54 protein-coding genes (1 of these 54 running past the window's edge) are annotated in these 52,044 nt (G+C 62.8%); 25 read left to right on the top strand and 29 right to left on the bottom strand.

The window, feature by feature from the left end; translation table 11 throughout:
* Nucleotides 1-3,467 (bottom strand): Ig-like domain-containing protein (locus AB4Z19_RS16905; protein WP_442035659.1); only part of this gene is annotated, 3,467 nt, incomplete at its 3' end.
* A 223-nt stretch (nt 3,468-3,690) separates the two neighbouring features.
* Between AB4Z19_RS16905 and AB4Z19_RS16900 the strand changes: the two genes are divergently transcribed.
* The 4 genes from AB4Z19_RS16900 (at nt 3,691) to AB4Z19_RS16885 (ending at nt 6,874) form a co-directional block, all read left to right on the top strand.
* Nucleotides 3,691-3,933 carry a hypothetical protein gene (locus AB4Z19_RS16900; RefSeq protein WP_442035658.1) on the top strand — a complete coding sequence of 81 codons (243 nt, stop codon included), beginning with the start codon at nt 3,691-3,693 and terminating at the stop codon, nt 3,931-3,933.
* 119 nt (nt 3,934-4,052) lie between these two features.
* Complete coding sequence (locus tag AB4Z19_RS16895; RefSeq protein WP_442035657.1) at nt 4,053-6,134, top strand: TonB-dependent receptor; 2,082 nt, start codon at nt 4,053-4,055, stop codon at nt 6,132-6,134.
* An 80-nt stretch (nt 6,135-6,214) separates the two neighbouring features.
* Complete coding sequence (locus AB4Z19_RS16890) at nt 6,215-6,514, top strand: antibiotic biosynthesis monooxygenase family protein (RefSeq protein WP_442029289.1); 300 nt, start codon at nt 6,215-6,217, stop codon at nt 6,512-6,514.
* Nucleotides 6,515-6,574: 60 nt separating this feature from the next.
* The gene (locus AB4Z19_RS16885) at nt 6,575-6,874 is read left to right on the top strand and encodes a hypothetical protein (protein WP_442029288.1); all 300 of its coding nucleotides are present in this window, start codon (nt 6,575-6,577) and stop codon (nt 6,872-6,874) included.
* Nucleotides 6,875-6,878: 4 nt separating this feature from the next.
* Here the strand turns inward: AB4Z19_RS16885 and AB4Z19_RS16880 are convergent, their stop codons facing one another.
* Nucleotides 6,879-7,205 carry a DMT family transporter gene (locus tag AB4Z19_RS16880; protein WP_442029287.1) on the bottom strand — a complete coding sequence of 109 codons (327 nt, stop codon included), beginning with the start codon at nt 7,203-7,205 and terminating at the stop codon, nt 6,879-6,881.
* Between the two features lie 205 nt (nt 7,206-7,410).
* On the opposite strand from AB4Z19_RS16880, the gene AB4Z19_RS16875 reads away from it, so the two are divergent.
* Both AB4Z19_RS16875 and AB4Z19_RS16870 read left to right on the top strand, forming a co-directional pair.
* On the top strand, nt 7,411-8,397 hold the full coding sequence (locus AB4Z19_RS16875) for an SLAC1 anion channel family protein (RefSeq protein WP_442035656.1): 987 nt from the start codon (nt 7,411-7,413) through the stop codon (nt 8,395-8,397).
* A 12-nt stretch (nt 8,398-8,409) separates the two neighbouring features.
* Entirely contained in the window at nt 8,410-9,369 is a 960-nt protein-coding gene (locus AB4Z19_RS16870; RefSeq protein ID WP_442035655.1) for a GlxA family transcriptional regulator, read from the top strand.
* 64 nt (nt 9,370-9,433) lie between these two features.
* On the opposite strand, the gene pncB is transcribed toward AB4Z19_RS16870, so the two are convergent.
* The 4 genes from pncB to AB4Z19_RS16850 all read right to left on the bottom strand — a co-directional run bounded on the left by pncB (nt 9,434) and on the right by AB4Z19_RS16850 (nt 12,719).
* Nucleotides 9,434-10,624 carry a nicotinate phosphoribosyltransferase gene (pncB, locus tag AB4Z19_RS16865; RefSeq protein ID WP_442026335.1) on the bottom strand — a complete coding sequence of 397 codons (1,191 nt, stop codon included), beginning with the start codon at nt 10,622-10,624 and terminating at the stop codon, nt 9,434-9,436.
* A 12-nt stretch (nt 10,625-10,636) separates the two neighbouring features.
* Nucleotides 10,637-11,494, bottom strand: a complete 858-nt coding sequence (locus tag AB4Z19_RS16860) for a cysteine hydrolase (RefSeq protein ID WP_442026336.1) — start codon at nt 11,492-11,494, stop codon at nt 10,637-10,639.
* Nucleotides 11,495-11,539: 45 nt separating this feature from the next.
* Entirely contained in the window at nt 11,540-12,028 is a 489-nt protein-coding gene (locus AB4Z19_RS16855) for a nuclear transport factor 2 family protein (protein ID WP_442035654.1), read from the bottom strand.
* A gap of 76 nt (nt 12,029-12,104) precedes the next feature.
* Nucleotides 12,105-12,719: an FMN-dependent NADH-azoreductase gene (locus tag AB4Z19_RS16850; protein WP_442026338.1), complete on the bottom strand. Its 615-nt coding sequence runs from the start codon at nt 12,717-12,719 to the stop codon at nt 12,105-12,107.
* Nucleotides 12,720-12,826: 107 nt separating this feature from the next.
* Between AB4Z19_RS16850 and AB4Z19_RS16845 the strand changes: the two genes are divergently transcribed.
* Nucleotides 12,827-13,744 carry a LysR family transcriptional regulator gene (locus AB4Z19_RS16845; RefSeq protein WP_442026339.1) on the top strand — a complete coding sequence of 306 codons (918 nt, stop codon included), beginning with the start codon at nt 12,827-12,829 and terminating at the stop codon, nt 13,742-13,744.
* Nucleotides 13,745-13,846: 102 nt separating this feature from the next.
* The gene (locus tag AB4Z19_RS16840) at nt 13,847-14,317 is read left to right on the top strand and encodes a hypothetical protein (protein ID WP_442026340.1); all 471 of its coding nucleotides are present in this window, start codon (nt 13,847-13,849) and stop codon (nt 14,315-14,317) included.
* A 53-nt stretch (nt 14,318-14,370) separates the two neighbouring features.
* Here AB4Z19_RS16840 and AB4Z19_RS16835 read toward each other — a convergent pair whose 3' ends face one another.
* The 3 genes from AB4Z19_RS16835 to AB4Z19_RS16825 are packed head-to-tail and all read right to left on the bottom strand — an operon-like array spanning nt 14,371 to nt 16,362.
* A complete protein-coding gene (locus AB4Z19_RS16835) occupies nt 14,371-14,673 on the bottom strand; it encodes a chaperone modulator CbpM (RefSeq protein WP_442035653.1) in 303 nt (100 codons plus the stop codon).
* A 3-nt stretch (nt 14,674-14,676) separates the two neighbouring features.
* A complete protein-coding gene (locus AB4Z19_RS16830) occupies nt 14,677-15,597 on the bottom strand; it encodes a DnaJ C-terminal domain-containing protein (protein ID WP_442026342.1) in 921 nt (306 codons plus the stop codon).
* A gap of 48 nt (nt 15,598-15,645) precedes the next feature.
* Entirely contained in the window at nt 15,646-16,362 is a 717-nt protein-coding gene (locus AB4Z19_RS16825; RefSeq protein ID WP_442035652.1) for a beta/gamma crystallin-related protein, read from the bottom strand.
* Between the two features lie 132 nt (nt 16,363-16,494).
* Here AB4Z19_RS16825 and AB4Z19_RS16820 point away from each other — a divergent pair, with 132 nt between their 5' ends.
* On the top strand, nt 16,495-17,871 hold the full coding sequence (locus AB4Z19_RS16820; protein WP_442029156.1) for an MATE family efflux transporter: 1,377 nt from the start codon (nt 16,495-16,497) through the stop codon (nt 17,869-17,871).
* A 92-nt stretch (nt 17,872-17,963) separates the two neighbouring features.
* Here the strand turns inward: AB4Z19_RS16820 and AB4Z19_RS16815 are convergent, their stop codons facing one another.
* Nucleotides 17,964-18,230, bottom strand: a complete 267-nt coding sequence (locus AB4Z19_RS16815; RefSeq protein WP_442029157.1) for a hypothetical protein — start codon at nt 18,228-18,230, stop codon at nt 17,964-17,966.
* On the bottom strand, nt 18,211-19,944 hold the full coding sequence (locus tag AB4Z19_RS16810) for a S8 family serine peptidase (RefSeq protein WP_442035651.1): 1,734 nt from the start codon (nt 19,942-19,944) through the stop codon (nt 18,211-18,213). Before AB4Z19_RS16810 ends, AB4Z19_RS16815 begins: the two co-directional genes overlap by 20 nt.
* Before the next feature lie 159 nt (nt 19,945-20,103).
* On the opposite strand from AB4Z19_RS16810, the gene AB4Z19_RS16805 reads away from it, so the two are divergent.
* Entirely contained in the window at nt 20,104-22,320 is a 2,217-nt protein-coding gene (locus AB4Z19_RS16805) for an alpha/beta fold hydrolase (RefSeq protein ID WP_442028679.1), read from the top strand.
* Between the two features lies 1 nt (nt 22,321).
* Here AB4Z19_RS16805 and AB4Z19_RS16800 read toward each other — a convergent pair whose 3' ends face one another.
* Nucleotides 22,322-23,113 (bottom strand): AraC family transcriptional regulator, encoded by a 792-nt coding sequence (locus AB4Z19_RS16800; RefSeq protein WP_442035650.1) that lies wholly within the window; start codon nt 23,111-23,113, stop codon nt 22,322-22,324.
* A 72-nt stretch (nt 23,114-23,185) separates the two neighbouring features.
* Here AB4Z19_RS16800 and AB4Z19_RS16795 point away from each other — a divergent pair, with 72 nt between their 5' ends.
* Nucleotides 23,186-24,385 (top strand): MFS transporter, encoded by a 1,200-nt coding sequence (locus AB4Z19_RS16795; protein ID WP_442029194.1) that lies wholly within the window; start codon nt 23,186-23,188, stop codon nt 24,383-24,385.
* 3 nt (nt 24,386-24,388) lie between these two features.
* Here AB4Z19_RS16795 and AB4Z19_RS16790 read toward each other — a convergent pair whose 3' ends face one another.
* A complete protein-coding gene (locus AB4Z19_RS16790) occupies nt 24,389-25,453 on the bottom strand; it encodes a rhodanese-like domain-containing protein (protein ID WP_442029193.1) in 1,065 nt (354 codons plus the stop codon).
* A 113-nt stretch (nt 25,454-25,566) separates the two neighbouring features.
* On the opposite strand from AB4Z19_RS16790, the gene AB4Z19_RS16785 reads away from it, so the two are divergent.
* On the top strand, nt 25,567-26,226 hold the full coding sequence (locus AB4Z19_RS16785) for a glutathione S-transferase family protein (RefSeq protein ID WP_442035649.1): 660 nt from the start codon (nt 25,567-25,569) through the stop codon (nt 26,224-26,226).
* Here AB4Z19_RS16785 and AB4Z19_RS16780 read toward each other — a convergent pair whose 3' ends face one another.
* The 3 genes from AB4Z19_RS16780 to AB4Z19_RS16770 all read right to left on the bottom strand — a co-directional run bounded on the left by AB4Z19_RS16780 (nt 26,227) and on the right by AB4Z19_RS16770 (nt 29,183).
* Nucleotides 26,227-26,442: a CsbD family protein gene (locus tag AB4Z19_RS16780; RefSeq protein WP_442028544.1), complete on the bottom strand. Its 216-nt coding sequence runs from the start codon at nt 26,440-26,442 to the stop codon at nt 26,227-26,229.
* Between the two features lie 68 nt (nt 26,443-26,510).
* On the bottom strand, nt 26,511-27,125 hold the full coding sequence (locus tag AB4Z19_RS16775; RefSeq protein WP_442028543.1) for a class I SAM-dependent methyltransferase: 615 nt from the start codon (nt 27,123-27,125) through the stop codon (nt 26,511-26,513).
* Between the two features lie 9 nt (nt 27,126-27,134).
* On the bottom strand, nt 27,135-29,183 hold the full coding sequence (locus AB4Z19_RS16770) for a M13 family metallopeptidase (protein WP_442028542.1): 2,049 nt from the start codon (nt 29,181-29,183) through the stop codon (nt 27,135-27,137).
* A 197-nt stretch (nt 29,184-29,380) separates the two neighbouring features.
* Here AB4Z19_RS16770 and AB4Z19_RS16765 point away from each other — a divergent pair, with 197 nt between their 5' ends.
* From AB4Z19_RS16765 to AB4Z19_RS16745, 5 genes are all read left to right on the top strand, one after another.
* Entirely contained in the window at nt 29,381-30,196 is an 816-nt protein-coding gene (locus tag AB4Z19_RS16765) for an HDOD domain-containing protein (protein ID WP_442035648.1), read from the top strand.
* Between the two features lie 107 nt (nt 30,197-30,303).
* On the top strand, nt 30,304-30,567 hold the full coding sequence (locus AB4Z19_RS16760) for a flagellar protein FliT (protein WP_442029026.1): 264 nt from the start codon (nt 30,304-30,306) through the stop codon (nt 30,565-30,567).
* 207 nt (nt 30,568-30,774) lie between these two features.
* Nucleotides 30,775-31,242 carry a Spy/CpxP family protein refolding chaperone gene (locus tag AB4Z19_RS16755; RefSeq protein ID WP_442035647.1) on the top strand — a complete coding sequence of 156 codons (468 nt, stop codon included), beginning with the start codon at nt 30,775-30,777 and terminating at the stop codon, nt 31,240-31,242.
* 52 nt (nt 31,243-31,294) lie between these two features.
* Entirely contained in the window at nt 31,295-32,008 is a 714-nt protein-coding gene (locus tag AB4Z19_RS16750; protein ID WP_442029024.1) for a response regulator, read from the top strand.
* Entirely contained in the window at nt 32,005-33,237 is a 1,233-nt protein-coding gene (locus tag AB4Z19_RS16745) for a sensor histidine kinase (protein ID WP_442035646.1), read from the top strand. The genes AB4Z19_RS16750 and AB4Z19_RS16745 overlap by 4 nt, the downstream gene beginning before the upstream one ends.
* A gap of 271 nt (nt 33,238-33,508) precedes the next feature.
* Here AB4Z19_RS16745 and AB4Z19_RS16740 read toward each other — a convergent pair whose 3' ends face one another.
* Nucleotides 33,509-35,017, bottom strand: a complete 1,509-nt coding sequence (locus AB4Z19_RS16740; protein WP_442035645.1) for a type IV pilus assembly protein FimV — start codon at nt 35,015-35,017, stop codon at nt 33,509-33,511.
* A gap of 123 nt (nt 35,018-35,140) precedes the next feature.
* On the opposite strand from AB4Z19_RS16740, the gene fumC reads away from it, so the two are divergent.
* From fumC to AB4Z19_RS16725, 3 genes are all read left to right on the top strand, one after another.
* Nucleotides 35,141-36,535: a class II fumarate hydratase gene (gene fumC / locus AB4Z19_RS16735; RefSeq protein WP_442025812.1), complete on the top strand. Its 1,395-nt coding sequence runs from the start codon at nt 35,141-35,143 to the stop codon at nt 36,533-36,535.
* Nucleotides 36,536-36,598: 63 nt separating this feature from the next.
* Nucleotides 36,599-36,835, top strand: coding sequence for an RNA-binding S4 domain-containing protein (locus AB4Z19_RS16730; RefSeq protein ID WP_442025813.1), 237 nt, complete (start codon nt 36,599-36,601; stop codon nt 36,833-36,835).
* Nucleotides 36,836-36,860: 25 nt separating this feature from the next.
* The gene (locus AB4Z19_RS16725; RefSeq protein ID WP_442025814.1) at nt 36,861-37,145 is read left to right on the top strand and encodes a DUF883 family protein; all 285 of its coding nucleotides are present in this window, start codon (nt 36,861-36,863) and stop codon (nt 37,143-37,145) included.
* Between the two features lie 3 nt (nt 37,146-37,148).
* Here AB4Z19_RS16725 and AB4Z19_RS16720 read toward each other — a convergent pair whose 3' ends face one another.
* The 10 genes from AB4Z19_RS16720 to AB4Z19_RS16675 all read right to left on the bottom strand — a co-directional run bounded on the left by AB4Z19_RS16720 (nt 37,149) and on the right by AB4Z19_RS16675 (nt 45,119).
* Nucleotides 37,149-37,610 carry a DoxX family protein gene (locus AB4Z19_RS16720; RefSeq protein WP_442025815.1) on the bottom strand — a complete coding sequence of 154 codons (462 nt, stop codon included), beginning with the start codon at nt 37,608-37,610 and terminating at the stop codon, nt 37,149-37,151.
* Nucleotides 37,607-39,262: an MNIO family bufferin maturase gene (gene bufB, locus AB4Z19_RS16715; protein WP_442025816.1), complete on the bottom strand. Its 1,656-nt coding sequence runs from the start codon at nt 39,260-39,262 to the stop codon at nt 37,607-37,609. The genes AB4Z19_RS16720 and bufB overlap by 4 nt, the downstream gene beginning before the upstream one ends.
* A 19-nt stretch (nt 39,263-39,281) precedes the next feature.
* On the bottom strand, nt 39,282-39,548 hold the full coding sequence (locus AB4Z19_RS16710; RefSeq protein WP_442025817.1) for a BufA1 family periplasmic bufferin-type metallophore: 267 nt from the start codon (nt 39,546-39,548) through the stop codon (nt 39,282-39,284).
* A gap of 187 nt (nt 39,549-39,735) precedes the next feature.
* Nucleotides 39,736-39,936: a YjfB family protein gene (locus tag AB4Z19_RS16705; RefSeq protein WP_442025818.1), complete on the bottom strand. Its 201-nt coding sequence runs from the start codon at nt 39,934-39,936 to the stop codon at nt 39,736-39,738.
* 70 nt (nt 39,937-40,006) lie between these two features.
* Nucleotides 40,007-40,513 carry a molybdopterin-guanine dinucleotide biosynthesis protein B gene (gene mobB, locus AB4Z19_RS16700; protein ID WP_442025819.1) on the bottom strand — a complete coding sequence of 169 codons (507 nt, stop codon included), beginning with the start codon at nt 40,511-40,513 and terminating at the stop codon, nt 40,007-40,009.
* Entirely contained in the window at nt 40,510-41,484 is a 975-nt protein-coding gene (locus AB4Z19_RS16695) for a general secretion pathway protein GspB (RefSeq protein ID WP_442025820.1), read from the bottom strand. The genes mobB and AB4Z19_RS16695 overlap by 4 nt, the downstream gene beginning before the upstream one ends.
* A gap of 1 nt (nt 41,485) precedes the next feature.
* Nucleotides 41,486-43,492 carry an AAA family ATPase gene (locus tag AB4Z19_RS16690; RefSeq protein ID WP_442035644.1) on the bottom strand — a complete coding sequence of 669 codons (2,007 nt, stop codon included), beginning with the start codon at nt 43,490-43,492 and terminating at the stop codon, nt 41,486-41,488.
* An 8-nt stretch (nt 43,493-43,500) separates the two neighbouring features.
* Nucleotides 43,501-43,974, bottom strand: a complete 474-nt coding sequence (locus AB4Z19_RS16685) for a hypothetical protein (RefSeq protein ID WP_442029890.1) — start codon at nt 43,972-43,974, stop codon at nt 43,501-43,503.
* Complete coding sequence (locus AB4Z19_RS16680; protein ID WP_442035643.1) at nt 43,974-44,159, bottom strand: hypothetical protein; 186 nt, start codon at nt 44,157-44,159, stop codon at nt 43,974-43,976. The genes AB4Z19_RS16685 and AB4Z19_RS16680 overlap by 1 nt, the downstream gene beginning before the upstream one ends.
* Before the next feature lie 42 nt (nt 44,160-44,201).
* Nucleotides 44,202-45,119, bottom strand: coding sequence for a LysR family transcriptional regulator (locus tag AB4Z19_RS16675; RefSeq protein WP_442035642.1), 918 nt, complete (start codon nt 45,117-45,119; stop codon nt 44,202-44,204).
* Between the two features lie 278 nt (nt 45,120-45,397).
* On the opposite strand from AB4Z19_RS16675, the gene AB4Z19_RS16670 reads away from it, so the two are divergent.
* Entirely contained in the window at nt 45,398-46,762 is a 1,365-nt protein-coding gene (locus tag AB4Z19_RS16670; RefSeq protein ID WP_442035641.1) for a GIN domain-containing protein, read from the top strand.
* Between the two features lie 57 nt (nt 46,763-46,819).
* Here AB4Z19_RS16670 and AB4Z19_RS16665 read toward each other — a convergent pair whose 3' ends face one another.
* On the bottom strand, nt 46,820-48,283 hold the full coding sequence (locus AB4Z19_RS16665) for an RNA polymerase sigma factor (protein ID WP_442035640.1): 1,464 nt from the start codon (nt 48,281-48,283) through the stop codon (nt 46,820-46,822).
* Entirely contained in the window at nt 48,271-48,606 is a 336-nt protein-coding gene (locus AB4Z19_RS16660) for a YciI family protein (protein ID WP_442030113.1), read from the bottom strand. Before AB4Z19_RS16660 ends, AB4Z19_RS16665 begins: the two co-directional genes overlap by 13 nt.
* Nucleotides 48,607-48,906: 300 nt before the next feature.
* Here AB4Z19_RS16660 and AB4Z19_RS16655 point away from each other — a divergent pair, with 300 nt between their 5' ends.
* The 4 genes in view from AB4Z19_RS16655 to AB4Z19_RS16640 are tightly spaced (at most 60 nt apart) and all read left to right on the top strand, a layout consistent with a single transcriptional unit that may run on beyond the window.
* Complete coding sequence (locus AB4Z19_RS16655; protein WP_442035639.1) at nt 48,907-49,776, top strand: BadF/BadG/BcrA/BcrD ATPase family protein; 870 nt, start codon at nt 48,907-48,909, stop codon at nt 49,774-49,776.
* A 60-nt stretch (nt 49,777-49,836) separates the two neighbouring features.
* Nucleotides 49,837-50,514 (top strand): GntR family transcriptional regulator, encoded by a 678-nt coding sequence (locus AB4Z19_RS16650; RefSeq protein WP_442028829.1) that lies wholly within the window; start codon nt 49,837-49,839, stop codon nt 50,512-50,514.
* Nucleotides 50,511-51,623, top strand: coding sequence for an N-acetylglucosamine-6-phosphate deacetylase (gene nagA, locus AB4Z19_RS16645; protein WP_442035638.1), 1,113 nt, complete (start codon nt 50,511-50,513; stop codon nt 51,621-51,623). Before AB4Z19_RS16650 ends, nagA begins: the two co-directional genes overlap by 4 nt.
* Nucleotides 51,613-52,044 carry the beginning of an SIS domain-containing protein gene (locus AB4Z19_RS16640; RefSeq protein WP_442035637.1) on the top strand. Its footprint extends 582 nt past the window's final position, so 432 of the gene's 1,014 nt are visible here — the first part of the coding sequence; the start codon lies at nt 51,613-51,615; the stop codon falls past the right edge of the window. The genes nagA and AB4Z19_RS16640 overlap by 11 nt, the downstream gene beginning before the upstream one ends.

Below are 52,044 nucleotides of genomic sequence, written 5' to 3'. Positions count from 1 at the left end.
GCAACGCCGTCCGTGGTGTCATGTGTGAGCGCGACAGTGGGCGCGGTCAGTGTTGTATCCAGTGTGAATTCCAGGCTCGCAGTTTTCGTGTTGCCTGCGGCGTCCGTGTCGGTCACACTCACCGTGTGAGCACCGTCAGCGAGCGCAGACGCGTCGTAAGCCGCCACGGCGACGCCATCGACCTTGACGGCGCGTGAGGCATCAGCGTCCTTGGCGCCAAACGTCAGCGCGGTGTTGCTGGTGAGGTGGTCGGTGTCGTGGCCTACGGCGCCATCGGTCGTGTCCTGCACCAGCGCGATGGTTGGCGCGGTCAGCGTCGTATCAAGCGTAAAGTCGAGCGATGCGGTCTTTGCGTTACCTGCTGCGTCGGTGTCCGTCACCGATACATTGTGTGCACCGTCGGCGAGGGAGGCAGCATTGTAGGCGGCTACCGTCACGCCGTCGACTTTGATAGTGCGCGTGGCATCTGCGTCTTTTGCGCCGAAAGTCAGGGCGGCGTTATTGCTCAGGCGGTCGGTATCGTGACCAGCCGCACCGTCGCTGCTATCCGTCCCCAGCGCCACCGTTGGCGCGGTCAAGGTCGTGTCCAGTGTGAAGTCGATAGACGCCGACTTCGTGTTGCCGGCGGCGTCGGTATCGGTGATAACGACATTGTGGGCGCCGTCCGCCAATGCTGCGGCGTCGTAGTTGGCGACAGCAGCGCCATCGACCTTGATGACGCGCGTGGCGTCGGCGTCTTTGGCACCGAAGGACAGCGCCGCGTTGCTGGTCAGGCGGTCGGTGTCGTGGCCCGAACCGCCGTCAGTCGTGTCTTGCGTCAGTGCGATGGTCGGCGCGGTCAGGCTGGTGTCGAGGGTGAAGTCGACGCTGGCGGTTTTTGTATTGCCAGCGGCGTCGGTGTCGGTGACGCTTACTGTGTGGGCGCCATCAGCAAGCAAGGAAGCATCGTAGGCGCCTACCGCAACGCCGTCCACCTTAAGCACGCGGTTGGCGTCGGCGTCTTTCGCGCCGAAGACCAGTGCCGCGTTGCTGGTGAGATGGTCAGTGTTGTGGCCGGCGGCGCGGTCGGTCGTGTCTTGCGCTAGCGCGACGGTCGGCGCGGTCAGCGTCGTGTCGACTGTGAAGTCAATGCTGGCGGTTTTCGTGTTGCCGGCCGCATCGGTATCGGTCACGGTGACGGTGTGCGCGCCATCGGCCAGCGCAGCGGCGTTGTAGCTGCCGACTGCTGTGCCGTCCACCTTGATGATGCGCGCGGCGTCAGCATCCCTGGCGCTGAAGGTCAGCGCTGCGTTGCTGGTCAGCCGATCGCTGTTGTGGCCAGCGCCGCCATCGGTCGTATCCTGCGCAAGCGCTACAGACGGCGTGGTCAGCGTTGTGTCCAACGTGAAGTCCAGGGAGGCGGATTTGGTGTTGCCAGCGGTGTCCGTATCCGTCACGGTGACGGTGTGGGCGCCATCGGCCAGCGAAGCCGGGTTGTAGCTGCCGACGGTAGTGCCGTCTACTTTGATGACACGGGTGGCGTCCGCGTCCTTCGCGCCAAAGACCAGTGCTGCATTGCTGGTAACACGGTCCGTTGCGTGGCCCGCCACGCCGTCAGTGGTATCGCTCGCCAGCGCCAGGGTTGGTGCGGTCAGTGCGGTGTCCAGGGTCAGCGTGGCACCTGCGCCGCCGGCGGTATTGCCTGCCGCATCTTGCGCGGAAATGCTGACGGTGATTGGACCGTCGTTCAGGGTGCTGAGATTGGCCACGCCGCCCGCTCCGGTAACGGTATGCGTGCCGTCACTGAAGGTCACGGTCGCGGAGGCATCGCTGTTCAGGCCAGCGACGGTGTAGGCAACTGCGCCGCGCTCGGAGAGGTTGATCAGGTTGTCCGGCAGCGTGACTTTCAGGTCGCCTTCGGGATCTGCCCTGGTGTCCAGATTGAAGGTAATTGAGCGGATAGTCGCATTGCCCGCCACGTCGGTATCGGTGACGGTGACGATGTGCGAGCCTTGTGCCGCGGGCGCCGTGTAGGTTCCGGCAGGCGCACCGACATCGACGACGAAGCTGCGCGCAGCACCCGATTCGAGCGCGCTAATCGTCAGGGCGGCGTTGTTGGTCACAAGGTCAGTGGCATGGCCGGCGCCGCCATCGGTCGAATCGGTAGTCAGTGACACGCTCAAGGCAGGCGCGGTCGTGTCGAGCGTGAAGCTGAAGGATGTGCTGGCGGTGTTGCCGGCGGCGTCGGTCGATCGCACAACCACGTTGTTCAAGCCTTCTACGGCGCTAAAGCTGCTGTTGAAGCCTCCGCCGTTGTTGCTGTAAGTGAGCGAGGCACCGGACTCGGTACCTGTGACCGTGAGGCCGCCAGCCTTGGTGATCTTGTCCGTCGCGCTGCTGCCGGTGTCGCTGGTGAGCGCGACCACTGGCGCTGCAGTGGCATTGTCAATCGTGATGGTATGGCTGCCGAGCGAATTGGCGAGGTACTGGTTGGGATTATTGCTGGTGCTGGCGACCAGCGTGTAGGTGCCAGGCGACAGCGACAGCCCCACCGACCAGGCGACGTTGCTCTGGTTGGCCGACGCGCTGGTCACTTCGACGAAGTGGGTGCTATCGGTCCAGATATACAGTTTTGCATTGCCGGTGCCGGAGCTGTAAGTACCTTCGATGGTTGGCGTCAGACTGCTGGTGATCCAGTCTCCTTTGGTGCCGGTATCGCTGCCCGTGTTGATGCCGGTGAATGCGGCCGCCGTTACGTTCAGGGTGCCTGCAAAGCTGTCCACTTGCAGGGCCGCGGTTTCGACCGTGCCGGTGGACGCTTCGAGCACCCAGTCACCGCCTGCCGCCGCGCTGCCAGTTGCGTCAGTGGACGCCGCCACGTCTGCACCAGTCGCCTGGGCCAGCTGATTAATGAACTGCTGGCCTTCCGTGCCCGCCGCCACATCGCAGCCATACAGCAGAATGTCGCCGCCGGAAGTGAGGTGGCTGCCGATCTCCGCCAACTGCGTGCTGTAGGCAGCGACCGTGTCGCTATTGAGCACCGTGGAGCCAAGAACGATCTCACCCGGCGCGCCGTGCGACACCACATCCATGCTCGCGATATCGGTAATGATATCGATCGCTGACACCTTGCCTGTGTTGTGCGCCAGGTAATCGCGGATCTGCTGGATGCCGTCTTGGGACGCATCGAGCACCACTGCCGTCGTATTGGCAGGCAGGGCCGCAATGATGTCCTGGTAGTCCGCCACCGAAGGATCAACAAACACCACGCGCGGCGTAAACAGGCCGTCCGTAGCCGCTGCGGGCGAGATGACGTTGATGCTGGCGGCTGTGATCTGATGGGTGGTCAGGTAGTCCTGAATCTGCTGCATGCCGTTCGCCGGATCAGTCAGCATCACCACATTGAACTGGCTGGCGTCGTAGCGAGAGGCCAGTGATTGGAAGTCGGACAGATTGCTGTCCAGAAATACGGTGCGCGCAGCGTCCATTTCTCGTCCCCAAAAGTGGTGAATTGTTGTGTTAGACAATTCATTTAACTCCTTGGAAACGCTTAGTGCATGGTAGTAAACCACCTTTCTTCTCAGGACATTTGCGTGATTTTTCGTGAGAATCCCATGACAAATATCCCGAAAAAATCACACCAACAGAGTGAGACTGCGCGCTGTAGCAGGCGTAGAATAAACACCCCAACCTTGGAACTGGGAGGGCATCATGTCCACTCAAAACACAACACGTGGCCGCAGTCTGGAACAGAAGACGCGCGACGGCACCAGCAGTATCGGCACCATGGGGGCAGGATGCACTGGCCACCTTCAAAGTGACGCCACCCGCAACGAACAATCCGCAGGCCGCACCGATGACCTGCTCTCCGGCTGCGTGGACGAGGAAGAACGTGACCACGGCTTCCAGAGCGGGACGCAAAACTGGGGCCATGTCGTGCCCAGCAACCGCTAGCCGTCTTGCATCGCGCAAGGCTTTGGTGAATAATAATGAGAATTATTCTCAATAAATAAGCCAGCCATCTGATTCCTGCGGGAACGGTCGCCAGCCACGACCACCTCAGGACACCAAAGATGGCATTCACCAAATCTCCTGTCGCGCTGGCGATTGCGCTGGCGCTTCCCCATTTCGCGGCATTTGCCGACGATGCTGAAGGCGTGCTGCCGACCGTCACCGTGAACGGCGCGCGCGACGCGGCCTACAACCCTACCAGCGCCAGCAGCGCGACCAAGATCGATGCGCGGCTGCGCGATATTCCTCAGACCGTGAACGTGGTGCCGGCGGCCTTGCTGCACGATCAGGGCGCCCACTCGATGCAGGATGTGATGAAGACCGTGCCGGGCGTCGGCTTGTCCAGCGGGGACGGGCAGCGCGACCAGGTGACCATTCGCGGCTTTAGCGCGATCGCGGACCAGTTCATCGATGGCATTCGCGACGATGCGATGTACTTCCGCGACTTGTCCAATGTGGAACAGGTGGAGGTGATCAAGGGACCGGCTTCCGTGCTGTATGGTCGCGGTTCTTCCGGTGGCCTGATCAATCGCATCACCAAAAAGCCGGGCATGGACCGCAATGAGGTCAGCCTGACCGTCGGCAGCTGGGGCCAGAAGCGCGGCGAATTCGACTTCGCGCACAAGTTGCCGGACAGCGGCGTGGCTTTCCGCGTCACTGGCGCGAAGGAAGATGCGGACAGCTACCGCGATCAGCAATTCCTCAAGCGCGAGGCGCTGTCGCCTTCCGTCCTGTTCCGGCTTGGTGCGGATACGACCTTGCTGGTGCAGGGTGAATATCTGAGCGACCGCCGCGTGACCGACTTCGGCGTACCGGCGTATCAGGGCCGTCCCGTTGCGGTGGATGCGTCCACCTACTACGGCGCGGCCAATGCGCGCGACAACGACTACTCGCAGTCGCGCGTGAGGGCGGCGGGCTTCCAGCTTGAACATCACTTCAACGGCGAGTGGACCTTGCGCGATAACTTCCGCTATTACGACTACACGCTGGATCGCAACAACACGCTGGTCGGCGGCGTAAACGAGGCCACGCTGAAGGCCACGCTCAATCGCAGCAATGTGAAACGGGACGAGGACGGCTACTTCAATCAGCTGGAGCTGGTGCAGAAGGCCGGCATGCATCAGCTGCTGTATGGCGTGGAGGTGGGCAAGCAGCACAAAGACCAGCTGTTCCGCACCCAGAACAATATCGCGACGGTGGACCTGTTCCATCCCGTGGCGCCGGTGCTGCCCTTCAATGTGACTGCCGCGCCATCGACGGACAATCTGGGCATTCTGACCGTGGCCAGCGCCTATGTGCAGGATCTCGCCACGCTTTCGCAACACTGGAAACTGCTGGCAGGCGTTCGCTTCGACGACTTCAGACAGGAAACGCGCGAGCGCCGCGCCGGTCAGCCGAATCTTGATCGCACCGACCGCGCATGGAGCCCGCGCGTTGGGCTGGTGTATCAGCCGTCGTCAGTGCAGTCCTACTACGCTTCGTTCAGCAAATCCTTCCAGCCTTCGGGCGAAGCGTTTCCTTTGGCCGCGAACAATGCTTCGATTGAGCCGGAGAAAACCACCAACAAGGAAATCGGTGCGAAGTACGATTTGTTCGGTGGACTGGCGTCGCTGGGCGCCTCGCTGTTCCGTCTTGAACGCACGAATATCAAGTCCACCGATCCGGTCACCAACAAGCTGCTGCCGATCGGCACCCAGCGCACCGACGGTGTCGAGCTGACCTTGAGCGGCGAACTTGGCGATGGCTGGCAACTCAGTTCCGGCTACGCGTGGCTGAACGCAAAGATCACCGAGTCCATCGCCCAAGACGACGGCCAGCTCGTGCAAGGCAAGCGCCCAACCCTCACTCCACGCAACAGCGGCAATGTCTGGCTGAGCAAAGCGCTCTTCGGCGGCTTCGGCGCCGGCGCTGGCGTGACTTCGGTCGGCTCGCGCTTCGCCAACCCTGGCAACACGGTCACCCTGCCCGGCTACACCACTGTCGATGCCATGGCCTACTACCGCACCGCACGCTACGACATCCAGCTCAATCTGACCAACCTGCTCGACCGCAGCTACATCGTCGCCGGCCATGGCTCCAGCAAATTCCTCAACATCCCCGGCGCGCCGCGTGCAGTCCAGTTCACGGCCCGCTATCGGTTCTAAGCGGGCATTCTCGCCGTGGCTCTCAGCGCCACGGCGAGACTTCGTGCAAAATAGAACTTTTGACACGCGACGGAACCAACATGATTACTGAAATCGCCGAACTGACCATCAAGAGTGACTCGCACGAAGCTTTTCTGACTGCGGTAAAAGAAGCGGTGCCACTGTTCCAGCGGGCGAAAGGCTGCAAGGCGATGAAGCTGGAACGGGTGATGGAGCGTCCAGACACCTACCTGCTGGTGATCAGCTGGGAGACGCTGGAAAACCACACCGTCGACTTCCGCGGCAGCGATGATTTCCAGGCCTGGCGTGCGCTGGTGGGTCCCTACTTCGCCGGGACGCCGGTCGTTGAGCATACGGCAACCGCGCTGACCGGCTTCTGAGGGAGCCGCGCGCCGGGAACCCGGCCTTTGCAGCACAATGTCTGCAAAGGAGACGAGATCATGCCCGACACCATCTATCGCAATTTCAAACAAGTGGCCGACGCTGAAGGCGCGCGTTCGGCCCTGCTGGACGCGGGCTTCCATGGCTCCGCCGTGCAACTGAACCTGCACGACGCGCGTCCGCTGGACACCACCCAAAGCGCGGTGCAAAACATCATGGATTCGCTGACGCCGGACGACGTCGACAACACCGACAAGCCCGACCGCCCCGCTGCCCTGCTGGCGGTGGACGTGGACAACGATATCCAGCGCGAACAGGCCAACACCATCATGCTGCGCTTCGGCGGCGTAGAAGCCTGAGCACTCAGGCGCCCTCGCCCGACACTATCCGCAGTCCGATCACGCCACAGATAATCACACCGATACAGGCCAGGCGCGCGGGCGATCCCGAATCGCCCAGGAACAGCACGCCCACAATGGCCGTGCCCACCGCGCCAATGCCCGTCCACACCGCGTACGCCGTGCCGACGGGCAGCGTACGCAGCGCCATCGACAGCAAGTAAATACTCACAATGCCCGTCACCGCAGTGAACACGGCGGGCAGCGGCCGGGTGAATCCGGCCGACCATTTCATGCCGAAAGCAAAGGCAATCTCCAGCAGCCCGGCAACCGTTAATAAAATCCAGGACATAGCGTTCCCATCCCAAAAAAGCGCGATTTTCCCCGCTATCCGGTCAACTTGGCCGCCAGATCCAGCGTAAATCCCGCCAAGGCTGGCATTGCGCCGGATTTGGCCGAAAGTGACGGTCTGCGCCGCTTTCGGTCAGATGGAGGCTGGCTGATAATGAACTCAACGCCGATTTCGGCCAATAACGAACATCCCGGAGCTCAATATCATGTCAACTGCAAACCTCAGCGCCACCGCCGCCGCCAGCGGCAGCTCGGTGAAAAACCTTCCCGTCAACCTGTTCGCCGCCGTCATGGGCCTGGCCGGCCTGACGCTGGCCTGGCGCGCCGCCACTGGCGTATTTGGCGTTAGCGAAGCTATCGCCCAGGGCATCAGCGTTGTCACCGTGCTGGCCTTTATCGCCATGGCGCTTGGCTATCTCGCCAAATGGGGCAAATACACGCAAGCCGTACGCGATGAGTTCAACCATCCCATCGCCAGTAACTTTTTCGGCAGCATGACCATTGCCGTCCTGCTGCTGTCGGCCGTGATTGCTCCCTGGAGCGAATCGCTGCAGCAATTCGTGTGGAGCGTCGGCGCCATCGCTACGCTGGTGCTCAGCTATATCGTGGTGTCGCGTGTGATGAGCGGTAAAGTGGCCGCTGCCAATGTGGTGCCGGCCTGGCTGATCCCCGGCGTGGCTTCGCTCGACATTGTGGTCACCGGCGCCACCATGCCCATGCCCTGGGCACCCCAGCTCAACCTGATCGCCCTGGCCATCGGCACCATCGTGGCTGTGGTCTTCTTCGTCATGATCTTCAGCCGCCTGGTGCACGGCGATCCGCTGCCGGCCGGTATGATTCCGTCGCTGCTGGTGATGATGGCTCCCTTCGAAGTCGGCTTCCTCGCCTATACCAACTTTACTCATCAGGTAGACGTGTTCTCCGCCCTGCTGTTCTGGTTCGGCCTGTTCATGACCCTGGTGGTCGGTGCCCGCGTGTTCCGCCCTTCGGTGCCGTTCGCTCCGACCTGGTGGGGTATCAGTTTCCCACTTGCCGCCCTCTCCAATGCCGCTCTGAAGTATGCTTCCGTTAACGGCACGATGCCGCTGATGCTGCTGGCTGGCCTCATCCTGGCCTTCCTGACCGTCGCCATTGCCGTGCTGTTCGTGCGGACCCTGTACTCGCTGTTCTCGGGCAAGCTGCTGTCCGCCTGATTGGAGTCTGAAATGCGTATCTCCGTTCTCGTTTTCCCCGGCGTCCAGATGCTGGACGTCACCGGTCCCCTCGATGTGTTCAGCGAAGGGAACCGCCAGTCCGGCCAGCCGGACGCCTATCAGCTCGACCTGGTTGGGCTGGACGATGGACCGGTACGCGCCGAAAACGGCATGGTCTTCCACGCTAACTACTCGATTGACAATGCCCCTGCCGATATCGACACCTTGCTGGTCGCTGGCGGCCACAATGTGCTCGACCTGGAAACCAACCATCATCTGATGGACTGGCTGGTGCATAAGGCAGGCACGGTGCGCCGCATGGCCTCCGTCTGCTCCGGCGCCCTGCTGCTGGGCGCCGCCGGTCTGCTGGACGGCCGCCGCGTCACCACGCACTGGAACGTGTCGGGCAGCCTGGCGCGCCGCTTTCCGCAGGCGCAGGTGGAGCATGACCGCATCTTCATCCGCGACGGTTCGCTCTACACGTCGGCCGGTGTGAGCGCGGGCATGGATCTGGCTCTGTCGCTGGTGGAAGAAGATCTGGGCCGCGACGTGGCGCTGAAAGTAGCGCGCGAGCTGGTAATGTTCCTGAAGCGCCCCGGCGGCCAGTCGCAGTTCAGCGCCCATCTGGCCGCACAGACGGCAGAGCGCAGCAATATCCGCGCTTTGCAGGAGTGGGTACTGGAGAATCTGGACCAGGATTTATCGGTCGAACGCCTGGCGACGCAGGCCGGCATGAGCGTGCGCAATTTCTCCCGCCAGTTCAAGCAGGACACCGATACCACGCCCGCCGACTTCGTCGAGAGCGCCCGTATCGACGCGGCGCGCCGCATGCTCGAAGATACGCCGACGCCGCTTAAACGCGTAGCGGCGCGTGCCGGTTTCCACGATCCCAACAGTTTGCGCCGTGCCTTCGTGCGACGCCTCGGCGTCACGCCGGGCGATTACCGCAACCGTTTTCAAAACGACGCTTGACCGTACGCAACGGCGGATCAATGATCCGCCCTACGTCATTGATCCGCTGCGCATGAGCAGCCGCTCAGCTCGCAGTATGGTGGAACACCTGGCGCAGGTATGCGAGGAAAGTCTCGTCCTTGCACAAGGTCTTTCCTGGCGAGTCGGACAGCTTGGCCACCGACTGGCCATTGCAGCGGACGATCTTCATCACGATGTTCAGCGGCGTCAGGCCCATGTCGTTGGTGAGCCAGGTTCCGATACCGAATCCGACCATGATGCGGTCGGCGAAGTGCTTGTAGATGCGGAAGGCGGAGTTGAAATCGAGGCCGTCCGAGAACACCAGGCGCTTGGTCTTCGGGTCGATGCGCAATGAGAGGTAGTGCGCGATGGCCTTGTCACCCCATTCAATCGGATCGCCCGAATCGTGGCGCAGGCCGTCGAACAATTTGGCGAAGTAGAGGTCGAAGTCGTCGAGGAAGGCATCCATGCCGACAACGTCGGTTAGCGCGATACCGAGATCGCCGCGATACTCATGCACCCAGGCGTCCAGCGCGGCCTTCTGGAAATCGCGCAGACGCACGCCGAAGGCCTGGAACGACTGCATATACTCGTGCGCCATGGTGCCGATCGGGATCAGGCCGAACTTGTAGGCCTGATAGACATTGGATGTGCCCTTGAAATACTCCGGCACTTCGCGCGCCAGGCGCTGCACCACTTCATCATGCCATTGCGCGGAGAAGCGGCGGCGCAGGCCGAAGTCGGACAGCTCGAAAGGATTGCGCAATGGCGTCTCGCTGCCGAAAGCCTTGAGTGCCTTGATCTTTTCGCCCAGGCGCCGGCAGCCCTCATCCCACGCGGCCTTCTGGTCAAAGCGGCGGAAGTACAGTTCATTGACGATGTAGAGCACGAAGATCTCGAAGGCCATCACGTGCACTTGCGGACCGGCGGCGAGAATCTGCAGCGTGTCGCCATCCGTGGTGACGGTGATGAATTTGCGCTGGAAGCGGAACACCGTGAGGAAGTCCACGAAGTCGCTTTTCATGTAGCGCAGTGAGCGCAGGTAGGCCAGTTCCTGTTCGCTGAAGGTCATGGAGCAGAGATGATCCAGCTGCGCTTCGACTTCCTCTTTCAGCTCGGCCAGCGGAAACGCCGGCTTGTTGCGGCAGACGAATTCGTATTCGGTGTGCGAATTGGGGTGGCTATGCAGGAGCGCCTGCCACATGGTGAATTTATACAGATCGGTTTCGAGCAGGCTGCGTACTACTGGAATCATGATTGGTCTTTCTTATCGGCCCGCGTTCACCAGCAGCTCCTGCAGCACGTCGCCGGATTGGGCGAGGCGCGCGCCGCGCTGCTGCATGCGCTGGATGAAGTCGTGGTACTGGCGATCGAAGCCAGTCACGGCGCTCATGCAGTCGGTGATGAGGACGAGCTTTGCCGGATCGATGTGATCGGCGAGGTGTTCGGTGGTGGCCTTCACGCAGTGGCTGCTGGCTTCACCGGCGATGAAAATGAGGTCGGCGCCAGCCAGGCTGTCGATCAGGCGTTTATTGATTTGCGTGCCGGGATCTTTTGGATCAGGCACTTCGGCCATCACGGCCGAATAGTGCTCGGTCCATGGATTCGAGCCCTTGGTGACTTTGTCGACGATGCCCAGCTTCTGGTCTTCCCAGTGGTTGTAGGCTTCGCGCACGTCTTCGTGCACGTTATGGCCCCAGGAGCCGATCTCGCAATGGACGGGCCAGACCATCAGCTGGTAGCGGCCGGCTTCTTCCAATGCGTCCAGGTATTCGAGTACGCGCGCTTTCGCTGCCGGGTCGCGCGGCGTATAGCCGGCCGCGCGCACGGCGGCTGCGGAGATTTGCGTGAACGGCGCAACCGGGCCGCCATCGCCGGCAATCCAGAAAGTCGGATGGGCGACGTCGTAGCGGTGGTGCGAATCCAGCGTGACGGTGATAGCGGAGATGCCGTTGCGGCCGCGATTGATCAGGCCTGCGAGACGCAGCATGTCCTGATGCGCGCCCGGCACAGGCAGCGCGGGCGCATGCGCAGCGCGCGTGGCGGGATTCTCTGGCAGATAGCTCGCGGGCAGATCGCAGAAGTCGTTCTGCGGGTCGATGATGAGCAAATGCAGGCGTTTCATGAAGTCTCCGGGACGAACATATCGCTACATGATACCCGCCGCGGCTCAGTTGCGGGGATTGAAGGACCAGGTCACCGAATAGATCTTCCATCTGCCATCGCGCTTGACCAGCTGCCAGGCCTCCACGCCATCGTTCTGCACTTTGCCGTCCAAAACGAATTCATAGTCGAACTGCATCCAGGCCAGATCAGTGTCCTGCGTGATCTTTACATTGTGGAAGCGCTCTTCCACCGCGCGCTTTTCGCGCTTCAGATAGCCGGCGAAATCATGGAAGCCTCCAGCCCGCACACCATCCGTGTTCGGATCGGACTCTTCGCGCGCACGGCGCACATACTCGTCCGACGCAGGGGAAGTGAACAGGATGTTCGGATTCAGCATCAGCGAGGCGAGCTGCTTGTGGTTCTTGGTCTTCAGCGCGGACTGGAAATCTTCAGCAATCTGGGTGATGGCCTTGATCTCTTCCGGCTTGTTGGCGGGGGCGGCGATGGCTGCGGTGGCGCAGTACAGCAGGCTGGCAATGATGAGTTTATTCATGTTGCCAGCATAATAAAAAAGGGGCAGGAAAGCCAGCGGCTTGCCTGCCCAGGGGAATACTCAGGGGAGAATCAGATTACGCAGCGACCAGTTCGTCGATCGACTTGCGGCTCTTGGCGATGGCGTCGGCAACCGCCTGCTCGCCCATGGCCACGCCTTCAGCGCGGATGAAGGTCACGTCGGTCAGGCCGATGAAGCCCAGGAAGGTGCGCAGGAAGGTGGTCAGGTGGTCGTATGCCGCTGCAGGACCTTCGCTGTACGCGCCGCCGGATGCGGTGAACACATACACCTTCTTGCCTTTGACCAGGCCTTCAGGACCATTGGCGCCGTACTGGAAGGTGCGGCCAACGCGGGCCACGTGGTCGATCCATGCCTTCAGGTTCGACGGTACGGAGAAGTTGTACATTGGCGCGCCGATCACGATCACGTCAGCAGCCAGCACTTCGTCAACCAGGGTGTCGGAAGTCTTCACCGCGAAAGCCTGCTCCGCGTTGCGCGCTTCGGCCGGGGTGAAGAAGGCGCCCATCATCTGCTCGGTCAGGTGAGGCACTGGATTGATCGCCAGATTGCGCTCGGTAACGGTGCCGGCTGGGTTAGCGGCTTTCCATTTTGCTACGAATTCGGTCGACAGTTGACGGGACAGGGAACCTTCGCTGCGCACGCTGCTGTTGATGTGAAGAATATTTGCCATGTTTTGGAACTCCTCAGGGAATTGGTGAGTGATTGCAGTCATCATAGATCGCGTTTAATATCGAGGAAATCCCCTTTTTATCAATCGATAGCATCGATTTTCTTGATATGCGTGACCCCGGCCTTCCCACTCTCGAACAGCTGCGCGTCTTCATTGCCGTGATCGACCACGGCGGTTTCGCCCATGCCGCGCGCGCCCTGCACCGCACCCAGTCGGTGGTCAGCTACACCATCGCCAACCTGGAAGAGCAGCTGAATATCGAACTGCTCGACCGCAGCAAACGCAAGCCCGTGCTGACCGAAGCAGGCAAGGCCCTGCTGGCCGATGCGCGCGCCGTGGCCAGCAAAGTTGACGGCATGCGTTCGCGCGCGAAAGCGCTGGGACAAGGCCTGGAACCGGAAGTGTCGATCGTGGTGGACATCATGTTCCCCACCTGCCTGCTGGTGCGCATCCTCGAATCCTTCCAGCAGGAGTTCCCCACCGTGTCCCTGCGTCTGCACACGGAAGCGCTGGGCGCGGTGACCCAGCTGGTGAAAGACCGCCGCTGCCAGCTTGGCGTGGCCGGGTGGCAGATGGCGCAAGGCGCGGACCTGGAGCGCCACGCGGCGGGCCACGTGAAGATGATGCCGGTGTGCTCGCCCAAGCATCCGCTGGCGCAGATCGAAGGCGTGATTCCGACCAGCGTGGCGCGCGAGCATTTGCAGCTGGTGGTGACCGACCGCAGCGTACTCACGCAAGGCCAGGACTTCGGCGTGCAGGCGCTGCGCGACTGGCGGCTGGGCGACCTCGGCTCCAAGCACGCCCTGCTGCGCGGCGGTATCGGCTGGGGCAATATGCCTGAAGCCATGATTGCGGACGACCTGAAGGCCGGCTATCTGGTGCGTCTGCACGTACAGGAAGGCAGTGAGTTGCTATATCCCTTGTACGTGATCCATCGCGGCGACGATGAGCTGGGGCCTGCCGGCAAGTGGCTGCGCGAGCAGTTCATCCAGCTCGACCACAAGCTGCCTCAGCATCCTTTCTAGCTGCTGGTCCTACAAATCCGCGGCGCGTGCGCCGACACACCTCGCATGGTCAGCGGCCTAGCATGACCTCTACCTTCACCACGAAATGAAAGGAGACGGATCATGGCATCACAGGACAAGCAAGGCAATCGCAGCGGCAGCAGCCGCCAAAGCAGTGGCGCCGGCAGCTCGGGCAGCCGCGACGATCAAAGCATGCGCGACGACCAGAACGAGGTCAGCCAGCAGAACCAGCAGAGCGGCAGCCAAGGCAGCCAGCAGTCCGAGCGCAAAGGCCGCCAGCTGACGGCTGAGGACGAAGACGAGCGCGCACGCCAGACCCAGCAAGGCGGACAACGTTCCGGCATGGGCAATCCGGGCGGCAGCCAGCAGTCGGACCGCTCACGCGAGAATTCGGACGACTGGCGCCAGCAATCAGGTAGCCAGCAGTCCGGCAACAAGGCCGAAGGCCAGCGTGAAAACCTGACCGGCGGCAATCAGCAGTCGGGCCGCGGCGCAGGCCAGCAAAGCACCGGCAACCAGTCGCGTGGCGAAACCAGCGGTTCGCGTGGCGGCGGCAAAGACCAGTCGCGCTAACGACTGACGAGGCCGTGTCGCATTCGGCGCCTGACCCGAAATGCTACACGTGCTCAGCCGTGGAGGGCGCGCAGGTGCGTGCGCAGGCGCTGCACCTCCTCGGTCAGATCGACCACCAGCGCCGCGAGGTCTTCGTTGGCATCGAAGTCCTGTTCAACGCGGCGCAAATTCCTTGCACGGACCAGATCGACGCTGGTGAAACGCCAGGCTTCCGGCTGCGCGTCCGTGCCTCCCAGCAAAATGCCTGAGTGCACCCGGTGCACCACCCATTCCGGTTCCACCGCGCAGGCGCGGGCCAGTTCTTCCAGAGTCAGTGCCGCTTCGTCCAGCAACACGCAATTGATGATGGAGTTCATGTCTTAGCCTCGTGGATTGAATGGCAGGTCGCGCGCCATTTGCTCGTAGAGCTGGCGCGCCTTGTCGCTGTCGGCCTGCGGCAGCACCACTTCCAGAATCAGGTAGAGATCGCCCGCCGTGCCATTCGGCCCGCTCGCCGGAATGCCGCGTCCTTTCAGGCGCAGCTTGCGGCCGGTCTGGCTTTTCGGCGGCACGGTCACGGTCACGCGGCCGGACGGCGTACTCACTTCGATTTCGCCGCCCAGCATGGCTTCCCATGGCGTGACGGGCACCGTTTCATACACATCGCGGCCCTCGGCGCGGAAGCGGGTGTCCGGCATGAAGCTGATTTCCAGGTAGAGATCGCCCGGCTCGCCGCCGCCCATGCCCGGCTCGCCCTGCCCGCTCAGGCGCAGTTGCTGGCCTTCCGTGACGCCCTTGGGAATATTGAGGTTGAGGGTTTTTTCGCGTGTAACCACGCGGCCCTGCGCATCCATTTCCGGCACACGCATGCTGATGGTGCGCGTGGCGCCGTGGTAGGCGTCATGCAGGTCGATCTGGATGGAGGCATGGCTGTCGCTGCCTTGCATGCGGAAGCTGCCGCCTCCGCCACCGCCACCGCGCCGTCTGCCGGCATGGGCGAACAGGTCGGCAAAGAAGTCGCTGGGATCGCCTTCGAAGCTGGAGCCCCAGTCCGGCGGCGGACGGAACTCCTGGCCGGCGCGGTAGCCGCCCTGCCCCAGCTCGTCGTAGGCGGCCTTTTTCTCGGGGTCGCTCAAGACGCCGTAAGCTTCGTTGAGCTCCTTGGTCTTGGCATCCGCATCCGGTTCCTTGCTCACGTCCGGGTGGTACTTGCGCACCAGCTTGCGGTAGGCCTTCTTGATCTCGTCTTGGCTGGCCGTCTTGGCGACGCCCAGCGCGGCGTAGTAGTCCTTGTATTCCACGGCGTGCTCTCCAGGTGAAGATCCGGGAGAGCACAGCTTAGCAGAAGATCAACGGACGCGTCGCAAGGACGACAGGCGGTCGCGCAGATTGCGCAGGTTGTACTGGCCCGGACCGAACACCTGGCACTGGCCGCGGTAGTCGGCGTGTTCGCACAGTTCCCAGGTGCCTTCGTGGATCACCATGGAATTGGCGTGGTCGTTGAAGCCGACATCGGTCAGGGTGCGGATGTCGCCGCTGATGCCGATGGCGCGGCCGCTGAAGTTGTCGCCGTCGAACAGTTCAACGGCAGCGCCGCCCTGATAGCCGCCGCCCTGCCAGCCATTGCCGTTGTGGTAGCCGCCCTGCCAGTTGCCATCACGGTCGCGGCGGTCGCGCCATTCCTCGCGTTCACGTTCACGATTGCGCTCACGTTCGCGCCATTCGCGGCGCTCGTCGTCGCGGTAGCCACCGCCGCCGCCTTCCACTTCGCGGGCGGAGGAGATGACGTTGTTGAAGCGGCCCAGGTTCGGGTACTCGCCGCGGCCAAACACAGCGCAGGCGCCGCCGAAGTCGCGGTGCTCGCACACTTCCCAGGAACCGGAACGCACGATCATGCTGGAGGCGCGGTCGTTGAAGCCCAGTCCAACGAAGTCGTTGCTGCCGCCGCGGATGGTGACTTGCTGGCCGCTGAAATTGGGGCCGGCAAAGAAGGTGACTTCCGCCGCATTGGCGGCTTGTGCGGCCAGACCTGCTGCAAGGCTGGCCAGGATCATCAGGCGTTTCATGTTATCTCCATAGTGTTGCTGTCGCCGCGCGGCGCCATTACGCATCCAACGCGGCCGTGGGGCCGTGAGCATACAGGACCTTGTAACAATTTCCTACTCCAGTAGAATCATATTCTTTTTGCAAAGCCGCCCATGAAGTTTACGCTCGACCATTTCCGTACCGAAGCCGCCGGCCTGTGGAAGCTGGCCTGGCCTGTACTGGTCGGCCAGGTGGCCACCGTGGGCATGGGCGTGGCCGACGTGGCGATGACGGGCCATTCCAGCGCCGCCGAGCTGGCGGCGGTGTCCCTGGGCGCCTCGATCTGGTCCATCACCATCGTGACCGTCACCGGCATCATGATGGCGATTAATACCGTTGTAGCACACGAGGTGGGCGCCGGCGATTTCGGCACGATTCCCCACACTGTGCGGCAGGCGCTGTGGAAGGCGCTGGGAGTGGGCCTGCTGGCGGCGCTGTTCGCCAATCTGTCGACGCTGCTGTTCGACCACCTGCAAATGGCGCCGGAAGTGAACCGGCGTGCATCGCTGTTCGTTCACATCATCAGCAGCGCCCTGCCCGCTTATGCAGCTTACCGCGCTTTGTACGGCTACAGCGCCAGCATCAACCAGACCAAGCCCGTGATGGTGATTGCGCTGCTTGGGCTGGCGTTCAACGTTTGCGTGAACTGGGTGCTGATCTTCGGCCATTTTGGCATGCCGGCATTGGGCGGCATCGGCTGCGCGATCGCCACCGCCTGCTGCACCTGGCTGATGCTGGGCGCCATGCTGGTGTGGGTGCGCATTGCCGATCCTTACCGCCAGACTTATCCTTTCACGCATTGGGAATGGCCGCACTGGCCGGAAATCCGCAGCATGCTGCGCCTTGGCCTGCCGATCGGCATCACCTATTTTGCGGAAGTCAGCGCCTTCGGTTCGGTCAGCCTGATGGTGGCGCGCTTCGGCGTGGAGCAGGTGTCGGCGCATCAGATTGCGCTGAATTTTTCTTCGCTGGTGTTCATGGTGCCGCTCAGCTTTGGCATCGGCACGGTGACCCGCGTGGGGCAGGCCATGGGCGAAGGCAATCCGGTGCGGGCACGCTTTGCGTCATGGGTGGGCGTGGCGATGGCGCTGGGTTTCGGTGTGCTGTCGGCGGTGTTCATTGCGGTGTTCCGGCATCAGATCGCAGCGGCTTACACCAATGATGTTGCAGTGCAGGCGCTGTGCGTGCAGCTGCTGCTGTTTGCGGCGGTATTCCAGCTGTCGGATGCGACGCAGGTGTCGACCTCTTGCGCGATTCGCGGTTATAAGGTGACACGGCAGCCGATGGTGATCCAGCTGCTGGCGTTCTGGGTGTTCGCGCTGCCGATGGGGTGGATTCTGGGACTGGCGCCTGCCTGGGTGCCGTTTGCACCGGCGCAGCCGATGGCGGCCAGTGGTTTTTGGATTGGTTTGGTAGTGGGGCTGACGATTGCGGCCGTGCTGCTGACCTGGTCATTGCATCGGCTGTCGATGCAGCGACTGCGGACCTGAGCCGGAAGGGTTCGGCGCCCTCAACAGATCCGCCCAACGCATCAGCGCCAGCTGCAGCGCCATTGCAGCGCCATTGCAGCGCCATTGCAGCGTTAAGCGCCGCCTTTCGGCTGCGATTTCTGCACCAGCGACAGGCTGGCGACTTTAGGCGAGTCGTTCAGTGATTGCAGCGCGTCCGGCGACAGGCGGCCGAACAGGATGTGGCGGCGCGTGTCGGCATCGGCCAGGCCCAGTTGCTGGAACCTGGCCACTTCTTCGTCCGTCAATGTGCTGTGGAGGCGTACTGAAACCTGCACCGCTTCGCCGCCATGGTTCACGCAGTGCAGGCAGAGTGCCGCGTCAAATTTTGATGAGGCCATACCCCCACTTTACATCATGCTTGCCTGCCGCGCTGCCCGGTATTTTCGAGTGGGACTTCAGCCACGCCTTGGCCTGGGCCGGCGTCAGCCTGGGCTTCAGTTCCAGTTGCAGGGCCAGTAAGCCGGCAACGAATGGCGTGGCCATGCTGGTGCCGGCCATCAGCTGATAGCGCTTGGCGATGACGAAGCGCTGGTCGGCCTGCGCCGCCGACGCGAGGCAGGAAGCGATCATGGCGCCTGGTGCGGTGACGTCAGGCTTGGGACGGCCGTTGCGCAGAGGCCCGGGACTGCTGAATTCCGACACAGTATTCAACACCAGCCCCACCGTTTCGTGCTCGCCCGCCAGATCGTTCCACTCATTGCGGCAGGTGTAGCTGGCTGCCGTCACCACGTCCGTCGCCGAGCCGGGAGAGCCGATCAGATAAGAAAACGTGGGATCGGCAAAGCGCCCCGAATTGGGCGCAGATGGATCGAGCAGCAGCCACACATGCAGCTGGCCCGGCGTGCCGCTCTTGCGCCGCACCTCCAGCTTCCAGGTGCCACCGAGCACCGGGCCATTGTTATTACCCGCCACCTCGATCACGAATTGCCGGTCGCCATTGGGCGCCAGCGCATTGGGCGATGCGATCGTCACGGAGTCCGAACCGACCGTGTACTTGGTCGCGCCGGGATCATCGGCGATCAGGCCCTGCCACTTGGTCGCATCGCCATTCGGCCCCGTCACGCGCACTTCGCAAACGCCCTTGCCCGAATACCAGCCGTTGAAAAGCAAATACGGTGCAGGTTCCTTTTCGCTGCGCGCATTGACCTTGATGTCGAAACTGGCCGGGCTGCGCGCATTCACCAGCTGATTGACGTGGATAGGATCGCCGCCCTCATTGCCCGCCGCCGCCACCACCAGTTGCCCCGGCCCGCATTCATCGCTGATGGCGACGCTCATATCGTCCTTGCCGTCGTGGCCATCGAAATGGCCACCCAGGCTGAGATTGACCACGCATGGCCGGCCCAGCTTTTTCGCCTCCGCGAAAATCCAGCGTACGCCTTCCACGATGGCGCTGTTCTCGAAATTGGTCTTGCAGATCAGATAGTCCGCGCCGGTGGCAATGCCGGTATAAGGATCGCCCTGGCCACCGCAAATCCCCGCCACGTGGGTGCCGTGGCCTTCGGTATCTTCGCTGGCCGTCATCGCCGCGCCGGTCAGCACCTTGCCCAGAGCGCTGTAGCCCGGACCGGGACCCTGCCCCGCGATTTCCTGGTCCCAGATCTTCAGCACGCGGCCGGCAAATGCAGGATGGGTGAGATCGATGCCCGTGTCCACAATGCCGAGGACGACGCCTTTGCCGCTGACCTTATTCTGCTTGATGAACTTCGGCACGCCAGCCAGCGGCACGGCGATATCCAGAGGCTTCATGCGGCGCGGCGCGGACACGCGCTCCACATCGGGCGAACCGGCAAAGCGCATCAGTTTACTGGCCGGGACAATTGCGGTCGCCACGTCGCCGCTGCCCCACACCAGCGGCACGCCGGCAATCGATTTGGGCGCCCCGTCCTTGCAGCGCACCAGCACGTGATACGTTTGTTCCGCCGACGGCTGCAGGCTGCGCAGCGCCAGCGTCAGCGTGTCGCCCAGCGCCTTGCGCCGCGTTGGCGCCACCACCATTGCCGCCAGGCTGGCCGACAGTTTGCATCCCTTCGATTTGGATCTGGTCGCCATGTCCCGCCTCCTTTTCCGAAAGTTGTGGAAGGAGTATGCGCCTGTCTACCGCTGCGGCCAAACGAAAGTTGGAGATTGCATGATGATTCCGAATATCCGGAGGTGCGCTCTCTGGTATTGTCTTGCGATCCGTAAATCACCAATTACATCGGGACACACATGCGTTTCATCCTCTCCTTCCTGGCCCTGCTGGCCGCCGGTTCCGCCTCCGCCGACCGTCTTACCCTTGATCGAATTCAGTCCGACCCCGCCCTTTCCGGCGCCGGCGTGCGCGCGCTGAAAGTGTCGCCGGACGGCGCCCGCGTGACCTTCCTGCGTGGCCGCGAAGACAACCAGTTCCAGCTCGACCTGTGGGAATACAATATGAAGGACAAGACCACGCGCCGCCTGGTCGACTCCAAAGTGCTGGTCCCGGAAGAGAATCTGTCCGATGCCGAAAAAGCACGCCGCGAGCGTGAGCGCACCGCCGCCCTGAAAGGCATCATCAGCTACAGCTGGTCACCGGACGGCAAGCAATTGCTGGTGCCGATTGCCGGCAATCTGTACCTGGTTGACCTGTCCAAGCCGGACCAGGCGCGCATGGTCGCCTCCGGCAATGTGATCGATCCGAAGATTTCTCCGAAGGGCCGCTACGTTTCCTTCGTGCGCGACCAGAACCTGTACGTGATCGACCTGAAGACCGGCAAGGAACGCCAGCTGACCACTGACGGCAAGGGCACCGTACATAACGGCGAAGCCGAATTCGTGGCGCAGGAAGAGATGCATCAGTTCACCGGTTACTACTGGGCGCCGGACGATTCCGCCATCGCCTTCCGCTGGTACGACGAAGCGCAAGTGCCGGTGGCACGCCGCTTCGAAATCTACGCCGACCGCACCGACGTGGTCGAGCAGCGCTACCCTGCCGCCGGCGATCCGAATGCGATCGTGGGCCTGAAGATCGTATCGCCTGAAACCGGCGTGATCCGCGATGTGGACCTGGGCGCCAACAAGGATATCTACCTGGTGCGTGCCGACTGGAGCGAAGACGCCAGGTCGCTGTTCTTCCAGCGCCAGTCGCGCGATCAGAAAACGCTGGAGCTGATCTCGGTCGATACCGCCTCGCTGGCGCAGCGCCCGATCCTGAGCGAGACGTCGAAGACCTGGACCACCATCAGCGACGACCTGCGCTTCCTGAAAACGGGCAAAGGCTTCATCTGGTCGTCTGAGCGCACCGGCCGCAATCACCTGTACCTGTACGATATGAACGGCAAGCTGCTGCACGCCATTTCCAAGGGCGAGTGGGGCTTCGACAATGTGCTGGCGCTGGATGAAAAAGCGGGTAAGGTCTACGTGGCCGCCAACAAGGATGCCGTGTACGACAAGCAGGTGTATGTGCTGAATCTGGACGGCTCCAATGCCGACAAGCCAAAGCGCATCACCCAGGCCGACGGCTGGCATGAGGCTTCGTTCTCGCGCAATGGCGAAGTGTTCGTGGACACCTGGTCCGATCCTTCGAATCCGCCGCAGGTTTCGATCCGCCGTCCGGATGGCGCTTTCGTGGCGTGGGTGGATCACAATGAGATCAACGCATCGCACCCGTATTACAAGTACAAGGCGGATCTGCTGCCAACGGAATTCGGCAGCATGAAGTCCAAGGATGGCCAGACCATGTACTACTCGCTGATCAAGCCATGGCATTTTGACGCGAACAAGAAGTATCCGGTGTACGTGTCCACCTACGGCGGCCCGCACTCGCAATACGTGAAACGTTCGTGGGAAGGCAGCCACTTCGATCAGTACATGGCGCAGCAGGGTTACGTCGTGTTCCGCCTGGATAACCGCGGTTCCGCACGCCGCGAGCGCGTGTTCACCGATGCGAACTACCGCAACCTGGGCAAGGTGGAAGTGGAAGACCAGCTGACCGGCATCGACTGGCTGGGCACGCAGTCTTACGTCGATCCGAAGCGCGTTGGCGTGTACGGCTGGAGCTTCGGCGGTTTCATGGCACTGCGCCTGCTGTCGCAGGGCTCGGACAAGATTGCGGCCAGCGTATCGGGCGCTCCGGTGACCGACTGGCGCCTGTACGACACCCACTACACCGAGCAGTTCATGGATAAGCCATCCGAAAACCCTGATGGCTACAAGGACTCCACCGTGTTCTCCCACGTGGACGGCCTGAAGTCCAAGCTGCTGCTGTTGCACGGCATGGCCGACGACAACGTCCTGTTCACCAACACCACCAAGATGATCGACGCGCTGGTCAACCGCGGCGTGCAGTTCGAGCTGATGACCTATCCGGGCGCCAAGCACGGTGTGTCCTCGCGTGTCGCCAAGCGCCACGTTCAGGCCTATATCGACGCCTTCTTCCGCAAGAACCTGCACCCGGAATCGAACTGATTCATCCCTCCGCAAAGAACTGGCTGGGTGACTGGCCGAACTGCTTGCGGAACATGGTGGAAAAGGCGCTGGGGCTTTCATAGCCCAGCGCCAGCGCCACATCAATCACCTTCTCTCCTGTCGCCAGCAATTCCAGCGCGCGCAGCAAGCGCGCCTGCTGGCGCCACTGGCCAAACGTCATTCCCGTTTCTTTCGTAAAAAGGCGCTGGATCGTCTTCATGTCCAGCGACAGGCGCCTGGCCCAATCGGCCATGGTCGACGAATCGTCCAGGCGCTGTTGCAGCAGTTCGCAAATGCGCAGCAGGCGTGGATCGGAAGGCAACTGAAGGTGCAGCGGCAGCACCGGCAAGGCGCGTACTTCATCGAGGATCAGCCGCATCAGGCGCCCGTCGCGTGTACCCGGCAGATAGGGCTGCTTCACGTCCATCGCCGCGCGCATCAGTTCACGCAACAGGGGCGAGATGCCGACGGCCTGCGTGACTTCCATCAGATTGCGCGCGGCATCGGTCGCCACCAGCAGGCTGCGCATATGCACCTCGCCAATGCACCAGATTTCGTGCATCATGCCGGCCACCATCCAGATGCCGCGCGTGGGCGGCACGACCCAGCGCCCGGCTTCGGTTTTCACTACCATCACACCGCGTACGGCGTAAATCATCTGGTGCTTGGAATGCAGGTGCGGCTTGATGTGCCAGCCCGCGGGATAATCGGTCGCGCGGCCGGCAATGGGCGATTGCACTGCCTCGATCTCCTTGAGCGACTCGGAAAGCGGTTTTGGCGGACGCGCTGGCATGATGTCCTTTTTGCGATGGTTTGTGGTCGAATATCGTAAGACAGGCATGGTGAATTTTCTCATAATGTGCCCATGACTACCATTACTCTCACCTCCCAATCGCAGAAAGCCAGGCCCGCCCTCGGCATTCTTGGCGCTATCAGCAGCGCCCACATGGTCAATGACATGATGCAGTCACTGATCCTGGCCATGTATCCCATCCTGAAAACGGGACTCGCATTGAGCTTTGCCCAGGTCGGCCTGATCACGCTGACTTACCAGCTCACCGCGTCCCTGCTGCAGCCACTGGTTGGCCTGTTCACCGACCGCCGTCCGCTGCCTTACTCGCTGCCCTTCGGCATGATGTCCACACTGATCGGCTTACTGCTGCTGTCGATTGCACCGACATTTGGCGTGGTGCTGCTGGCTGCGGCCTGCATCGGTATCGGTTCCTCCATCTTCCATCCGGAATCGACACGCATCGCGCGCCTGGCTTCGGGTGGGCAGCATGGCTTCGCGCAGTCCATGTTCCAGGTGGGCGGCAATATGGGCACGGCCATTGGTCCGCTGCTGGCGGCGGCGGTGATCGTGCCGTTCGGCCAGCGCAGCGTAGCCTGGTTTGGCTTGATCGCGCTGGCGGGAATTTTCGTGCTGCTGCAGGTTAGCCGCTGGTATGCGGCGCATCAGAAGGCCAATCAAGGCGCGAAGAAGGCAGCAGTTGCTTCGCCTTATCCGCGTAATGTGGTGATCGGCGCCATCGCCGTGCTGCTGGTGCTGATCTTCTCCAAGTATTTCTACATGGCGGGACTGACCAGTTTCTACACCTTCTACCTGATCGAACACTTCGGACTGAGCGTGCAGAACGCGCAGCTGCACCTGTTCTATTTCCTGTTTGCGTCCGCGGTGGGCACTGTGGCAGGCGGGCCGATTGGCGACCGCATCGGCCGCAAGCCGGTGATCTGGGTGTCGATCCTTGGGGTGGCGCCGTTCGCGCTGCTGCTGCCGCACGCAGATCTTTTCTGGACGACGACGCTGACCATTGTGATTGGTCTGGTGCTCTCTTCCGCCTTCTCCGCCATCCTGGTCTATGCGCAGGAACTGATGCCGGGAAAAATCGGCATGGTGTCCGGCTTGTTCTTTGGCTTCGCGTTCGGCATGGGCGGCCTGGGTGCTGCGCTGCTGGGCATCTTTGCCGACCGCACCAGCATCGCTTTCGTGTACCAGACTATTGCCTATCTGCCGCTGCTCGGCCTTGTGGCGGCCCTGCTGCCAAAAGGCGCACGCCGCGCCTGATCGTCAAACCGGGTCTGCCGCCACCGGCAGACCTTCGACCTTCCAGCGCAGCATGCCGCCCGCCAGATTGGCGACTTGCGGGAAGCCGGCCTTGGTCAGCAGCACGCAGGCTTGCGCCGAACGGGCGCCGGAACGGCAGACGGCGACCACGGGCTTTTCGCGGTCCAGTTCATCGACCCGGTCCATCAGCTTGGATAGCGGCATCAGGCGCGCGCCTTGCAGGTGCCCTAGCTGGTCGATGAATTCGGATGCTTCGCGCACGTCCACGATCTGGGCTTGCGGCGCGTGCTCCAGCAGCGACAAGGGTTCGATTTCCCACACGCCGCTGAAACGCAGGGTCAGCGGCGCCCAGTCCGGTGTTTCCAGTGGCGGCGCCTCGCCTTCCGGTTGGCCACAGCGCATATTGGCGGGCACCGCGACCGCCATCAGCTTGGGATGCGGCAGATTCAGGTTGTTCATATAGCCGCTGAAATCGCCGATGTCCGCATCGCCACCCAGGCGCGGATTGAAGCGGCACTCTTCGCCGACGCTGGATACCGTGATGCCGCGGTAGTCGTGGGCTGGATAGAGCAGGCATTCCCTCGGCAGCGACATGATCTGCTCGCGCACCGAAGAAAACAGCTGCTGCGGACTGCCCTGCTGGAAATCGGTCCGTCCGCAGCCGCGGATCAGCAGGCTGTCACCGGTGAAGGCCATGCTTTCGTCATCCAGCACATAAGTCAGGCAGCCATTGGTGTGGCCGGGCGTGGCGCGGACGCTCAGGTAGCGCGCGCCGAAATTAACGCGGTCGCCCTGCTTCAGCGGCATATCCACCAGCGACGCTTCCGCTGCCGCCGCCAGTCCGATACGGCTGCCGCAGCGCTGATGCAGCCGCCATGCACCGGTGACGTGGTCGGCGTGCACGTGGGTGTCGAGCGTGGCGATGAGTTTCAGGCCCAGCTCCTGCAGCAGAGCCAGATCGCGCGGGGCTTGCTCGTAGACCGGATCGATCAGCAGCGCTTCGCCGCTGTCGCCCAGCAAATAGGTGTAGGTAGACGACGTGGCGTCGAATAGCTGGCGGAAAATCATGGCGGCGCTCCGATTGACGAGAAATTCCAGTTTACAACGCGCAGCTATTTAAATGTCGATTTCGGCCAGGCTGCTTCGTCGTGGGATACTTACCCACCAAAAGGAGAACGACCATGTCGCTGAAACTGTATGCTCACCCCTTCTCGTCCTACTGCCAGAAAGTGCTGACTGCACTCTATGAGAACGGCACACCGTTCGAATGGAAGCTGCTGACGCCCGAACAGCCGGAGAATTACCAGCACCTGTCAGAGGTCTGGCCGCTGAAAAAATTCCCGCTGCTGGAGGATGAAGGCAAGGTGGTGACCGAAGCCAGCACCATCATCGAATACCTGCAACTCAACTATCCCGGGCCGGTGAAGCTGCTGCCGGATGATCCGCGCAAGGCATTGGAAGTGCGCAATATGGACCGCTTCTTCGACAACTACATTTCCACGCCTCAGCAGCGCTGCGTGTACAACGTGCTGCGTCCGGAAGACAAGCGCGATGCGCTGGGGGTTGAGGAAGCGAAGGCAATGCTGGAAACGTCGTATGCCTGGCTGGACAAGCATATGGAGGGCCGCACCTGGGCGGCTGGGGAGGCATTCAGTATGGCCGACTGCGGCGCCGGTCCTTTCCTGTTCTATGCGGACTGGACGCACCGGATCGATCCGAAGTTCGCCAATGTGATTGCGTATCGGAACAGGCTGATGGCGCGCCCGTCGTTCAAACGCGCCGTGGATGAGGCGCGCCCCTACAGGCATTTCTTCCCGCTGGGCGCGCCGGATCGCGATTGATTAAGGACGACCCTGACGGTTGCCGCGCTCGATCAGGTCATCGGTTGCGTCATCGACAGCTTCGCGGGCATCGCCCACTTTCTTCTGCAGCTTGCCTTCGGCCTGCTTTGCCATGCCTTTGGCTTGCTGCTTCGAGCTACCGACCAGTTCGCCTGCCTCTTCCTGGATCTTGCCGCCCACTTCCTTGGCCTTACCCTTGATTTGGTCCTTGTTCATGATTGCTCTCCTTTAGTTAAGCTGAGAGGAAATCATACGAACCGGAATTGTTTCCATCCGTTCGGGATCTAACACTTGCGCCAAACGCTGGCCAACCATGGCTGTTGTTCGCGCGGTAGCCCTGCCGGACGGTAATAGTGATGGACGGGTTCAAAGCCTGCCGCGATGCAATAGGCTTCCCAGCTCGCGTAGTCGTAATAGCTGCCGTAACGGGGACCGTTCCAGCCTTCTTCGTTGTGCCCGCGGGGATTGGAACTGAACAGCACGCCGCGCGGTTTCAGCGCGGCCTGCAGGCGCTTCAGCACTTCCGGCAAAGCTGCGCTGGGCACGTGGAAAAGTGAAGCGTTGGCGAAAATGCCGTCGAAGTGTTCGGGCGGCAGCTGCAGGTTGACGAAATCCTGATGCCAGACCTCGCAGCCACTCCAGCGCCGCGCCATCTCGACGAAATGGGCGGCGCCATCGATGCCGATGGGCTCGTGGCCCATGGCCTTGAACGTCCGAAGATCGCGGCCGGGGCCGCAACCAAGGTCGAGGATGCGGAACGGCGCCGCTCCCTCAATCGCACCGAGCAGGGCCGACACATTCTGGCTGACATCATGATCGCGCGTGCCCTCCAAAAAGGCCTGGGCATTGCGTTCGTAGTGCTCCAGCGTGCGCCGGGTAATCTGCTCGATATCGTCCATCCCCTCAGCTTACCAGACGCGCACGCGCTGTTCAGGCGTCAGGTACAGCTTCTGGCCTGGCTTCACGTCGAAGGCCGGATACCATGCGTCGATATTACGCACGGTGTAGGTGCGCCATTTGCCTGGCGAGTGGCCGTCGGTGGCGACCTGGCGGCGCAGCGATGCTTCACGCTGCTTGCTGCGCTCGCTGGCTGCGAAGCCCTGGAAGAATTCGCGGTCGCCTTCCATGGTCGCAGGCTTGCCGCCCAGCGATGCGTGGTAAGCGTCCAGCGAAGCGGACAGGCCGGCCAGGTCAGCCAGGTTTTCGCTCAGGGTCAGCTGGCCGTTCAGGTGCAGGTCAGGGAATGCCTCGTACGCGTTGTACTGCGCCACCAATGCGCCGGCAGCTTTCTGGAAGTGCTCGCCGTCAGCCTTGGTCCACCAGTCACGCAGATGGCCCTTGGAGTCGAACTGCGCGCCCTGGTCATCGAAGCTGTGGCTGATTTCGTGGCCGATCACCGCGCCAATTGCGCCGTAGTTATGCGCGTCGGAGGCGGACATATCGAAGAACGGCGCCTGCAGGATCGCGGCCGGGAAGTTCAGCGCGTTCTGCAGCGGCATGTTCACCGCATTCACCAGGTGCGGCGGCATGCACCATTCGGTCGGATCGACTTTCTGGTGCAGCTTGGCCAGTTCCTGCTTGTAGTGGAATTCTTCCGAACGATCCAGGTTGCCGAAAGCGTCGCCCAGCTTGATGTTCAGGCCATTGTAGGAAGTCCACTTGTCCGGATAGCCCACGCCCACGTACAGGGTGCGCAGCTTCTCCTGCGCTTCCTTCCTGGTGGCTGGCGCCATCCAGTCCAGTTTGTCGATGCGCTGATGGAAGGCTTGCACGATATTGGCCACCATCTGTTGCACGCGCTTCTTCGCCTCAGGCGGGAAATACTTCTCGACATAGATCTTGCCGGTAGCGTCAGGCAGGGTGTTGTTCAGCGAAGCCAGGCCACGCTTCCAGCGCGGCGACAGCTGCTGCACGCCGGACAGGGACTTGTCGTAGAACTCGAAGCGCTGGTCGACGAAGGCTTTCGGCAGCACCGGCGCGGCGTGGTTCACGGTATGGAAGGCCAGGTAGTCTTTCCAGTCCTGCAGCGGCACGTCCTGCACCAGGGCAGCCGCACCAACAACGGCGGTCGGATGGTAGACGGTGAACTTCTTCTGCTTGTCCAGGCCGGCGGCGTGGAAGAAGGCCTTCCAGTCCATGCCCGGCGCCTTGGCGGCGAAGTCTTTATCGGACCAGACGTTGTTAGCCTTCTGGATATCCGCCGAATCTTCGCGGGTTGCGTGCGACTGGGCGATGCGCTTTTCCAGCGCGAAGATGCGGGCGGCGCGCTCTTCCGGCTCGGAGAAACCGGCCAGCTTCAGCATGGCGGCGATGTGCGCCTGATAGGCCGTGCGCAGGCGGCCCATGTGTTCGTTCTCTTCCAGGTAGTAGGCGCGGTCCGGCATGCCCAGACCACCCTGCAGGATGTACGGCATGTAGTGGTCGGAGTCGTTCAGGCCTTGCGCGATCCACACGCCGAAGATGTTTTCGGTCTGGAAATTGGTGGAATTCAGCGGATCGACGTCGGCGCGCACGGTGGATGCCAGGGCGCGGGTCAGGCCGGCCTTGTCCTTGATGGCGGCGATCTTGTCCAGCGATGGCTTCAGCACGGCGGCGCCCCTGGCTTCGATGCCCGCTTCGTCCATGAAGCTCTTGTAATAGCTGGACACGCGCAGCGCGTCACCGGACGGCGACTTGGCGCCCAGTTCGTCGATCAGCTGCGCAATGCGCTGGTTGGTGGCATCGGCCAGTGCACCGAAGGAGCTCCAGGTGCCTTTGTCGGCCGGGATTTCATTCTTGGAAAGCCAGTCGGCATTGGCGTAGGCGAAGAAGTCGTCGCCCGGCAGGACGGCTGCGGCCGGCGCGGCTTGCGGCGCAGCGGTTTGCCGCGCAATCGCCGGGGTCAGAGCCAGGGTGGCGCCGCACAGCACCAGGGTAATGGCGCTCGTGATCGGCGTCCAACGGAAGGAAACTTGCATGTTTGGTCCCTTGTAGTTTTAAAAATTGATGGCGTGGTGAGCCAGGGTGGACTGTAACGGCTCAGCCGGGAAAACGCGACAGCGATGCGACAGAATGCAGAATCCGGGGACTGGCCGCGCAAATTGTGTCCCAACCCGGATGGAATCGCTATATAGTTCACCTGAGGCAACATCCAAAATCACTCTGGGAGATATCCATGAAACTCGAAGCCCTGTTCCAGCACCCGACCGCCCTGCCAACAGCGCCCAAAGTCGTCGATGAACTGATCAGCAGCTTCGACAAGGCCAGTGTCTCGACCGAAGACATTGCCAAGAAAATCTCCACCGACCCGGTCCTGAGCGCCAAGCTGCTGCGTCTGGCCAACTCCGCCTACTACCACGTTTCGCGCAGCATCGGCACGGTGGAAGACGCGGTCCTGATGCTGGGCTTCGTGACCGTGCGTACCCTGGTCATCAGCTCCGGTCTGGTATCCGGCTTCAAGACGGTGCCGGGCCTCGACTTGCGCCAGTTCTGGCGCTACAGCCTGCGCACCGCCGTTGGCGCCAAATGGATTGCCCGCCAGACCAAACAGAACACCGACCTCGCCTTCACCATCGGCATGATGCACGCCATTGGCCAGCTGGTGATCCACGCCGCCATGCCGGAGCAGGCCATGCAGCTGGATAAGATCGCCGGTCCGATGGATTCGCGCCGCCTGGATGCCGAAATGGCTTCCTTCGGCTACAGCTTCGCCGACGTGGGCGCCGAACTGGCCCGTCGCTGGAAGTTCCCGGAAGTGTTCTCCGAGACGATCGCCGCCTTCCCGGCCCCGGAAGACAACGCCCTGGCCGCCGTGGTCCACCTGGCCGCCTGGCGCGCCCGTGTCGACCAGAACCAGCTGGGCGCCGAGGAAATTGCCGCCTGCTACCCGACCGACGTGGCGGAGAGCCTGGGTCTGGAAGATAACGCCCTGATCGACGAAATGCCGCCGCTGGACGAGCTGAGCGCAGGCCTGGAAGAGTTGATCGGCTGACAACTTGAAAATATTTTGAAAATATTTTGAGAAAACCCTAAAGTTCTTCGTCGCCCTGACGTAAATCCTGACAAGCGGTACTCCGTTTCCACTTTTCAGGATGAAAAATGAGCAACCAGGTTCTCTCGATGTACGAAAATATTGCCGGTTTGACCAATCAAATGGTCGTGGCTGCGCGCGCGAGTGACTGGACCAGCCTGAACAGCCTGGAAAATCAGTGCGCAGCCGAGTCGGTTGCCGTGATCGGCGGCGCCGCTCCGCTGGAAGGCGACGCCCGCGCCCGCAAGATCGCGCTGCTGAAACAGATCATGGCCAATGATCGCGCCATCCGCGATGTGACCGAACCATGGATGGGCCGCCTGAACGGCTGATTGCCCCTCCTCCTGCAAAAAAAAGCGCCTCGGGGCGCTTTTTTTTTACCCCTACAGCAAAAAGCAGGTGCCTGCCACGGCGTGGCAGGCACCAGGGTTACGCCTCGGGTTTTTGCTTCACAAAACTTTACACAGCCGGCATCGCAGCTTTACGGTGCCCGGCCAGACTGATGGTGCAGTCTTCCTCAACCTGAACAAGGAACAGCCATGAGTCTCACCCGTAAAACCATCGCAGCACTTCTGCTTGGCACCTCCCTGCTGGGCGGCGTCGGCGCCTATGCCCTCGATCAGCACAGCAGCCAGCACCGCGCCATCGACGCCACTGCGCACGTCGACACCATGCTGAACCACCTGTATGTGGAAGTCGACGCCACCGACGCGCAGAAAGCCCAGATCGAGCCGCTGGTCAAAGCCGCCATGCAGGATCTGATGCCCCTGCACAGCCAGTTGCGCACGGCCCACACCCAGATGCTGACGATGCTCAGCCAGCCCACCATCGACCGCGCGGCACTGGAAGCATCGCGCGCGCAGCATATGCAGATGGCCGACCAAGCCTCGCGCCGCCTGGTGCAGCTGATCGCCGACGTGGGCGACGTGCTCACTCCGGAGCAGCGCAAGAAGCTGGCCGATCACCTGTCCAAGCTGCATCAGGGCGGCATGCACCATCACGGCTGATTCAGCTCGGCGGCGGCCCTTCCCGGCCGCCGCCTGCCTTACAATGCCTTGCATGAACATTAACGCCGACCACATCCTGCTGGTAGAAGACGATCCGCGCCTGGCCGAAATGCTGACCGAATACCTGTCGCAAGCAGGCTTGCGCGTAAGCGTCGCCGCCAGCGGTGGCAGCGCGCTCGGACAACTGGCCGCAGCGCCCTTTGGCGCCGTGGTGCTGGACCTGATGCTGCCCGATATGGATGGCCTGGACGTCTGCCGCCAACTGCGCTCGCATTCCGACATCCCGGTGCTGATGCTGACCGCGCGCGGCGATGCGGTCGACCGCATCGTCGGCCTCGAAATCGGCGCGGATGACTACCTGCCCAAGCCATTCGAACCGCGCGAGCTGCTGGCCCGCCTGCGCGCCATCCTGCGCCGCCGCGTGGATGGTGGCGCACGCGGCGCGTCCGCCGCGAACAATGTGCTGCGCTTCGGCCGTCTCGAAATCGACGCCGCCGCGCACGCGGTGCGGCTGGAGGGCGCCTTGTGCGACCTGACCTCCTACCAGTTCGACCTGCTGCTGGCGCTGGCCAACAACGCTGGCCGCGTGCTGTCGCGCGAACAGCTGATGGACCTGGTCAAAGGCGAACAGCTGGAAGCCTTCGACCGCTCGATTGATGTCCACATGTCGCGCATTCGCGCCGCCGTGGAAGACGATCCCAAAAAGCCGCGCCGCATCATCACCGTGCGCGGCGCGGGCTATGTGTTCGCCAAGGCGCAGGAATGATCTCGCGCCTGTACATCCGTTTTCACCTGACGCTGCTGGGCTGTCTGGCGCTGTTCGCCTTTGCCGTGATCATGCTGTGGCACCGCGCCGGTGGCCCGATCGAACAGGCCGACGCCAACCTGGCCGTGCTGATGCAAAACCAGTTGGCGCCTGCATCCGCCACGCCCGCCGAACAGCAGGCCGCGCTGGAGCGCATGGCCGCCAGCATCCATGCCCGCATGACGCTCTACAGCGCCAACTGGCAGCTGATAGCCAGTGCCGGGACGCCGATCAGGCTGGGTGGCGGCTGGCGCGTGCGGCTGGAGCCACGCCCCGATTCATACGTCCACCTGCCGGATGGACGGCGCCTGCTATCCGACCAGCCGCTGGGCGTCGTGCGCTCGCATACGCTGCTGCATTCTCTGCTGATCCTGCTGACGATCGGCATCGCCATCGCCGCCTATCCGCTGGTGCGCTACATCACGCGGCGGCTGGAACGCTTGCAGCGCGGCGTGGAATCGCTTGGCGCGGGCGACCTGTCGGCGCGCGTGGCGGTGGAAGGCAAGGACGAAGTCGCGCAACTGGCGCGCAGCTTCAACCGCGCCGCGGATCAGATCGAGCAACTGGTCACCGCGCACAAGACCCTGCTGGCGAACGCCTCGCACGAACTGCGCACGCCGCTGGCGCGCATCCGCCTCGCGCTGGAGCTGAGCATGGACTCGCTCGATCCCAAGCGCAAAGCCGGGCTGGAGAAAGACATCGCCGAGCTGGATTATCTGCTGGACGAAATCCTGCTTGCCAGCCGCCTCGATGCCCTGCGCGACACGGTGGAACTGGAAGAACTCGACCTGCTCGCGCTGGCCGCGGAAGAATGCGCGCGCTACGACGAAGTCGAGCTGAACGGCGTGCCGGTGCTGATGCGCGCCTCTCCTCGCCTGCTGCGGCGCCTGCTGCGTAATCTGCTGGAAAACGCGCACCGCCACGGCCAGCCGCCGGCATATGTGCGCATCGAACGCGATGCCGGGATGGCGACGCTGACGGTGTGGGACAGCGGCCCCGGCATCCCGCCGGAGGAATTCGAGCGCGTATTCGAGCCCTTCTACCGCCGGCGCGGCACCCGCGACAACCTCGGCACCGGACTGGGCCTGGCCTTGGTGCGCCAGATCGCCCAGCGCCACGGCGGCGGCGCCCATTGCGCCAGCATGGYCGATGGCCGCAGCAGCTTCGTGATCACCCTTCCCCTGCGGTAGCCGCAATAAAAAAGCGCCTCGGACGAGGCGCTTCAGGGAATTCGGGTGGGGCGAGCGCCAGGTATCTCCTGGCGTCGCCTCAGCGCCGGTTGCACCCGGCGTTCATATGCGCTCAGTCGGCTATGAACAGCTTCCAGGCCAGGTCGTTTCTTCAACGTCGCTCTGCTTATCGCGTCACACTATCGGTGGTGGCTGCGGCAGAACCCGGTCCGTGTGAACCCAGTATAACGCAGTTCAAATTTCTGTGTCGAGGGCGGAAAAGCAACGGCTATTACTCTTGCGCAGTGACCGCAATTGGTGCTTCAGTCTCTTCTTCCAGCACTGGTTCCTGGGACTCTTCCGCCTTTTCTTGCGTCTCTTTCTTGCGGAACGATTGCCAGATCTTCAGCGGACCACCCTTCGAGCGGCGCTTGCGCAGGAAGTGAACTGCCACGCCGATCACTGCAATGAATGCAAGCGAGCCGGCGGCAATCAGCGATATCAGGCGCGGACGGGACATCTTCTTCGGCTCCTGTATCTTGCCGTCAGCCGATACGCTGGCAGACTTCGCCGATGCGGACGGCACTGCCACTTTGGCATGCGCATCGCGTGCATCCGTGATCTTGCCTGAAGCCGCCTGCGCCGCAACAGCCGGCGGAGCGGCGGGCTTCGCCTCGGCCGGTTTGGCCTCTGCCGAAGCGCGTACTGCCTCCTTCGTCGAAGTGCCTGCCGCATGCTCCGCCGGCGTGCCCGCCGCCTCCTTCGCCGGAGCGCCTGCCGCATGTTCCGCCGCTGCCGACGGCTTTGCTGCCAGCTCAGCCTGCAATTGCCTGACCTTCCCTTCCAGATCGACCAGCTTGGTGGTCAGCGCCTTATTGCTGGCGTCCGCCGCCGCGCATTGCCGCGTGCTCGCCTCCAGCTGCTCAGGCGAACAGGCTTGCGCCGGACGCGCGGGGGCGACCGCAAGCTTCGCCGGCATTAGGGCTGGCGCAGCGGTCGCGGCTTTCGTGGCAACGGCGGACGACGGACTCGGCTTCGGCGCAGGCACGGCAGTTGGCGCCACAGCTTGCCCGGTGTGCGCGGCGAACGAGCGCTCAGCGGCGGCCTTCATCGTTTCCTCGTCCGGTGACATGCTCGACATCGGTCGCGCCGGTGGAACTACGCGCGCTGGCGCGGGCGACGTTTTCGCGGGCGCCGGCAAGCTCGCAGCGCCTGCCGCCGCGGAAGATGCCGCAAGCACCTTATCAGCCACCATCCCCGCGGCGGGCACAGGCGCAGGCGCTGAAATCGGCGTCACAGCGGCCGCGGTGGTCGTGGCCGTGGCCGATGCCGTCGTGGTCGTGGCGGTGGCCGATGCCGTCGTGGCCGTGGCCGCTGCCGCTGCCGCCACGCGCGGCGTAGCCGCCCCCGCCGGCTCCGGCGTCAGCCACAAGCTGGCCGTGCGGATAGTCTGTCGCCCTCCACTGCTCAACTCAAAGAAAATATGCACCAGCTCAGCATTCACCGGCTGCAGCGTGGTCAGATGCAAGACCCGGCGCGAATCGCGCTTCACGACCGCGATATTCAACCCGGCCAGCGCCGGATTCATGGCGACATTCGCCCCCTTGAACACATCCGGGCGCGCCAGCCGCACCTGCAATTCGTTGAGATCGGCCGCAGTCAGATCAGCCAGCTCGATATCCGCCGACAGCTGCTGCCCCAGGTGCGAACGTACGGAAATGTCTCCCAATTCCGCCCCGCACACTGGCGCCGATGCGATCAAGGCAAGAGCAATCGAAGAAGCGGCAATAAAACGAGGCATAGTCAAAGTAGTTTCCGGGACGTAACGACTATAACGGCCAAAAATCGCCATTATGAACCCCTGCAAACGGGAAAATCCTTGCCGGGTTAGAATCAAAAGATCAACAACCACACCGAGGCAGCCATGGAAACGCGTATCGAGAAGGATAGTTTTGGCCCAATCAAAGTGCCAGCCAACCAGCTGTGGGGCGCGCAAACCCAGCGCTCGCTGGAGCACTTCAAGATCTCGACCGAGAAAATGCCGCCGGAACTGGTGGCTGCCCTGGCCAGCGTCAAGCGCGCGGCCGCCAAAGTGAACCTGGACCTCGGCGTGCTGGACGACGCCAAAGCCGTCGCCATCATGCAGGCGGCGGACGAAGTGCTGCGTGGCCAACACGCGGGCGAATTCCCGCTGGCGGTGTGGCAGACGGGCTCAGGCACGCAGTCCAATATGAATATGAACGAAGTGCTGGCCAACCGCGGCTCCGAGCTGATGGGTGGCGTGCGCGGCGAATCGCGCATGCTGCACCCGAACGATGACGTCAACAAAGGCCAGTCCTCGAACGACATCTTCCCTACCGCCATCCACGTGGCCGCTGCCCAGGCGATTGCCAATGTTCTGCCCGCTCTTCAGCACCTGCGCACCACGCTGGCCGAAAAATCGACCGCCTTTGCCGACATCGTCAAAATCGGCCGCACCCACCTTCAGGACGCCACCCCGCTGACGCTGGGCCAGGAATTCTCCGGCTACGTCGCTCAGCTGGATTACGCCGAGCACGCCATCCGCGCCACCCTGCCCGCCGTGCTGGAGCTGGCGGCCGGCGGCACCGCGGTCGGCACCGGCCTGAACGCGCATCCCGAATACGCAACCCGCATCGCAGCCGAGCTGGAGCACAACCTGAAGCTGCCTTTCCGCAGCGCCGGCAACAAGTTCGCCGCGCTGGCGGGACACGAAGCCCTCGTCGCCGCCCACGGCGCCCTTAAAACCCTCGCTGCCGCGCTGATGAAAATCGCCAACGACGTGCGCTGGATGGCGTCCGGCCCGCGCTCCGGCCTGGGCGAAATCACCATTCCTGAGAACGAGCCGGGCAGCTCCATCATGCCGGGCAAGGTCAATCCGACGCAATGCGAAGCGCTGACCATGCTGTGCTGCCAGGTGTTTGGCAATGACGTCGCCATCACCGTCGGCGGCGCCTCCGGCAACTTCGAACTGAACGTCTTCAAGCCGCTAATTGCGCATAACTTCCTGCAAAGTGCGCGCTTGCTGGCCGATGGCATGTTGAGCTTCGAAGAACACTGCGCGCACGGTATCGAGCCGAACCATGCACGCATCGCCGACCTGATGGAGCGCTCCCTGATGCTGGTGACAGCGCTGGCTCCGCATATCGGGTATGATCGCGCCGCTCAAATCGCCAAGAAGGCGCAGCACGAGGGCACCACGCTGAAAGAAGCGGCCCTGGCGCTGAGCTTCGTCACGGCCGATCAATTCGAGCAATGGATTAATCCTTTGGCAATGACCAAGCCAGGCGCCAAAGGTTAATGTTGCGCGGAAACGCCGCATCACTGAGCAATGCGAGCGCAAGCCCAACACAAAGAGGATAAAATGCAGAGAGTGAGTTTTGAATTGACATCCGAGTACATCGAGCTGAATCAGCTCCTGAAAGTAGTCGGACTGTGCGACAGCGGTGGGGCCGGCAAGCAGATCGTAGCCAGTGGTCAGGTCTCAGTCGATGGCAAGCAGGAATTGCGCAAAACTTGCAAGATCCGCGCAGGACAGCAGGTCCGTGTTGGCGACGTGCATATCACGGTGATCGGCGAAGGTGGCGCGGACGGCGCCTGACCACACCTTCCGGAAGGGGAGCAGCATGGATAGCCCTGAACGCGATATGCAGACTCAGGAACGCTTGATCGGTGATCTGCGACAAGTCATCGAAAACGCGGAAGAGCTGCTCAAGAACACCGACCACTACACCAGCGTGCTCTACCAGAGCGCCCGCGCCAAGCTGGCACAGGCGCTACTGGCCGCCACCGCTGAACTGGAGCGTTTCGAAGATGCTCAAGTCAGTCGCATGATTGAAGCGACCCATGAAGCCAATCTGTCCCATTGCGACAAGACTGGCGAAGCCAAGGTCATGCGCGCCTTCCATTAAGTCTTAGCCCTGCCGCTTCTTCAGGATCGCATCCAGCGAGAAGCGGCCCGGTCCAAACGCGACCAGCAACAGCAGGCCAGAACCCCAATAGAAGTGATCGTTGATCGCGGCTGGGCACTCGAACGAGAACAGCTGCGGATACGAAATCACGGCCATCGCATTCACGAAGAACAATGCCAGCGCGGCGGGACGCGTGATCACGCCTGCGAACAGCAGCAGCGGCAGAATCAACTCTCCTCCTGCGCCCATATAAGCCGCCAGTTCAGGCGGCAATAGCGGCACATGGTATTCATCCTGGAACAAGGACAGCGTCGCGTCCCACTCGCGGATTTTGGTCAGGCCCGCTTTGAAAAATTGCCAGCCGATGTACCAGCGCAGGGCCAGGCTGGCGATGGACGCACCCCAGTCGCTGAGCGTGGCGTCGAAGCGGGACAGTTGGCGGTGCACGCCGAGAATTGCGTTCATGTTGGTTCTCCAATCGGCAGGCGGACGGCGCTGAATGCGCCCTGCTCCAGCCATTGCTGTAAATGGGCAGCGACGTTGAATTCCTCATCGCGCTCGAAAGCTTCATCCAGGGCTGCGCCGAAGGTGCCGCCTTGCTGCAGCAGGCTCAGCGCGGCGTGCGCGGCCGGGCTTTGCGGCATCACACGCACTTTCCAGTCCGGCCTCGCCAGCAGCGCCTGGCTTGCGGCGCGCATCTCCTGCGGAAACTCGCATTCCCCCTGATGCGCGAGCCACAGCGGGACGACCGCCCATGCGGAAGCAAATGGCTGCGCGGTTGGCGGCAGCGCCAGCGTGACCGACTCGATATCTTCCGGCGCAATTGCCGCCAGGGCTTCTGCGCCCAGGGTTGCGGTCGCCGGTGCGTAATGCATGCGATGCAGCGACCATTCCAATCGCGCCATGTCGGACAGATAAGGCAAGTCCTGCACGTGCTCGAAGCCTTGCAGGAACGCCGCAAAGTGCGCGCCAAAGCGATTGAGATCGCCATCCTCCGAGGGATGCGCGCGGCCGTACTCGCGGGCCAGGGCATCAAAGAATTCATCGCCCACCAATTGGCGAATCACCGGATAAGCCGCACCCAGCGCCTTCGCCCACGTCGCGCTCAAATTGCCGCGATACAGCGCAAAGCGCTCCCCATGCTTTAAATGGGGACGCAACACATTTTCGCGCTCGGGCGCAAACAGTGCGTCGCTGAACTGCTGTTGGGCCAGCGCCAGCGGCTCAGCCGATTCCGAAGCGGCCTCATGTACCATTTGGTGCCTGACCCCAAAGACTACATGGGCTTGGCTGGCGGTCGCCAGGCGGGTTTCGGCCTTGGCCGCCTCGCCTTGTAGGACTTCGAGGGCGGGAATATCGGTGTCCCATTCAATCAGGGTGGGAACCGCGCCGAATCGGGCCAGCGCTGCCTCATACAAGCGCCACACCGGGTCGGCGACAACATCGCCATGGTGGTCGATCACGGCATCCGGCGTGACCAGATGCCCGGCCAGGTGAATTTCGCCGACCGTGCCGACTGCGATGGCCTTGATCGCCGCCAGCGCATCTTCTTCGTGATTGCACTGGTTGACGTACAGGTTGTTCACGTCCAGCAGCAAGCCGCAGCCGGTGCGGCGCGACAGCTCGGCGAGGAATTCGGCCTCGCTCATGGCGTCGCTGCTGAAACGCACATAGGTCGAGACGTTTTCCAGCAGGATGGCGCGGCCCAGCACATCCTGCACGCGTCCGACCCGCTCGCTCAGCAGATCAAGCGCGGCGTGGTCCAGCGCCAGCGGCAGCAGGTCGTTCAGGTGGCGGTCGAAGACGGCGCCCCAGCACAAATGTTCAGAAACCAGCGCCGGCTCGATGCGCTGCACCAGGCTGCGCACGCGTTCCAGGTGGCGTTCGGAAAAGCCGCGCGCTGAGCCTAAGCCAAGTCCCACGCCGTGCATGCTGATCGCATAATCGCGGCGCAGCGCCTGCAGCACGTGGAAGTCCCAGCCGGCCTGGTCGAGATAGTTTTCGGTGTGGACCTCGAGCCAGGCGGCACGCGGCCGCTGCTCGAGGAATTGGCGGTAGTGCGGAGCCCGCAATCCGATGCCGGCACCGGACAGGCTGCTGTTGATGGAATGCGTCATGGCTCCGTTCCCTGCTTGATTACTTGCCTGCTGGCGGATTCATTTTGCCGCCGGCTTTTTCGCAAGTGCCTTTAGCGACGTATTTCCAGTCGGCTGGTGCGTTGTCCATTTTGGCCTGGCCGGAGCAGCTGTGCGAGCCGTTGGCGGTAGCACAGTCGTTCTGGCCGGCCTTGGCGATGCCGTAGCACTTTTCCTGGTCTTTCTTGTCGGCGGCGGAAGCAGTGCCAACGGTGGCGGCGCATACGGTGGCCAGGGCTGCTGCGATCAGGGCTTGACGCTTGTTCATGGTGTATCTCCTCAGGTGAAAGTTTCAGCTCAGTGAGCTGGAATCGGACGCAGATGTCTGCGACTGGACGATTGTCGCGCAGCCAACAGATATCCTTACAACTTTTTTGAAAATTTTTTCGCGGGCGAAAAAAAACCCGCTGACGCCTGCACGGCGCTGCGGGTTTCTTGCGGGGCCGGACGCTGGGTCAGGCCGTGGTATTGATGCGCGTGCCCAGATGAGCTGGCAGGTTGCTAGCCGGAGTCGCTGGCGGGATCGCTTCCAGCAGCGCGGAGGCGGTCGAGGCCTGCACGTCCTGGGCTTTCTTCAGCACGGCAATGCCGACTTCCTGGCGGGTGCCGGTGTCAGCCATAGTGGTAGCGAGATTTGCAATGCTGGAAACGTCCATGGTAATTCTCCATTTGTACTTATCCTGATTTACGGACCAGTTTTGGGGAACTTTAGGGTTTCGCTGCAAATTATTTGAGCTGGGTGCGCAGCCAGTCCAGCACCGACTCCGGGCGGTTGAGGTCGAGCCAGGCAAGGGCTGGCTCCAGCCCTGCGGGCGCCGGCTGGTCACTGGCGACGGCTTTGATGGACTTGTCTTCCAGGTAACGCGCTGCGCCGACCTCCGGGCGATGCACTTCAATCTTGTCAATTGGCCAAGAATGGAAGCCTTCGACCAGGGTCAGGTCGGCTGGGGCCAGGCGCGCCAGCTGCTCGTCCATGGCCGGCTCGGGGGCGTTGCGCAACTCGTGGATGATGGCGAAGCGGTATGGCGATGCGATCATCACTTCGGCAGCACCGGCCTGGCGGAAACGGGCACTGTCCTTGCGCGGCGGCTCCAGCTCGAAGTCGTGGTGGCTGTGCTTGATCACATTGACCTTTAAGCCCTCCTCCGCCAGCCGCGCGACCAGGTATTCAAGCAGCGTCGTTTTGCCGCTGCCCGACGGGCCAACCACGCCGATCACACAGCGCGCAGTCACAGCGGCACCTTGTAGCGATAGCCGCGGAAGCTGAACACCGCCGCGCGCGGCAACAGACGCTCCAGCAGCAGACCAGGCGCAACCTCGTCGCCTTCCTTACGCAGGGTTTTGTCGATCAGGATCAGCCGGTCGGCGGGATTCTTCGAGTACATATAGCCACCCATCGTGATTTGCGGGATGGCGCGCTGGATGGGCTCGGGCAGGTCGCGCAGCGTTTGCACCGGCTCCTCCGCGGGGGCGGGTACAGCGGCCGGCGCCGGAGCGGCTTGCGCGGTTTGTGTCGGCGCGGCGGCTGACCCGCCCTGCGGCTTCTGTGCCGCCTGTGCCGCCTCAGTGACTTTTTCGTGCGTCGCGTCAGCGCCAGCATTCTTGCGGCCTTCCAAGACAGGCTGGCTGGCGCGCGCGGCTGCCGCTGGCGCAACAGCGGACGACGCGCGTGTCGCTGGTGCTGGCGTGGCGGCGGCCATATCAGCCCGCAGATCCGGCGCTGGCGCGACAGGCGCCGCTGCCTGAGCCGCTGGGCGCTGTTCTCCTATGCGCGTCGCTGCTGCCTGAGCGGCTGGGCGCTGTTCCCCAATGGGCGACGGAACTGATGGCTGTGCACTGGCAGGTGCCGACTGCGCGACAGGCGCGGTGGCAAGCGTCGCGTTGGGGGATGCGGTTATCGCCGGCGTCGCATTGGGCGATGCAGTTATCGCCGACGTCGCGTTGGGGGATGCGGTGATCGCCGGCGTCGCGACGGAAGGCGTATCAGACGCGGCGGGCGCGCTGCCCTGCTGGCGCATCAGCAGCATTGCGCCCAGCACGACCACTGCGCCGCCGAGCAGGCCCACCGCGACCATCATCGGCTTGCGCGAGCCCGTGCTGTCGACTGCCGGCGTTGGCGTCATGGTGGGCGCGTGGATGGACGGCGTCTCGCCGATCTGCCGCTCCGCCTGCGCCTTTTTCAATGCTTCGAGTATGTAGGACATATTATTTTCCTGCGATCGCCTGCGCGCTCAGGCGCGGCTCCTGCACGCCGCCCAGCTGGTTGAGTCGGATGAAGGTCTTCGGACCGGCTACACCGTCCGCCTTCAGATTCTGGCTGACCTGGAAATCGCGCAATGCACGTAGCGTGACGCCATCCAGTGGCTGGTTATCCTTCGGCTTTTTGGCGCCGCGCAGTTCGGCGAGGCGGCGCGCGAGCCAATCGACGTCCGGGCCCTTGTCGCCGGACGACACTTCATCACGCCAGGTACGTGGTGCACGCCAGAAGGTGAGGAAGCCTCCATCAAAGCGCGCTTCCAGCGACGCCAGCGTCACGGACTCACGTTTGGCGCCAATCGACAGCGTGGCACGGTCGCCGTTCATCGCGGTCAGCAGCGCGAACGTGGGACGGGTTGGATCGTCGCGCAGTTTGATCAGCACAGGACGATCGAGTAGCTTGATCTCACTCAGGCCGCCTTTTGTGAGCAGACAGCGCAGGTTTTGTTTTGCAGCCTCGGGACAGCCCTCGCCTGCCGCGAGTTGAACGCCCCATTGCGTGGCCAGCGCGCGAACGGCGCCTTCAAAGAGCGACTTCTCCGGCACAGCGCCCTGCGGAGCGCCGGCCAACGGCACATTGCGCGCGGCGCCAGCAGACGTCGAAGACAGCGCAGCGGCGAGAGAGCCGGCAGAAGACGCGGCCGCCGATGCGCCCGCAGCGGCGGACGACACGGCGGACGGTGCGTTCGCGGCAGCGGCCCGCGATGCGCCTGCGGCGGCGGTGGGCGACGCAGCGGACGGCGCGTTCGCGCCAGCGGCCGGCGATGTGCCCGCGGCGGCGGTGGACGACGCGACGGACCGTGCGTTCGCGGCAGCGGTGGACGACGCGGCGACCTGTGCGTTCGCGACGGCGGCCGACGCCGCGGGAAGTAAGTTGGTGGCAGCGGCCGACGCCGCGACGCTCGGAGCTGCCGTCGCTGCGGCGGGCGACGCGGGCGCGGCTGGGTGGGCGTTGGACGCTGGAAGGCGTGCGTCGGCGGTGCGGCTGGACGCGGACGCGCCTGGCGGCATGGCGACATTGCGCGCGCCTGGCATCAGCTGCCAGGCCGCGGCGCCGGTCAGCACGACGCCTGCGAGCACGCCGGCGGCGACATAGGGCCACGGTCCGCGCGCGGCGGCGGCTGCGGCAACGGAGGAGCGTCCTTCACCGGCAAACACTTCTTCCGCCGCACGGCGCAGGATCTTGCGGCTGACTTGATGCTGGTTCTCGACATACGCGCCCAGCAGTGCGCGGTCGCACAGCAAATTGATCCGGCGTGGCACACCTTTGGTCAGCTGGTGCAGCTGTGCCATCAATGGACGCGGGAATGGCGCGATGGACGAGGCGCCGGCGACGGTCAGGCGATGCTCCACATAAGCGCCCACTTCCGCCTCGGACAAGGAGCCCAGGTGATAGCGCGCAATCACACGCTGCGCCAGCTGCTCCAGCTCGGGACGCGCCAGCATGCCGCGCAACTCCGGCTGTCCAATCAGGATAATCTGCAGCAGCTTGCGCTCACTGGTTTCCAGGTTGGTCAGCAGGCGCAATTGTTCCAGCACCTCAGCGGACAAGTTCTGCGCCTCGTCGATCACCAGCACATTGTTCAGCCCCTGCGCATGCGACGACAGCAGATAAGCATTGATCGCATCCACATACCCTTTGACCGAATGCGCCGCGCCGGACATCTCGATGCGGAACTCATCGCATACCGACTGCAGCAGCTCCTCCACCGTCAGCTTCGGATTGAAGATATACGCCAGACGGCAGTTGGCAGGAATCTGCTCCATGAAGCAGCGGCACACCGTCGTCTTGCCCGCGCCGATCTCGCCGGTTAACAGAACGAAGCCACCGCCGCTGCCCACGCCATACAGCAGATGCGCCAAAGCCTCGCGATGGCGTTCGCTCATGAACAGGTAGCGCGGATCGGGCGCGATGGAAAACGGCGACTGTTTGAGATGGAAGAATTGCGTGTACATGAAAACCTTCAGCGCAGCGCCGGTGGCAGCGGCTTGAACTTGGCGCAAAAAATCTTGGAACGGGTATTGAAATACACAATGCGGCTGCCCGCCTTGCTCTCCCGGACCGGATAACGCGAATTTTCGATTGTCGCATACCGCGGGCCGTCCTGCGTCGTAATGGCTTTTTCGAGATCTTCCGGCTTGCCATCGACCACTGCGCCCACGAAGGCGTAGGGGAAGGTTTCGTCACTGACCATCACCTCCAGGATCGGCATATTCCAGAGGGTCGCGCCCTGGGTGCGGAACCAGTAAGCGCCGCCTTCACGCTTATACGGCTGGCCGAAATACTGCACCATGTAGTCGAAATAGTAGCGATTGGTGGTTTCGTCGCGGCATAACAAGCCGCTGCCCATGACCGTGCCGAAGTGGCTGGGTGGAGCAGAATGCGCAAGCGGGGACAGTGCCAGCAGGGCGAGACAGGTCAGGCGTTTCAGCAGCATCAAAGTTTCTGCATCCACGCCCGGTTCGCGCTGATTTTTGCCTTGGCAGCCGCCGGCAAGGCTTCGTAGCAGCCGGGGTATTGCTTCAAAGCACTCTCGCGAATTTCTTTTTGCAGGCCATTGATCAAGAACACGTACAAGGTCGCCCCTTGATCGGTCTTTTTGGTGCCCAGGTACTTGATCATCGTGTCTTCTCCTGACGAGCATTATGACATTTCGAAGGGAAATCACAATGATTTAAGCCAGGGATCGGCATCAGGTTCAGGGAAGGATTTCGCCATGAACTCCGTAAAGGCGCGCACCTTGGCCGACAGCAGGCGGCGGCTCGGATACACCATATAGACACCCAGCCGCCCTACGCAGTGGTCGCGCAGCAGGCGCACCAGTTTTCCGTCGGCAATATCGTCGCCCAAAGTGAAAGACGGGCGCATCATCACGCCCAGCCCGGCAATCGCCGCTTCCCGCAACACGGCGTTGTTATTGGACACCATCCGGCTGACGATCGGCACCTCCACCGGCTTGCCGCCACATTGTACGGGCCAGGTATGGCGTACCTTCTCATATGAATGGTTCAGGCAATCGTGCTTGCTCAGGTCGCGTGGCGCCATCGGCTCCCCCTTCCTGCTGACATAGCCGGGGGCGGCGGTCAGCACCACGCTGGAGGTGGCCAGTTTGCGGGCGATCATGCTGCTGTCGATCTTCTGGTTATCGATGAAGATGCCAATATCGTAGCCCTCCTCCACCAGATCGACCGGACGGTCGGCCAGGGTCACATCCAGCACCACCTTCGGCTCGGCCGCCGCAAACACGGGCAGCAGCGGCGCCAGCGCAGTCTGGCCGAAATTCGGATGGCAGTAGATGCGCAACGTCCCGCTCGGGCAGCGCGCCGACTGGGCGGCCATGGCGTCGGCATCGTCGATATCGCTCAGGATATGGCGCACCCGGTCCAGGTATTGCTGGCCGGTTTCGGTGAGTGAGAGTTTGCGGGTGCTGCGGTTCAGCAGGCGGGTGCCGAGGTGCTGTTCCAGGTCCGCCACATGGCGGGTGACCACGGCATTCGAGATATCCAGCTGGTCGCCCGCTCTGGCGAAGCTGCCCTGCTCCACCACTTTGGCGAATACCCGCATCGATTGAAGACGGTCCATGACAGCGTCCTTTATTTCTGTTTCAGAAATGGTCCATTGCCATTATTGGTCTTTTTTGCGCGAACCGCAACGGTTAGACTGGCTTCACTTCTCCGGTTTCTGAAGCCCGGTAATCTCCCTCCTCAGGCCGCCTTCGGGCGGCTTTTTTTCAAATGCATTTCAGTCGCGTTTTTTTGCAGTTGATTCCGCGAATTTGTGCGTCTGTCTTTTTCCGCACAACGCGGGTGACTGTTTGTCATATCGTTCAATTGTTGCCACCCTGGACAGTGATAAACAAAATGAAAACGCTGATCGCTACCGCTTCCGTTCTTACGCTTGCCGCCCTCGGGGTGAGCGCCCTGCAGACCACCCAAGCCGCCGCCCCGACCTCGGCGGAATTCGGCCGTGAGACACGCACAATGACCGCTTTCACTGCGGTGGACCTGTCCGGTCCTTACAAAGTGCTGATCAATGCATCCGGCGCCCAGCCCGGCCTGGAGCTGAGCGGTGTGCGCAAGGATTTTGCTGAAGTTGAGACGGTGGTGGAGAACGGCACGCTGTTCGTGCGCCCCAAGCACCGCAATCACTTCACGCTGCGCTTTGGCAAAGGACACGAACCTGTGGTCGTCAGCATTGCCGCGATTGGTCTGAAGAGCCTGAACATGTCCGGCAGCGGCGACGTGGAACTTGAACATTTCGAGGGCAATGAGCTGAAGCTGAACTCCAGCGGCCCTGGTGACCTGCATGCTTCCGGCATGGCGCGTGACCTGACGGTCCGCGCCAGCGGCAGCGGCGATCTGGACCTGCACCGCCTGCGTGCCAATAGCCTGAATCTGCAGATGAGCGGTCCTGGCGATGTGCATGCGACCGGCGTAACGCAGGATCTGAACGCCGTGCTGTCCGGTTCCGGCGACCTTGAGGTGGACGATATGCGCGCCGCCAAGGTCAATGCCAGCATGAGCGGCCCTGGCTCGGTGTCGCTGAGCGGCACCAGCCGCGAGATCCGCGCCGAGATTGGCGGTTCGGGCGATCTGGAAGCGTGCTCGCTGGCCGTCGAAACGGTCAGCGCGATGCTGAATGGTCCCGGCGGCGCCTGCGTGAGCGGCACGATCAAGCGCTTCGACGCCGAAGTACACGGTTCTGGCGACCTGGAGGCACGTGGCCTCCAGGCGCAGAACGCGCGCGTCATCATGAGCAGCGCGGGCAATGTAAGCCTGTCCGGCAGCAGCACGACGCTGAGCGCGGACATCAGCGGCTCGGGCGATCTGGATGCGAAAGGCCTTGAAGTGGCGCGCGCCATCACGCGCAGCAAGGGTCCAGGCAATATCAATCTGCGCAAGGTCAGCGAGACTCTGGACGCAGAGGTTCAGGGCTCGGGCGATGTGAACGCCGAGACGGAATGCAAGAACGTGAAAGTGACGATGAGCGGCCCCGGTGGTGTGCACCTGCGCGGCAAGTCGGCTTCGCTCGACGCGAAAGTGAGCGGCTCCGGCAGCCTGGATGCACGCGGCATGCTGACCAGCCAGGCCGCTGTGTCGGTACGCGGAGCGGGCAATGTGGTCGTCAACGTGAAGGGCAAGGTTGATGCGCAGGGCCGCCAGATCGTCACTGACAAGGAGCGCCTGGTCTGGATCGACCGCAGCGGCACCCGCGAAGAACACTGAATTTAAAAATTGTAAAGATTACGAAATCGCTGTCGGCATCTGTGGTGCTGGCAGCGATTAGTTTTTCAGGGCGTCCATTTGGCGCTGCAGGTAGCGCCTGAGCGCGGGGTCGGCTTCCAGGCCGATTGCGCGCTCGTAGGCACGCGCGGCGTCTTTTGTCTGCCCCGACTGCGCCAGCAGCGCTGCACGCGCGGCCCAGTAAGGCTGATACTCCGCCAGCCGCGCATCGCTTTCCAGCACATCCAGAATCGCCAAGCCCTCCAGCGCGCCCGCCTTCGCCGACGCGGCGCTTCCGCTTGCCGCTTCCTGCTCCGCCGCCTGCGCGGCGGCCATGCGCGTTGCGCGCCAGCGTGCGGCACGTCCACGCGGCGGCGCGGCGCGATCGATCGGCACGACGTTGCCGCCGCGCGGCGATGCTGCGTCGGCCGGAGCGGCGACATCAGCCTGCGCGACGCCGCCCCGCGCCGCACCGCGGGCGCCGGCGAGATCGGCGCCGTCGGGTCCTGCGCTGCGGGCGGCAGCGAGGGCGATCGCGCGGTTGATGGCGATGATGACGGAGCCGGTCTGCGCGAGCAGGACGTCGTAGAGTTGCACGACCGAGGCCCAGTCCGTGACACCAGTGTGACGGCGGGCGGCGTGGACGGACTGCACTGCGGCTTCGAGCTGGAAACGTCCCGGCCGTCCGAAAGACGATGCGCGCAGCAGCAGCGACTCCGCCTCGCCGATGGCGGCAGCATCCCACAGCGCAGGATCTTGCTGCAGCAAAGGCACAAACTCGCCCTGCGCATCGCGGCGGGCCGAGCGCCGCGCTTCCGTGTGCAGCATCAGCGACAGCAAACCCAGAACCTCCGGTTCATCCGGCATCAAGGCCGCGAGCAAGCGGCCCAGCCAGATCCCCTCCTCAACCAGCCCACGCGAGGCAGAGGCGGTGCCCGCGGGATCAGCCCACCCTTCCGAATACACCGCATACACCGCCGACAGCACCGCATCCAGCCGTTCGGGCAGCTCATCGCGCTCCGGCACGCGGAACGGAATGCCCGCTTGCCGGATGCGCGACTTGGCGCGCACCAGGCGTTGCGACATGGCGGAAGGTGCAACCAGGAACGCCGAAGCGATGCGGCCCGCGTCAAAGCCCAGCACCGTCTGCAGGATCAAGGGCGCGCGAACGCCCGCCTCCAGCGCCGGGTGCGCGCAAGCAAACATCAGCCGCAAGCGATCGTCGGGGATTTCTTCCATCTCAGGCTCGATCTCATCGGACAGCATCACCAGCGTCGGCTCCGCCTCTTCGGCGGTGATACGGCGGCGCGTCGCATCGACCATGCGCCGCCGCGCCACCGTCAGCAACCAGGCCTCCGGCGTACGCGGGATGCCGCTGACGGGCCACTCCGCCAGCGCTGCGGCAAAGGCTTCGGATAAGGCATCCTCCGCCCCCGCCACATCACGTGTGCGGGCCGCCAGAAAGGCGACCAGCTTGCCGTAGCTCTGGCGCGCGACCGCCTCGGCGGCGCTTACTGCCCCCATACCGGACGCACTTCCACGGCGCCATACGGAGCAGCCGGATGGCGCCGCGCCCAAGCCAATGCAGCGTCCAGGTCCGCCACATCGATCAGATAAAAGCCGGCGAACTGCTCCTTGGTTTCCGCGAAAGGACCATCCTGCACATTGGTCCCGCGCACGGTGGTCGACGCGCCGGTCGGCTTCAGGCCGCGGTTCGACACATAGACGCCGGCGTCCTTCAGCGCCTGGGTGTAAGCCACATAAGCGGCATGGAAATGCTTGGCCTCTTCGCGCGGGATGGCCATCATCTTTTGTTCTTCACCGTATTGCATCAGCAGGAATTCCATAATTATCTCCATTGAGTTTCATTGATTATGACGGGCACTGTGCTTCGTCATGACAATGTCGTCCGGGACGCGGCGATTTCGACATTTGCAAAAATCATATGATAAACCAGCACCAATTCATACCAAAGACCATACCATTTTCCTATCGGAACAATTTTAATGAAATCAATTACTTAGAATCGCAAATAGCAAGTTGTAGCGCGCGACCGCCACGCGCAACACAATACCAGTTAAATACCTGTTGACAATCTGGTGTGGTCGCTCATATAGTGCCCCACAGCTCTCTTATTCCAACTAAAAATGATCGAATTCCTCATCGGGGTAGACGGTGGTGGCAGTGGTACCCGCGTGCGCCTGGCGCGCATTGACGGCGTCGCGCTGGCTGAAGGCACGGCCGGTCCATCCGGTCTGCTGCACGGTATCAAAAGCGCCTGGTCGGCCGTCGAAGAAGCCGCCGCACAAGCCTTCACCAACGCTGGTCTGCCGCAATCGCCGCGCGAAAACGTCGCAATTGGTCTGGGATTGGCAGGCGTCCACAACAAACAATGGGCCGCCAACTTCGTGGCCGCCAATCCCGGCTACGCTGCCGTGGCGCTGGCAACGGACGCCTTCACGACCGTGCTGGGCGCCCACGAAGGCCAGCCCGGCGCCATCATCGCCCTGGGCACCGGCAGCGTCGGCGAAATTCTGCATGCGGACGGCACCCGCCATGAAGTCGGCGGCTGGGGTTTCCCTGCCGGCGATGAAGCGGGTGGCGCATGGATCGGCATGAAAGCCATCAACCATATCCAGCACGTGATCGACGGCCGTGCCAAGCCAAGCGAGTTCGCCAGCGCCGTGATCGAAGCCTGCGGCGGTGACCGTGACCGTATCCAGGTGTGGCTGGCCAACGCCACCCAGACCAATTACGCCCAGCTGGCGCGCATCGTCCTGCAGCACGGCGACAGCAATGACGTGGCACGCGAAATCCTGATCGAAGCCGGCAAGCAGGTCGCCCTCATCGGCGATGCGCTCGATCCGGCCCGCAAGCTGCCGATCGCCTTGTGCGGCGGACTGGGTGAACCGCTGCGGGCCTATCTGCCGAGCGAACTGCTGCAAAGGATCGTTCCACCGAAAGGCGATTCCGCTGCGGGCGGCCTGCGCCTGATCCAACAACATCTGAAGGAGTAGCCCGTGCTATCCCAGTTGAGTGATTTCCGGCCGGACGCCGACAGCGACACCCCTCTGTATATGCAGCTGGCGAACAAGCTGTCGGACGGCATCGCCAGCGGCGACTGGCGCGCCAACGAGGCCCTGCCCTCGGAGCGCGTGCTGTCCGAGATGCTCAACATCTCGCGCGTGACAGCGCGCAAGGCGATCGACATGCTGTGCGACCGCGGCATGCTGACCCGCAAGCGCGGCTCGGGTACTTACATCACGCCGAAACTGGAACAGCCGCTCTCGCGCCTGACCAGCTTTTCCGAAGAGCTGCGCCAGCGCGGCTTTACGGCCGGCTCGCGCTGGTTGCAGCGTGAGATCGGCATCGCCGCGCCACTGGAGCTGCTGTCTCTCGGCCTGTCGCCCAACATGCCGGTCGCGCGCCTGAAGCGCCTGCGGACGGCGGACGATGTGGTGATGGCCATCGAAACCTCGACCATTCCGGCAGCCTATATGCCGAATCCGAACAGCGTCACCGATTCGCTGTACGGCTATCTGGAAGCGAATGGCACGGTGCCGATGCGCGCCCTGCAGCACATCCGCGCCATCAATGCCAATACTGAACAAGCCCGGCTGGCGAACATCGCTCCCGGCACGGCCATGCTGCACATCACGCGCGTGAGCTATCTTGAAAACGGCGCAGCAGTGGAATTGACCCACTCTTTCTGCCGTAGTGATTATTATGAATTTGTAGCGGAGTCGCGTCGATGACCGAGTCAATCAAAGGCAATATCCTGACACCATTCGGCTGGGTGAACGGTGAGATCGCGTTCGCCGATCGCATCGCGAATATCAGCGGCAACAGCAGCGATCCAACGCTCAACAGCGACGATTACATCCTGCCCGGCTTTATCGATCTGCACGTGCACGGCGGCGCCGGCAAGGATGTGATGGAAGGCGGCGACGCGGTACACGCCATCGCCCGCATTCATGCCCGCCACGGCACTACCAGCCTGCTGGCCACCACCATGACCGCTCCGCCGGAAGACATCGACCTCGCACTGACTGCGATCGGCAAGGCCGTCAAGCAGCGCGGCAAGAACGAGGCGCGGGTGCTGGGCGCCCATCTGGAAGGTCCGTACATCAACTCCGGCAAGCTGGGTGCGCAGCCGAATTTCGCCCGCCCTGCCACGCTGGCCGAAGTGCAGCGCCTCGAAACCATGGCGCCGCTCAAAGTGATTACCGTTGCGCCGGAAATCGCCGGCCACCTGGAACTGGTGCGCGACCTGACCAATGAAGGCATGCGCGTACAGATCGGCCACACGCTGGGCTCTTATGAAGAAGGCGTGGCGGCACTGGAACACGGCGCGTCCGGTTTCACCCACCTGTTCAATGCCATGAGCGCCCTGCACCACCGTGAGCCGGGCATGGTCGGCGCCGCGCTGGCGCATGCCGAATTTGCCGAACTGATTCCGGACCTGCTGCATGTGCATCCAGGAGCGATCAAGACCGCGCTGCGCGCCATTCCGCGCCTGTACTGCGTGACCGATTCCACCGCTGCCACCGGCATGCCGGACGGCGAGTACATGCTGGGCCGTCACATCGTCCACAAGTGCATGGGCGGCGTGCGCCTGCCGGATGGCACGCTGGCCGGCTCCACGCTGACGCTGGACCAGGCGCTGCGCAATCTGGTCGGCCTGGGCATCGACCTGGCCGATGCGTCCAAGCGCGTGTCGACCCACGCCGCCGACTATCTGGGCATCGATGAGCGTGGCCGCCTGAAGCCGGGCGCCTATGCCGACCTGGTGGTGCTGGACCGTGAACTGAATCTGAAAGCCGTTTATATCGAAGGAGAACGTTGTGACCTCAATGATGCTTAAAGAAGCCCTGTCCTCCGCGGAGTGCGTCGCCGAAGCGCTGGCGCACGATGCGGACCGCTACGCGGAACTGGGACGCAAATTGAGGAGCACGTCCTTCTCGACCGCGCTGACCGTGGCGCGCGGCAGCTCGGACCATGCTTCCAATTACATCGCCTACCTGATCATGTCGCGCCTGGGCCGTGTGGTGGCATCGTTGCCGATGTCGCTGGTCACGCTGCACAAGTCGCCGCTGATCACGCGCGACACGCTGACCATCGCCGTATCGCAATCCGGCCAGAGCCCGGACGTGGTGGAACCGATCCGCTACTTCCGCGACGGCGGCGCCACCACCGTGGCGCTGGTGAACGATATCGACTCGCCGCTGGCGCACGCTGCCGAGTGGGCGATGCCGCTGCGCGCAGGTAAAGAACAGAGCGTGGCC

The sequence above is a fragment of the Pseudoduganella sp. RAF19 genome (assembly GCF_052114165.1).
GTDB lineage: Bacteria > Pseudomonadota > Gammaproteobacteria > Burkholderiales > Burkholderiaceae_D > Rugamonas.
This window is presented reverse-complemented; position numbering and strand designations above follow the sequence as displayed.

Coding starts and splice junctions, on each gene's coding strand:
- AB4Z19_RS16885 (WP_442029288.1), top strand. CDS start 6,575: ATGCCCGACACCATCTATCGCAATTTCAAACAAGTGGCCGACGCTGAA.
- AB4Z19_RS16655 (WP_442035639.1), top strand. CDS start 48,907: ATGATCGAATTCCTCATCGGGGTAGACGGTGGTGGCAGTGGTACCCGC.
- nagA (WP_442035638.1), top strand. CDS start 50,511: ATGACCGAGTCAATCAAAGGCAATATCCTGACACCATTCGGCTGGGTG.
- AB4Z19_RS16770 (WP_442028542.1), bottom strand. CDS start 29,183: ATGCAAGTTTCCTTCCGTTGGACGCCGATCACGAGCGCCATTACCCTG.
- AB4Z19_RS16695 (WP_442025820.1), bottom strand. CDS start 41,484: ATGTCCTACATACTCGAAGCATTGAAAAAGGCGCAGGCGGAGCGGCAG.
- AB4Z19_RS16675 (WP_442035642.1), bottom strand. CDS start 45,119: ATGGACCGTCTTCAATCGATGCGGGTATTCGCCAAAGTGGTGGAGCAG.
- AB4Z19_RS16705 (WP_442025818.1), bottom strand. CDS start 39,936: ATGGACGTTTCCAGCATTGCAAATCTCGCTACCACTATGGCTGACACC.
- AB4Z19_RS16895 (WP_442035657.1), top strand. CDS start 4,053: ATGGCATTCACCAAATCTCCTGTCGCGCTGGCGATTGCGCTGGCGCTT.
- AB4Z19_RS16815 (WP_442029157.1), bottom strand. CDS start 18,230: ATGGCCTCATCAAAATTTGACGCGGCACTCTGCCTGCACTGCGTGAAC.
- AB4Z19_RS16780 (WP_442028544.1), bottom strand. CDS start 26,442: ATGAACAAGGACCAAATCAAGGGTAAGGCCAAGGAAGTGGGCGGCAAG.
- AB4Z19_RS16875 (WP_442035656.1), top strand. CDS start 7,411: ATGTCAACTGCAAACCTCAGCGCCACCGCCGCCGCCAGCGGCAGCTCG.
- fumC (WP_442025812.1), top strand. CDS start 35,141: ATGGAAACGCGTATCGAGAAGGATAGTTTTGGCCCAATCAAAGTGCCA.
- AB4Z19_RS16660 (WP_442030113.1), bottom strand. CDS start 48,606: ATGGAATTCCTGCTGATGCAATACGGTGAAGAACAAAAGATGATGGCC.
- AB4Z19_RS16730 (WP_442025813.1), top strand. CDS start 36,599: ATGCAGAGAGTGAGTTTTGAATTGACATCCGAGTACATCGAGCTGAAT.
- AB4Z19_RS16850 (WP_442026338.1), bottom strand. CDS start 12,719: ATGGCAAATATTCTTCACATCAACAGCAGCGTGCGCAGCGAAGGTTCC.
- AB4Z19_RS16755 (WP_442035647.1), top strand. CDS start 30,775: ATGAGTCTCACCCGTAAAACCATCGCAGCACTTCTGCTTGGCACCTCC.
- AB4Z19_RS16670 (WP_442035641.1), top strand. CDS start 45,398: ATGAAAACGCTGATCGCTACCGCTTCCGTTCTTACGCTTGCCGCCCTC.
- AB4Z19_RS16890 (WP_442029289.1), top strand. CDS start 6,215: ATGATTACTGAAATCGCCGAACTGACCATCAAGAGTGACTCGCACGAA.
- AB4Z19_RS16880 (WP_442029287.1), bottom strand. CDS start 7,205: ATGTCCTGGATTTTATTAACGGTTGCCGGGCTGCTGGAGATTGCCTTT.
- AB4Z19_RS16785 (WP_442035649.1), top strand. CDS start 25,567: ATGTCGCTGAAACTGTATGCTCACCCCTTCTCGTCCTACTGCCAGAAA.
- AB4Z19_RS16860 (WP_442026336.1), bottom strand. CDS start 11,494: ATGAAACGCCTGCATTTGCTCATCATCGACCCGCAGAACGACTTCTGC.
- AB4Z19_RS16835 (WP_442035653.1), bottom strand. CDS start 14,673: ATGAACTCCATCATCAATTGCGTGTTGCTGGACGAAGCGGCACTGACT.
- AB4Z19_RS16725 (WP_442025814.1), top strand. CDS start 36,861: ATGGATAGCCCTGAACGCGATATGCAGACTCAGGAACGCTTGATCGGT.
- AB4Z19_RS16710 (WP_442025817.1), bottom strand. CDS start 39,548: ATGAACAAGCGTCAAGCCCTGATCGCAGCAGCCCTGGCCACCGTATGC.
- AB4Z19_RS16790 (WP_442029193.1), bottom strand. CDS start 25,453: ATGATTTTCCGCCAGCTATTCGACGCCACGTCGTCTACCTACACCTAT.
- AB4Z19_RS16810 (WP_442035651.1), bottom strand. CDS start 19,944: ATGGCGACCAGATCCAAATCGAAGGGATGCAAACTGTCGGCCAGCCTG.
- AB4Z19_RS16680 (WP_442035643.1), bottom strand. CDS start 44,159: ATGATCAAGTACCTGGGCACCAAAAAGACCGATCAAGGGGCGACCTTG.
- pncB (WP_442026335.1), bottom strand. CDS start 10,624: ATGATTCCAGTAGTACGCAGCCTGCTCGAAACCGATCTGTATAAATTC.
- AB4Z19_RS16760 (WP_442029026.1), top strand. CDS start 30,304: ATGAGCAACCAGGTTCTCTCGATGTACGAAAATATTGCCGGTTTGACC.
- bufB (WP_442025816.1), bottom strand. CDS start 39,262: ATGACGCATTCCATCAACAGCAGCCTGTCCGGTGCCGGCATCGGATTG.
- AB4Z19_RS16690 (WP_442035644.1), bottom strand. CDS start 43,492: ATGTACACGCAATTCTTCCATCTCAAACAGTCGCCGTTTTCCATCGCG.
- AB4Z19_RS16805 (WP_442028679.1), top strand. CDS start 20,104: ATGCGTTTCATCCTCTCCTTCCTGGCCCTGCTGGCCGCCGGTTCCGCC.
- AB4Z19_RS16825 (WP_442035652.1), bottom strand. CDS start 16,362: ATGAAACGCCTGATGATCCTGGCCAGCCTTGCAGCAGGTCTGGCCGCA.
- AB4Z19_RS16870 (WP_442035655.1), top strand. CDS start 8,410: ATGCGTATCTCCGTTCTCGTTTTCCCCGGCGTCCAGATGCTGGACGTC.
- AB4Z19_RS16765 (WP_442035648.1), top strand. CDS start 29,381: ATGAAACTCGAAGCCCTGTTCCAGCACCCGACCGCCCTGCCAACAGCG.
- AB4Z19_RS16795 (WP_442029194.1), top strand. CDS start 23,186: ATGACTACCATTACTCTCACCTCCCAATCGCAGAAAGCCAGGCCCGCC.
- AB4Z19_RS16685 (WP_442029890.1), bottom strand. CDS start 43,974: ATGCTGCTGAAACGCCTGACCTGTCTCGCCCTGCTGGCACTGTCCCCG.
- AB4Z19_RS16840 (WP_442026340.1), top strand. CDS start 13,847: ATGGCATCACAGGACAAGCAAGGCAATCGCAGCGGCAGCAGCCGCCAA.
- AB4Z19_RS16820 (WP_442029156.1), top strand. CDS start 16,495: ATGAAGTTTACGCTCGACCATTTCCGTACCGAAGCCGCCGGCCTGTGG.
- AB4Z19_RS16650 (WP_442028829.1), top strand. CDS start 49,837: ATGCAGCTGGCGAACAAGCTGTCGGACGGCATCGCCAGCGGCGACTGG.
- AB4Z19_RS16720 (WP_442025815.1), bottom strand. CDS start 37,610: ATGAACGCAATTCTCGGCGTGCACCGCCAACTGTCCCGCTTCGACGCC.
- AB4Z19_RS16900 (WP_442035658.1), top strand. CDS start 3,691: ATGTCCACTCAAAACACAACACGTGGCCGCAGTCTGGAACAGAAGACG.
- AB4Z19_RS16740 (WP_442035645.1), bottom strand. CDS start 35,017: ATGCCTCGTTTTATTGCCGCTTCTTCGATTGCTCTTGCCTTGATCGCA.
- AB4Z19_RS16800 (WP_442035650.1), bottom strand. CDS start 23,113: ATGCCAGCGCGTCCGCCAAAACCGCTTTCCGAGTCGCTCAAGGAGATC.
- AB4Z19_RS16855 (WP_442035654.1), bottom strand. CDS start 12,028: ATGAATAAACTCATCATTGCCAGCCTGCTGTACTGCGCCACCGCAGCC.
- AB4Z19_RS16845 (WP_442026339.1), top strand. CDS start 12,827: ATGCGTGACCCCGGCCTTCCCACTCTCGAACAGCTGCGCGTCTTCATT.
- AB4Z19_RS16775 (WP_442028543.1), bottom strand. CDS start 27,125: ATGGACGATATCGAGCAGATTACCCGGCGCACGCTGGAGCACTACGAA.
- AB4Z19_RS16665 (WP_442035640.1), bottom strand. CDS start 48,283: ATGGGGGCAGTAAGCGCCGCCGAGGCGGTCGCGCGCCAGAGCTACGGC.
- AB4Z19_RS16750 (WP_442029024.1), top strand. CDS start 31,295: ATGAACATTAACGCCGACCACATCCTGCTGGTAGAAGACGATCCGCGC.